56 protein-coding genes (2 of these 56 cut by a window edge) are annotated in these 54,755 nt (G+C 68.5%); 32 read left to right on the top strand and 24 right to left on the bottom strand.

Features of this window, described 5'->3' with window-relative positions:
- From FHY06_RS07725 to FHY06_RS07705, 5 genes are all read left to right on the top strand, one after another.
- Positions 1-1,330: the 3' portion of an acyl-CoA dehydrogenase family protein gene (locus tag FHY06_RS07725; RefSeq protein WP_184604989.1), read on the top strand. It extends 992 nt beyond the left edge of the window; only the last 1,330 of its 2,322 coding nucleotides appear in the window; the start codon falls outside the window, past its left edge; the stop codon is at positions 1,328-1,330.
- A gap of 160 nt (positions 1,331-1,490) precedes the next feature.
- The gene (locus tag FHY06_RS07720; protein ID WP_126182773.1) at positions 1,491-2,477 is read left to right on the top strand and encodes a Bug family tripartite tricarboxylate transporter substrate binding protein; all 987 of its coding nucleotides are present in this window, start codon (positions 1,491-1,493) and stop codon (positions 2,475-2,477) included.
- A 3-nt stretch (positions 2,478-2,480) separates the two neighbouring features.
- Entirely contained in the window at positions 2,481-3,983 is a 1,503-nt protein-coding gene (locus FHY06_RS07715) for a class I adenylate-forming enzyme family protein (protein ID WP_184604313.1), read from the top strand.
- A 151-nt stretch (positions 3,984-4,134) separates the two neighbouring features.
- Positions 4,135-4,314, top strand: a complete 180-nt coding sequence (locus FHY06_RS07710) for a DUF3606 domain-containing protein (protein ID WP_019654233.1) — start codon at positions 4,135-4,137, stop codon at positions 4,312-4,314.
- Positions 4,315-4,492: 178 nt separating this feature from the next.
- Positions 4,493-5,173, top strand: coding sequence for a hypothetical protein (locus FHY06_RS07705; RefSeq protein ID WP_019654232.1), 681 nt, complete (start codon positions 4,493-4,495; stop codon positions 5,171-5,173).
- Here FHY06_RS07705 and FHY06_RS07700 read toward each other — a convergent pair.
- Entirely contained in the window at positions 5,116-6,408 is a 1,293-nt protein-coding gene (locus tag FHY06_RS07700; RefSeq protein WP_184604311.1) for a DNA topoisomerase IB, read from the bottom strand. The two genes, FHY06_RS07705 and FHY06_RS07700, sit on opposite strands and share 58 nt — an antisense overlap.
- A 154-nt stretch (positions 6,409-6,562) precedes the next feature.
- On the opposite strand from FHY06_RS07700, the gene FHY06_RS07695 reads away from it, so the two are divergent.
- Together FHY06_RS07695 and FHY06_RS07690 are read left to right on the top strand one after the other, a co-directional pair.
- Complete coding sequence (locus tag FHY06_RS07695; protein WP_184604309.1) at positions 6,563-7,606, top strand: purine-nucleoside phosphorylase; 1,044 nt, start codon at positions 6,563-6,565, stop codon at positions 7,604-7,606.
- A gap of 2 nt (positions 7,607-7,608) precedes the next feature.
- Positions 7,609-8,154: a hypothetical protein gene (locus FHY06_RS07690; protein WP_184604307.1), complete on the top strand. Its 546-nt coding sequence runs from the start codon at positions 7,609-7,611 to the stop codon at positions 8,152-8,154.
- A 3-nt stretch (positions 8,155-8,157) separates the two neighbouring features.
- Here FHY06_RS07690 and FHY06_RS07685 read toward each other — a convergent pair whose 3' ends face one another.
- The 5 genes from FHY06_RS07685 to FHY06_RS07665 all read right to left on the bottom strand — a co-directional run bounded on the left by FHY06_RS07685 (position 8,158) and on the right by FHY06_RS07665 (position 12,876).
- Positions 8,158-8,853, bottom strand: coding sequence for a TIGR02117 family protein (locus FHY06_RS07685; RefSeq protein ID WP_184604305.1), 696 nt, complete (start codon positions 8,851-8,853; stop codon positions 8,158-8,160).
- Between the two features lie 7 nt (positions 8,854-8,860).
- A complete protein-coding gene (gene dinB, locus FHY06_RS07680) occupies positions 8,861-10,054 on the bottom strand; it encodes a DNA polymerase IV (RefSeq protein WP_221404201.1) in 1,194 nt (397 codons plus the stop codon).
- Positions 10,055-10,169: 115 nt separating this feature from the next.
- Positions 10,170-10,787, bottom strand: a complete 618-nt coding sequence (locus FHY06_RS07675; protein WP_184604303.1) for a YiiX family permuted papain-like enzyme — start codon at positions 10,785-10,787, stop codon at positions 10,170-10,172.
- A gap of 31 nt (positions 10,788-10,818) precedes the next feature.
- On the bottom strand, positions 10,819-12,303 hold the full coding sequence (locus tag FHY06_RS07670; protein ID WP_184604301.1) for a TRAP transporter large permease subunit: 1,485 nt from the start codon (positions 12,301-12,303) through the stop codon (positions 10,819-10,821).
- Positions 12,304-12,876, bottom strand: coding sequence for a C4-dicarboxylate ABC transporter substrate-binding protein (locus tag FHY06_RS07665; protein WP_184604299.1), 573 nt, complete (start codon positions 12,874-12,876; stop codon positions 12,304-12,306).
- A gap of 85 nt (positions 12,877-12,961) precedes the next feature.
- Between FHY06_RS07665 and FHY06_RS07660 the strand changes: the two genes are divergently transcribed.
- Positions 12,962-13,534, top strand: a complete 573-nt coding sequence (locus tag FHY06_RS07660; protein WP_260310159.1) for a putative glycolipid-binding domain-containing protein — start codon at positions 12,962-12,964, stop codon at positions 13,532-13,534.
- A gap of 17 nt (positions 13,535-13,551) precedes the next feature.
- Here the strand turns inward: FHY06_RS07660 and FHY06_RS07655 are convergent, their stop codons facing one another.
- Together FHY06_RS07655 and FHY06_RS07650 are read right to left on the bottom strand one after the other, a co-directional pair.
- A complete protein-coding gene (locus tag FHY06_RS07655) occupies positions 13,552-14,547 on the bottom strand; it encodes a Bug family tripartite tricarboxylate transporter substrate binding protein (RefSeq protein WP_184604297.1) in 996 nt (331 codons plus the stop codon).
- On the bottom strand, positions 14,544-15,464 hold the full coding sequence (locus FHY06_RS07650; protein ID WP_184604296.1) for a LysR family transcriptional regulator: 921 nt from the start codon (positions 15,462-15,464) through the stop codon (positions 14,544-14,546). Before FHY06_RS07650 ends, FHY06_RS07655 begins: the two co-directional genes overlap by 4 nt.
- A 121-nt stretch (positions 15,465-15,585) precedes the next feature.
- Here FHY06_RS07650 and FHY06_RS07645 point away from each other — a divergent pair, with 121 nt between their 5' ends.
- The 3 genes from FHY06_RS07645 to FHY06_RS07635 are packed head-to-tail and all read left to right on the top strand — an operon-like array spanning position 15,586 to position 20,691.
- Complete coding sequence (locus tag FHY06_RS07645) at positions 15,586-18,318, top strand: tannase/feruloyl esterase family alpha/beta hydrolase (protein ID WP_184604295.1); 2,733 nt, start codon at positions 15,586-15,588, stop codon at positions 18,316-18,318.
- On the top strand, positions 18,315-19,682 hold the full coding sequence (locus FHY06_RS07640) for a hypothetical protein (RefSeq protein WP_184604294.1): 1,368 nt from the start codon (positions 18,315-18,317) through the stop codon (positions 19,680-19,682). Before FHY06_RS07645 ends, FHY06_RS07640 begins: the two co-directional genes overlap by 4 nt.
- A 31-nt stretch (positions 19,683-19,713) precedes the next feature.
- Positions 19,714-20,691, top strand: coding sequence for a tripartite tricarboxylate transporter substrate-binding protein (locus FHY06_RS07635; RefSeq protein WP_184604293.1), 978 nt, complete (start codon positions 19,714-19,716; stop codon positions 20,689-20,691).
- 7 nt (positions 20,692-20,698) lie between these two features.
- On the opposite strand, the gene FHY06_RS07630 is transcribed toward FHY06_RS07635, so the two are convergent.
- The 3 genes from FHY06_RS07630 to FHY06_RS07620 are packed head-to-tail and all read right to left on the bottom strand — an operon-like array spanning position 20,699 to position 22,722.
- A complete protein-coding gene (locus FHY06_RS07630) occupies positions 20,699-21,127 on the bottom strand; it encodes a hypothetical protein (RefSeq protein WP_019654219.1) in 429 nt (142 codons plus the stop codon).
- A gap of 57 nt (positions 21,128-21,184) precedes the next feature.
- Positions 21,185-21,721: a GrpB family protein gene (locus tag FHY06_RS07625; RefSeq protein WP_126182785.1), complete on the bottom strand. Its 537-nt coding sequence runs from the start codon at positions 21,719-21,721 to the stop codon at positions 21,185-21,187.
- 47 nt (positions 21,722-21,768) lie between these two features.
- On the bottom strand, positions 21,769-22,722 hold the full coding sequence (locus FHY06_RS07620; RefSeq protein ID WP_126182893.1) for a GlxA family transcriptional regulator: 954 nt from the start codon (positions 22,720-22,722) through the stop codon (positions 21,769-21,771).
- 108 nt (positions 22,723-22,830) lie between these two features.
- Between FHY06_RS07620 and FHY06_RS07615 the strand changes: the two genes are divergently transcribed.
- Positions 22,831-23,844 carry an SLAC1 anion channel family protein gene (locus tag FHY06_RS07615; protein ID WP_184604291.1) on the top strand — a complete coding sequence of 338 codons (1,014 nt, stop codon included), beginning with the start codon at positions 22,831-22,833 and terminating at the stop codon, positions 23,842-23,844.
- A 15-nt stretch (positions 23,845-23,859) separates the two neighbouring features.
- Here FHY06_RS07615 and FHY06_RS07610 read toward each other — a convergent pair whose 3' ends face one another.
- Positions 23,860-24,648: an IclR family transcriptional regulator gene (locus tag FHY06_RS07610; protein ID WP_132797054.1), complete on the bottom strand. Its 789-nt coding sequence runs from the start codon at positions 24,646-24,648 to the stop codon at positions 23,860-23,862.
- A 186-nt stretch (positions 24,649-24,834) separates the two neighbouring features.
- Here FHY06_RS07610 and FHY06_RS07605 point away from each other — a divergent pair, with 186 nt between their 5' ends.
- The 8 genes from FHY06_RS07605 to FHY06_RS07570 all read left to right on the top strand — a co-directional run bounded on the left by FHY06_RS07605 (position 24,835) and on the right by FHY06_RS07570 (position 32,404).
- Positions 24,835-25,710 carry an amidohydrolase family protein gene (locus FHY06_RS07605; protein ID WP_184604289.1) on the top strand — a complete coding sequence of 292 codons (876 nt, stop codon included), beginning with the start codon at positions 24,835-24,837 and terminating at the stop codon, positions 25,708-25,710.
- A 6-nt stretch (positions 25,711-25,716) separates the two neighbouring features.
- Positions 25,717-27,231, top strand: a complete 1,515-nt coding sequence (locus tag FHY06_RS07600; protein ID WP_184604287.1) for a sugar ABC transporter ATP-binding protein — start codon at positions 25,717-25,719, stop codon at positions 27,229-27,231.
- A gap of 19 nt (positions 27,232-27,250) precedes the next feature.
- Positions 27,251-28,291 (top strand): ABC transporter permease, encoded by a 1,041-nt coding sequence (locus FHY06_RS07595; RefSeq protein WP_184604285.1) that lies wholly within the window; start codon positions 27,251-27,253, stop codon positions 28,289-28,291.
- A 64-nt stretch (positions 28,292-28,355) separates the two neighbouring features.
- Positions 28,356-29,312, top strand: a complete 957-nt coding sequence (locus FHY06_RS07590) for an ABC transporter substrate-binding protein (protein ID WP_132797058.1) — start codon at positions 28,356-28,358, stop codon at positions 29,310-29,312.
- A 145-nt stretch (positions 29,313-29,457) separates the two neighbouring features.
- Entirely contained in the window at positions 29,458-30,735 is a 1,278-nt protein-coding gene (locus FHY06_RS07585; protein WP_184604283.1) for an L-fuconate dehydratase, read from the top strand.
- 18 nt (positions 30,736-30,753) lie between these two features.
- The gene (locus FHY06_RS07580; protein ID WP_184604281.1) at positions 30,754-31,530 is read left to right on the top strand and encodes an SDR family oxidoreductase; all 777 of its coding nucleotides are present in this window, start codon (positions 30,754-30,756) and stop codon (positions 31,528-31,530) included.
- Between the two features lie 29 nt (positions 31,531-31,559).
- Entirely contained in the window at positions 31,560-31,889 is a 330-nt protein-coding gene (locus FHY06_RS07575; protein ID WP_184604279.1) for an L-rhamnose mutarotase, read from the top strand.
- 71 nt (positions 31,890-31,960) lie between these two features.
- Entirely contained in the window at positions 31,961-32,404 is a 444-nt protein-coding gene (locus FHY06_RS07570) for a helix-turn-helix domain-containing protein (RefSeq protein ID WP_020723045.1), read from the top strand.
- Positions 32,405-32,424: 20 nt separating this feature from the next.
- On the opposite strand, the gene FHY06_RS07565 is transcribed toward FHY06_RS07570, so the two are convergent.
- The 3 genes from FHY06_RS07565 to FHY06_RS07555 form a co-directional block, all read right to left on the bottom strand.
- Positions 32,425-33,759, bottom strand: a complete 1,335-nt coding sequence (locus FHY06_RS07565) for an MFS family transporter (RefSeq protein ID WP_184604278.1) — start codon at positions 33,757-33,759, stop codon at positions 32,425-32,427.
- A 132-nt stretch (positions 33,760-33,891) separates the two neighbouring features.
- Positions 33,892-35,049, bottom strand: a complete 1,158-nt coding sequence (locus tag FHY06_RS07560) for an alpha-hydroxy acid oxidase (RefSeq protein WP_019654205.1) — start codon at positions 35,047-35,049, stop codon at positions 33,892-33,894.
- Positions 35,050-35,178: 129 nt separating this feature from the next.
- Positions 35,179-36,072, bottom strand: coding sequence for a LysR substrate-binding domain-containing protein (locus FHY06_RS07555; RefSeq protein ID WP_132752455.1), 894 nt, complete (start codon positions 36,070-36,072; stop codon positions 35,179-35,181).
- Between the two features lie 107 nt (positions 36,073-36,179).
- On the opposite strand from FHY06_RS07555, the gene FHY06_RS07550 reads away from it, so the two are divergent.
- On the top strand, positions 36,180-37,841 hold the full coding sequence (locus tag FHY06_RS07550) for an L-lactate permease (protein ID WP_184604276.1): 1,662 nt from the start codon (positions 36,180-36,182) through the stop codon (positions 37,839-37,841).
- Here the strand turns inward: FHY06_RS07550 and FHY06_RS07545 are convergent.
- A complete protein-coding gene (locus tag FHY06_RS07545) occupies positions 37,819-38,454 on the bottom strand; it encodes a TetR/AcrR family transcriptional regulator (protein ID WP_184604274.1) in 636 nt (211 codons plus the stop codon). The genes FHY06_RS07550 and FHY06_RS07545 overlap by 23 nt on opposite strands.
- 86 nt (positions 38,455-38,540) lie before the next feature.
- Between FHY06_RS07545 and FHY06_RS07540 the strand changes: the two genes are divergently transcribed.
- The 7 genes from FHY06_RS07540 (at position 38,541) to cynS (ending at position 44,766) form a co-directional block, all read left to right on the top strand.
- Entirely contained in the window at positions 38,541-38,963 is a 423-nt protein-coding gene (locus FHY06_RS07540; protein ID WP_019654201.1) for a nuclear transport factor 2 family protein, read from the top strand.
- Positions 38,964-39,139: 176 nt separating this feature from the next.
- On the top strand, positions 39,140-40,342 hold the full coding sequence (locus FHY06_RS07535) for a sensor histidine kinase (RefSeq protein ID WP_184604272.1): 1,203 nt from the start codon (positions 39,140-39,142) through the stop codon (positions 40,340-40,342).
- The gene (locus FHY06_RS07530; RefSeq protein WP_184604270.1) at positions 40,339-41,007 is read left to right on the top strand and encodes a response regulator transcription factor; all 669 of its coding nucleotides are present in this window, start codon (positions 40,339-40,341) and stop codon (positions 41,005-41,007) included. The genes FHY06_RS07535 and FHY06_RS07530 overlap by 4 nt, the downstream gene beginning before the upstream one ends.
- 169 nt (positions 41,008-41,176) lie before the next feature.
- On the top strand, positions 41,177-42,529 hold the full coding sequence (locus FHY06_RS07525; RefSeq protein ID WP_126182798.1) for a CmpA/NrtA family ABC transporter substrate-binding protein: 1,353 nt from the start codon (positions 41,177-41,179) through the stop codon (positions 42,527-42,529).
- A 3-nt stretch (positions 42,530-42,532) separates the two neighbouring features.
- Positions 42,533-43,402 (top strand): nitrate ABC transporter permease, encoded by an 870-nt coding sequence (gene ntrB, locus FHY06_RS07520; RefSeq protein WP_019654197.1) that lies wholly within the window; start codon positions 42,533-42,535, stop codon positions 43,400-43,402.
- Between the two features lie 31 nt (positions 43,403-43,433).
- Positions 43,434-44,273, top strand: a complete 840-nt coding sequence (locus FHY06_RS07515) for an ABC transporter ATP-binding protein (RefSeq protein ID WP_184604268.1) — start codon at positions 43,434-43,436, stop codon at positions 44,271-44,273.
- Positions 44,274-44,322: 49 nt separating this feature from the next.
- The gene (gene cynS, locus FHY06_RS07510; protein ID WP_019654195.1) at positions 44,323-44,766 is read left to right on the top strand and encodes a cyanase; all 444 of its coding nucleotides are present in this window, start codon (positions 44,323-44,325) and stop codon (positions 44,764-44,766) included.
- Here cynS and FHY06_RS07505 read toward each other — a convergent pair.
- Entirely contained in the window at positions 44,760-45,533 is a 774-nt protein-coding gene (locus tag FHY06_RS07505) for an SDR family oxidoreductase (protein ID WP_184604266.1), read from the bottom strand. The genes cynS and FHY06_RS07505 overlap by 7 nt on opposite strands.
- A gap of 173 nt (positions 45,534-45,706) precedes the next feature.
- Positions 45,707-46,060: an Atu4866 domain-containing protein gene (locus FHY06_RS07500; protein WP_260310158.1), complete on the bottom strand. Its 354-nt coding sequence runs from the start codon at positions 46,058-46,060 to the stop codon at positions 45,707-45,709.
- Between the two features lie 198 nt (positions 46,061-46,258).
- On the opposite strand from FHY06_RS07500, the gene FHY06_RS07495 reads away from it, so the two are divergent.
- The gene (locus FHY06_RS07495; RefSeq protein ID WP_184604264.1) at positions 46,259-46,807 is read left to right on the top strand and encodes a nucleoside 2-deoxyribosyltransferase; all 549 of its coding nucleotides are present in this window, start codon (positions 46,259-46,261) and stop codon (positions 46,805-46,807) included.
- A 5-nt stretch (positions 46,808-46,812) separates the two neighbouring features.
- Here FHY06_RS07495 and FHY06_RS07490 read toward each other — a convergent pair whose 3' ends face one another.
- Positions 46,813-47,133: a hypothetical protein gene (locus FHY06_RS07490; RefSeq protein WP_126182801.1), complete on the bottom strand. Its 321-nt coding sequence runs from the start codon at positions 47,131-47,133 to the stop codon at positions 46,813-46,815.
- Between the two features lie 408 nt (positions 47,134-47,541).
- On the opposite strand from FHY06_RS07490, the gene FHY06_RS07485 reads away from it, so the two are divergent.
- Positions 47,542-48,420 (top strand): alpha/beta fold hydrolase, encoded by an 879-nt coding sequence (locus tag FHY06_RS07485; protein ID WP_132752463.1) that lies wholly within the window; start codon positions 47,542-47,544, stop codon positions 48,418-48,420.
- A 73-nt stretch (positions 48,421-48,493) separates the two neighbouring features.
- On the opposite strand, the gene FHY06_RS07480 is transcribed toward FHY06_RS07485, so the two are convergent.
- The 3 genes from FHY06_RS07480 to FHY06_RS07470 form a co-directional block, all read right to left on the bottom strand.
- On the bottom strand, positions 48,494-48,871 hold the full coding sequence (locus FHY06_RS07480) for a DUF1161 domain-containing protein (protein ID WP_184604262.1): 378 nt from the start codon (positions 48,869-48,871) through the stop codon (positions 48,494-48,496).
- 32 nt (positions 48,872-48,903) lie between these two features.
- The gene (locus FHY06_RS07475) at positions 48,904-51,135 is read right to left on the bottom strand and encodes an NADP-dependent isocitrate dehydrogenase (protein ID WP_019654188.1); all 2,232 of its coding nucleotides are present in this window, start codon (positions 51,133-51,135) and stop codon (positions 48,904-48,906) included.
- Between the two features lie 148 nt (positions 51,136-51,283).
- Positions 51,284-52,213, bottom strand: coding sequence for a LysR family transcriptional regulator (locus FHY06_RS07470; RefSeq protein ID WP_184604260.1), 930 nt, complete (start codon positions 52,211-52,213; stop codon positions 51,284-51,286).
- Positions 52,214-52,330: 117 nt separating this feature from the next.
- Here FHY06_RS07470 and FHY06_RS07465 point away from each other — a divergent pair, with 117 nt between their 5' ends.
- Positions 52,331-53,203 (top strand): oxidoreductase, encoded by an 873-nt coding sequence (locus FHY06_RS07465; RefSeq protein WP_132752465.1) that lies wholly within the window; start codon positions 52,331-52,333, stop codon positions 53,201-53,203.
- Positions 53,204-53,210: 7 nt separating this feature from the next.
- Here FHY06_RS07465 and FHY06_RS07460 read toward each other — a convergent pair whose 3' ends face one another.
- Positions 53,211-53,855, bottom strand: coding sequence for an ABC transporter ATP-binding protein (locus FHY06_RS07460; RefSeq protein ID WP_184604258.1), 645 nt, complete (start codon positions 53,853-53,855; stop codon positions 53,211-53,213).
- 55 nt (positions 53,856-53,910) lie between these two features.
- Here FHY06_RS07460 and FHY06_RS07455 point away from each other — a divergent pair, with 55 nt between their 5' ends.
- The gene (locus FHY06_RS07455) at positions 53,911-54,702 is read left to right on the top strand and encodes a hypothetical protein (RefSeq protein WP_019654184.1); all 792 of its coding nucleotides are present in this window, start codon (positions 53,911-53,913) and stop codon (positions 54,700-54,702) included.
- 16 nt (positions 54,703-54,718) lie between these two features.
- Here FHY06_RS07455 and FHY06_RS07450 read toward each other — a convergent pair whose 3' ends face one another.
- Positions 54,719-54,755: the 3' portion of a CynX/NimT family MFS transporter gene (locus FHY06_RS07450; protein ID WP_184604256.1), read on the bottom strand. The gene runs 1,283 nt beyond the window's last position; only the last 37 of its 1,320 coding nucleotides appear in the window; the start codon falls outside the window, past its right edge; its stop codon occupies positions 54,719-54,721.

Raw genomic sequence — 54,755 nt, 5'->3', positions numbered from 1 at the left:
CGCCATCGGCTACACGCAGGAGTGCGACCTGAGCCTGTTCTACAAGCGCGTGCTGTGCCTCTCGGCATGGCTGGGCAACGCGAGCGCGCATCAGCGCAGGCATGCCGTGCTGTCGGGCGATGCGGAGGCCGCGCCCGGCGTGGCCGGGTGGAATGGCGAGTTTCCGCGCACCGCCGACTGGTCCGCCATGCCCGAGGCCGACTTCCGCCGCATGGTGCGCGCCTTCCTGCAGCAGCGATATCCGCAGCAGCTGCGCTACCTCTCGCACCGTGCGCGCTGGAGCGAGATGCGCGAGTGGTACCTCACGCTCTCTGTACAGGGCTGGATCGCGCCGGCATGGCCGCAGTCGCACGGCGGCATGGGGCTGCCCGCGGACAAGCTCATCGCATGGATCGAGGAGCTGGAGCAGTACGGCGTGGCGCGCGCGCCCGACCAGGGCATCGTGATGATCGGGCCTCTGCTGATCCAGCACGGCACGCCGCAGCAGCAGCAACGCTTCCTGCCGCGCATCCTCAGCGGCGAGCATGTGTGGTGCCAGGGTTATTCGGAGCCCAATGCCGGCTCCGACCTCGCTGGCCTGCGCACCGAGGCGATGCCGGCGCGCGACGCGCAGGGCGAGCACTTCATCGTCAACGGCCAGAAGATATGGACCACGCTCGCGCAGGACGCCAACCACATCTTCATGCTGGTGCGCACCGACAAGGACGCGCGCAAGCAGGAGGGCATCAGCTTCCTGCTGTGCGACCTGCGCACGCCGGGCATCACCATCCGGCCGATCCACACGCTGGCGGGCGAGCCGGAGTTCTGCGAGGTGTTCTTCGACAACGTGCGCGTGCCGGCCGAGAACCTCGTGGGCAGGCTGCACGGCGGCTGGAGCATCGCGAAGGCGCTGCTGGGCTTCGAGCGCATCTTCCTGGGCAGCCCCAAGCAGTCGCAGTACGCACTGGGCCAGCTCGCGCGGCTGGCGCAGGCGCGGCGTCTCTTCGCCGACCCGGTGTTCGCGCAGCGCTTCGCGGCATTGCGGCTCGACGTGCTCGACCTCTCGGCCGCCTACACCGGCTTCGCGAACATCGTGCGCGCGGGCAAGCCGCTGCCGGCCTCGGTGTCGCTGCTGAAGATCTGGGCGAGCGAGACCTACCACCGCATCGGTGCGCTGCTGGTCGAGGCCGGCGAGGAGCAGGGCGCGGTGGCCGGCGACCAGGTGCTCGACGGCCAGACCTTCAACGTGCTCTCGCCGCTCATCGGCTCCACCGCCGCAATGATCTACGGCGGCACCAACGAGATACAGCGCAACATCCTCGCGCGGCAGGTTCTGGACTTGCCCGCATGAGGCTCGCCCCCGGTCTTCGCGCACTTCGTGTCGCCGCGCCAACCCCCTGCCGGGGGCGACACCTGCGGCCTGGCAAAGCCGGTTCCGCGGTGTTCCACGAAAGAACGGTCCTGCCTGGCTTTCGAGCCTGACTTGTAGATCAAAAAAGGAGACAACGCTCATGACTTCCATCGACCTCTCGCGCCGCCACATCTTGTCGGCGCTGGCGGGCAGCGCGGCGCTGGCCGCACTGCCTTCGCGCGTGTTCGCGCAGCAGCCATTGCCACCGCTCGTCAAGCTCGTGGTCGGCTATTCGGCCGGCGGTCCCGTGGACGGCGCTGCGCGCCTGCTCGCGCCCGCACTGAGCCAGGAGCTGGGCACGCAGGTGATCGTGGACAACCGGCCCGGCGCCAGCGGCTCGCTCGGCGGCGACGCAGTGGCCAAGGCCGCGCCCGACGGTGCCACGCTGTTCTTCGGCGCGAGCCCGACGATCACCATCAACCCCAACGTGCAGCGCCACATGGCCTTCGACCCGATGAAGGACCTCGCGCCCATCGCGCCGCTGGTGGACTACACCAACGTGCTGGTCGTCAACAACGAGGTGCCGGTGCGCAGCGTGGCCGAGCTGCTGGCCTATGCGAAGGCGCGGCCGGGCAAGGTGTTCTACGGATCGGCCGGCGTGGGCGCCTCCAACCACCTGAGCGGCGCGCTGCTGGAGAAGATGGCCGGCGTGCAGCTCACCCACGTACCGTACAAGGGCAGCGCGCCCGCGCTCGCCGACGTGATGGCCGGCAACGTGACCATGATGTTCGACATCATCGCCACCTCCAGGCCCTTCATCCAGACGGGAAAGGTGCGTGCGCTGGCCGTCACCTCGCGCCAGCGCAACCGCATGCTGCCCGATGTGCCCACCATGGTCGAGTCGGGCCTGCCGGGCTACGACGTGGGCGGCTGGTTCGGCCTGTACGGGCCGGCGCGCATCGACCCGGCGCTGGTCGCGCGCATCAACGCCGCCGCGCAGAAGATGCTGGCGCGCGAGGACATCGCCGGCCGGCTGCGCGAGCAGGGCTACGACGTGTGGTCGGGTGCGGCGGAGGTCCTGGCGACCAAGGGCAGGTCCGACCGGCAGCTGTGGGCGACCGCTTCCAAGGGCATCGAGGCGGAATAGGCGATGCGGCGAATCCATCACCTGCTCGAAGAGCGTGCGGCGAGCACGCCCGATGCTGTCTTTCTCTTCGAGCCACACGGCACGACCAGCTACGCGCAGCTCCAGTCCATGGTCGACGTCGCCACGCAAGGCCTCCTGGCCGCTGGCGTGCGGCCGACCGATCGCGTGCTGCTGGTGGCGGAGAACTGCGCCGCGCACATCGCGCTCATCATGGCCTGCAGCCGCGTGGGCGCGTGGTCTTGCGGCGTGAACGCGCGCATGTCGCCGGGCGAGATCGCGGCGATTGCCGAGCGGGCGGATGCGCGGCTGTGCTGCTACACGACGGGGGCTTCCGAAGCTGCCGCGCAGCATGCGGGCAGGGCCGGTGCCAAGCCGGCTTCGCTGGAAGGCGTGATGCGCTCGGGCACTCGTGAAGACGCACGCACCGAGCCCGACGCGGCGCTGGCCGACGCGGCCGCCATCATCTTCACCTCCGGCACCTCGGGTACGCCCAAGGGCGTGATGGTGTCGCATCGCGGCCTGCTGCACTTCGGACGCGTGTCGGCGCGGATCCGCGCGCTGGGCGGGCACGACCGCGTCTATGCCTTCCTGCCGATGACGCACATCTTCGGCATCGGCACCGTGCTGATGGCCGCGCTCACCGGAGGCGCTTCGCTGGTGCTGCGCGGCAGCTTCTCGCCGGCCGACGTGCTGCACGCGCTGGCCAACGAGCAGGTGTCGAACCTGCTTGGTCCGCCGACGATGTACGCGCGCTTGCTGGCCCACATCGAGGCCGAGCATGCGGCGCCGTGCTTTCCGCACCTGCGCTACGTCTACACCGGCTCGGCGCCGCTCGATCCGGCGCTCAAGCAGCGTGTCGAGCGGCTCTTCGGCCAGCCGCTGCACTACGGCTACGGGCTGTCGGAATACGCGGGCTCGGTGTTTCTCACGCGCACCGAGTCGCCGCGCGCCGATACGTCTGCCGGACATGCGGTGGAAGGCGGCGAGGCGCGCATCGTCGACCCCGAAGGCAACGACGTGGCGCAGGGCGACACGGGCGAGATCTGGCTGCGCGGCCCCGGCCTGATGCTGGGCTACTTCCGCGACGCGGCGGCCACCGCGCAGGTGATGCGACCCGGCGGCTGGTACGCCAGCGGCGACCTGGGGCGCTTCGGCGACGACGGCGCGCTGTTCGTGGTCGGGCGGCTGAAGGAAATGATCATCCGCTCGGGCTTCAACGTGTACCCGGCGGAGATCGAGGCGGTCATCGGCCGCTTCGAGGGCGTGCATCTGTGCGCGGTGATCGGTGTGCCCGAGGCCGACGGCAACGAGCAGGTGGTTGCCTTCATCGAGCTGAAGCCGGGTGCGACGCTCGACGAGGCCGGGCTGCGCACGCACCTGGCCGGGAACCTGTCGCCCTACAAGCGCCCCGCGCGCATCGAGCTGATCGATGCGATGCCCACCACGTCCAACGGCAAGCTGCTCAAGCGCGAGCTGAAGGCGCGCTGCGTGCCGGCGGCCGGCTGAACGGGCGCGAGCGCCTTCGCCGAGGCCGCCGCGTGCCTCGGCCCTGACACCCGGCTCGTACGGACTTCTCCTGCAAGCGGGTGCGCCGCCGTCTGCCAGAAGGCTCTCGATGCGGCTCGCAAGGTAAGGCCTTCTGCAAAGGAAAAACACCATGGCCGATGACCTGAACAAGCGCGGGCCGCAGGATGGCGCCCGCATCAACGTGAACGAGGCGCACGAGGTGCGCTACTGGACCCAGACGCTCGGCGTGACTGAGGCGCAGCTGCGCTCGGCCATCGCGGCGGCGGGTGTGCAGGTGAAGGACGTGCGCGCGTACCTCGGCAAGCCCTGAATCCGGTTCCGGAGGCTTTGGAGCTCCGGCAAGGGCCCGGGCGGGGCGGCATCACGGTAGGCACCCTCCTACACCTGTGGGAGGGCCTGATACTTCATACTTGTTACCAGAACGTTTCTGGAGGCAAGCTGCTCTTGACCCTGCCGATGATCAACCCGACGCCCGTGTCCGCCGCCCGATGAAATCCTCGCCGAGTGCGCGCAGCTGGATCGCGGCCGGCGTGCGTCACGAACTCCTCACGCGCGCGCTGCCCGCCCTGCGCCACGACATGGCCGCCCCGGTCTCGGTGATCCGCATGGCGCTGCTCATGCTCAAGCGGCAGATAAGCGCCCCGACCGTCGACACCACGGCCTGCGAAGAGCGGGTGGGGCTGATCGACACCCAGGTTTCCGAACTGGTGGAGGCGATCCGCTCGCTGCGCGACTGGGAGCTCGCGACCGTCGACGACGGCATCACCCGCAGCGCGCTGGTGTCCCAGTGCGTGACCCTGATGCGCGCCGCCTTCGACCTGCACGGCGTGACGCTCGAGAAGGACGAGTCCCTGAACCCGTCCGACGACGAGCAGCGCTGGCCTGCAGCGGCCGCGCTGCGCTACCTATTCCTGGGTGCGATGGGCTACCTGCACGACGGCGCGGAAGAGGCCGGCACCATCCGCATCGAGGCCGACGGCGCGAATGCGCTGCGCCTCGTGGCGCTGCCGCGCGAAGCGGACGCTTCCGAAGCCGTGCTCGACGCACATCGCGCGCCGCGCGCCCTGGCCATCGACGCGGTTGCGCTGCAGAACCTGGCGGAAGACCTGGGCTACGCCGTGGCGCTCGATGCGACCAGCGTGCGCCTGGTGCTCGCCACCCGCAACTGAGGCTTTTGCTTTCCGGCCACGGGCCGCGCGGCGCGACGCTGTTCGCGCCGTGTCCGTCCGTTCTTCTCGCGAGCGGCCTCGCGTGTCTGCCGGGCCTGGTCGCGCCGGTGCGCCTTCAGGAACGACAGCAGCCGGCGTTCCGCCGCATGCAGCCCTCGCGAGGGCCTTGCGGTGCGGCTGCCGCCGATCTTCTCGAACAGCGCGGCGGTGGCCTCGTCGCCGTCCGACAGCGCGCTGCCCAGCGCCAGCACCGCAGGGTGCACGTAGGCCTTCTTGCAGACGGCGGGTGTGTTGCCCAGCTGCTTGGCCACCGCACCGAGGATGTCCTTGGCGCTGTAGCGGCTGCCGTCGGCGGCGGTGCGGCCGGGCTCGCAGGCCAGCCGGGTGAGCTCCAGCGCCTGCACCGTGCCGTGCCAGGTGCGGAAGTCCTTCGCGGTGAAGCGTTCGCCGCCCGCGGCTTCGGCCAGGTAGTCGTTCACGTCGGTCGACGAGACGCCGCGCAACTCGCCGGTCTTGCCGTTGCCTTCCTCATCCTCGTCGACGTACTGGAAGAGCGCCTGCCCCGGCAGCTGCTGGCATTGCCGCACCACCTTGGCGACGCGCGGATCGTCGAGCTGCGCCTCGTGCATCACGCCGCTCTTGCCGCGGAAGCGCAGCTTGAGCGCCTGGCCCTTCACCGTCGCATGCCGGTTGCGCAGCGTGGTGAGGCCGAAGGAGCCGTTGCTGCTCGCGTATTCCTCGTTGCCAACGCGCATCAGCGTGGTGTCGAGCAGCCGCACCAGCGCCGCGAGCACCTGGGCGCGGCCGGGCATCTTGCGGCCCGGGGGCAGCCGCAGGTCGCGCGCCACGCGGGCACGGATGCCCGGCAGCGCGAGCGCGAAGGCTTCGAGCCGTTCGAACTTGGTCTCGTCCTTCATCGAGCGCCAGTCGGCGTGGTAGCGGTACTGCTTGCGGCCGCGCGCGTCGATGCCGGTGGCCTGCAGGTGGCCGTTGGGCAGCGGGCAGATCCACACCTGGGTGTAGGCCGGCGGAATGGCCAGCATGCGGATGCGCGAGAGCTCGTCGGCGTCGCGCACCCACACGCCGCGGGCGTCGCGGTAGCGGAAGCGGTCGCCGTGCTTCAGGCGGCGGATGCCGGGCATGTCGGGGTTCACGTAGACCAGGCCGTTGGCGATCGGCGTCGGCCTGGACGGGGGCCTGGCGGTCGAGGAGGAAGAAGAGGAAGGTGCCGGCATGGGGCTTGCGTGGTGGCGTTACACCTTGCTTTTGCCAGCACCGACAATCCACGGGTGTAGGACGCCGCAGGCGCCGGCGGTGCGCCGGGTGCGCTTGCGGCGCCGGTGCCTCCGATCTTCTCCGCAGTTTTTCTCTCTCTTACCGGGTTCCAGAATGAGTTCGTCTAAGTCTTCCCTTTTCGCCGCCCGCTGGCTGGCCGTGCCGGCAGCGGCGCTGCTGCTCACCGCCTGCGCCTCCACGTCCACGACCACGGCTCCTGCTGCGGCCGCGCCCGTGAAGGTCAAGGTCTTCGTCGCCGCCATGTTCGAGATCGGCAAGAACACCGGCGACCGTGCCGGCGAGTTCCAGCACTGGTACGAGCGCTACTGGAAGGACGCCAAGGCCATCACGGTGCCCGGCGCGCTGCAGCCCGTGTACTGCAACGCCGACGGCGTGTGCGGCTCGGTGCTCGGCATGGGCAAGGTGAATTCGTCGTCGTCGATGCAGGCCATCCTGCTGAACCCGCAGTTCGACTTCTCGCAGAGCTACTACGTCATCTCGGGCGTGGCCGGCACGCCGCCCTCGCGCGGCACCATCGGCGAGGTCAGCTGGGCCACATGGCTGGTCGACTACGACCTGGGCCACCGCTGGGCGCCCGAGGAGAACAAGCCCGGCGAGCCCACCTTCATGCCGCGCAAGGGCTACGAGGAATACCGCCGCTTCAAGCTCAACCCCGATCTCGTGAGCTGGGCCATGAAGCTCTCGGCCGACACGCCCCTGAAGGACTCCGAATCGGCCCGCAAGTACCGCCTGCGCTACCCCGACGCGGCCGCGCGCCGCGCACCCTTCGTCGGCACCGGCACCCACATGACCGGCGACACTTTCTTCCATGGCCCCGGCATGTCGAAGCAGGCGCAGTACATCGCCAAGCTCTACGGCGCCGACGACTACGTCATCACCGAGATGGAGGCCGCCGCCATCACCCTCGTCATCAAGCGCACCCACGGCACCGACCGCGTGATGAGCCTGCGCGGCGCCGTCAACTTCGACCAGGGCAACCCGAAGGAAACCACGCTGCAGCACCTCGACCCCGCACCTGGCGAGACGGCCGGCGGCTTCGCCGAGACGGTGGAGAACATCGAGCTGGTGGGCAGCCGCGTGGTCGATCACATCGTCGCGAACTGGTCGAAGTGGTCGGGCGGGGTGCCGAAGCCCTGAACGTGACGGACGATCCCGCCATGTGGCTGGCCGTGCAGAGCATCCGCTGCCTCTGGACGAAAGCCGGGCGCGATGCGGAGCAAGGCAGGCTGCGCAACCAGGCGCCGATGCGCCTGCCCCTCACCGGGCTCGAGATGCAACTGCTGGAGCCGCCCGTCGTGGGCGGCGTGCTGTGGCAGGAGATCTCGTTGCGTCCCGACGGCGGGGCGTTAGAGAGCCAGTCTGTCGCGCCAGCCGCCTGGAAGTCATGGAACGCGCACCAGCTGCGCGAGCAGGGTTATGAATGGCGCGCGCAGCCGGGCGGCATGGCCATCGGATGGTGGCACGGCGGCGCGGTGCGGCACACCGGTCGGCCGCAACCGCTGGGCGTCCTGCGGCCCGGCCAGTGGCTGCGCGTGGTGACGCACCGGCGTGCCAACGGGTGGGATGGCTGGGCCTGGGAGAGGCGCGCGACCAACCTCATGTGCGTGGATCGCACGCACGCGCTCGACGTCTTCGCGAGCACGCCGCCGGTGCGCGTGTTCAACGAGGAGCCGCACCTCTACTGACTTCTACCGGATCGCGCCGGGCCGCACCGGCTCAAGGTGCCACGTCACCGTGAAGTCGAACGGCGTCCAGCGGCTCGCGGTGACGCCTGCCTGCCGCAGGCCGCGGCCGGTCCAGGTGTTGCAGGTCTCGAAGAGGTTGTAGCCGCCTTCGGCCTCGTAGAAGGCGTCCTGGTTGTCGTAGTGCGCGCCCGCGATGGGTGTGGCGCGGCCCGATGGCAGCGCGGCGCGCACGTAGGCTGCGAGCCGCGCGTACTGCGCCTGCGTGAGCGGCAGCGCGAAGGCGCCTTGCCCCAGCTGGCCGCGCCGCAGGTAGCTCACGTGAAGCAGCGCGCGGTTGCCGCCGGCCAGGGCTGCGAGCGCGCGCGATGCGGTCAGGTCGGCCCAGGTGGGTGTGTTCAGGTAGAACTCGCGATCGCCCCAGCCGATGGCGATGAATTCGGCGTCGGGTGGCGATGCCCTGAAGTCCTTCAGCGGAAAGAGCTGCAGCCAGTCGACGGTGGCCGAGCGGATCGGGAACACGTAGTCGGTGTGCACGCCGTTGCTCAGCACCCAGGCCTGCACCTCGGCGACCGCATTCTTCGGTGCTTCGGCGTTGGCGGGCCAGAGCACCAGTGCGCAGGCCGTGGCCACGTACAGGCCCACGAGTGCGACGAAGCCCAGCAGGGTGAAGACGATGCGCCGCAGCCAGCGTCCGGCCATCGCGCCCTCAGAAGAGCGACGCGGTGGTCGCCACCGGCTCGGCCGCCGCGCGGTGCGTGCCGGTGGCGGCGGGCGCCAGGGCCTCGGGGCTGCCGGCCTTTGCCAGCGTGCCCACGCGCACGCCCAGCAGGCGCAGGGGCCGCTCCAGTGGCACGCGCTTCAGGCACAGGCCGCCGGTCTGGCGGATGGTCTTGGCGTCGTCGGTGAAGCGGTCGATGGTCTGGTCGCGCGTGGCGATCCTGAAATCGTCGTAGCGCAGCTTGATGCCGATGGTCTTGCCCACGTAGCCCTTGCGCTGCAGGTCGGCGGCCAGCTGCTCGCACAGCCTGGTGAAGATCGCGCCCAGTTCGGCGCGGTCGCGCACCGCGTGCAGGTCGCGGTCGAAGGTGGTCTCTCGGCTCATCGACACCGGCTCGCTCTCGGTCACCACGGGGCGGTCGTCGCGACCCCATGACACCTCGTGCATCCACGCGCCGGTGGCCTTGCCGAAGTTGGCGATGAGCCAGTCGCGGTCGCGCGCCGCGAGCTGGCCCACGGTCTCGATGCCGAAGCGCTTGAGCTTCTCGTCGGCCTTGGGGCCGATGCCGTTCACCTTGCGGCAGGGCAGCGGCCAGATCAGCTTTTCCAGGTCGTCCTCGTAGACGATCGAGATGCCGTTGGGCTTGTTGAACTCGCTCGCCATCTTGGCGATGAGCTTGTTGGGCGCCACGCCGATGGAGCACGTGAGCCCGGTGGCGTCGAAGATGGCCTTCTGCAGCAGCCGGGCCAGCGAGCGCCCGCCCTCGCGCTGGCCGCCGGGCACGTCGGTGAAGTCGATGTAGACCTCGTCCACGCCCCGGTCTTCCATGAGCGGCGCGACCTCCAGGATGATCTTCTTGAAGGCGCGCGAGTAGCGGCGGTACTCGTCGAAGTCCACCGGCAGGATGATCGCCTGCGGGCACAGCTTGGCCGCCTTCATGAGCCCCATTGCCGAGCCCACGCCGAACTGCCGCGCGGGGTAGGTGGCGGTGGTGATCACGCCGCGGCCGGTGTAGTCCTTGAGCAGCGGGAAGTCTTCGACCGGAATGTCGGCCAGCGTGCCGCCTTCGGGCAGGTTGCGGATGGCCTCGTCCACGCGCCTGCGCCCGCCGCCGATCACCACCGCCTTGCCCTTGAGCTGCGGGTAGCGCAGCAGCTCGACGGACGCGTAGAAGGCGTCCATGTCGAGGTGCGCGATGCGGCGGATCTTTGGTGCCGATGGGGTCTGGGAGCTCACGGTAACAATTGTCTCGCGGCTGGGCGCTGCTTGCGCGTGCGGGGCGATTCGCCCGGCCCGGTCAGCGCGTCTCCACCGTCACCAGCAGCGGCGAGTCGAACATCGCCACGGGGGACATCACGGGCTCGTCCATCGGCACCCTGTCGCCGTAGCGCTCGCGCATCTTGGCGCGAACGGCCGGGTCCTTCAGGTTGAATTCGCGGATCTTCTGCAGCTCGCCGATGCGCACGCCCAGCGCGCGCTGGTAGAGCTTCCACACGAGTTCGGAGCAATAGATGCGCTGGTCGGACCATTCGAAGGTCAGGTCGTAGGGGCGGCCTTCGAAGTCGGCCGTGCCGGCGCGCAGCCTTGCAACGGCACCCGGCGTGAGCAGCGTGTCGGCATTGCGCAGCCGCTTGACCACGTAGTGCCCGCCGTTCCCGCGCGCCGTCCATTGCGCGAGCGGCGTGTAGCGCACGGTGGAGACCGCCTCGAACACGTAGGGCTTGCCGTCTTTCGTCAGCACGATGCCCATGTGGCTGTAGCGCGAGCCGGTCGCGCGCTGCACCGCGAGGCTCTGGGCCGAGCGCGAGGTGTGGAAGACGATGTCGCCGTCCTTCAGCTGCGTCGACGCGCGGGCGGCGCCGGCCAGGAGCAGAGACAGGGCGAGGGCGATGACTGCTGGGAGCCGGAAGGTCATGGACGCGCATTGTGCGGCACGCCATGCGCGGCTATTTCTCCTCTGGCGGCGGGGCGCTGTCGCCCGTATCGGGCGGCGCCATCTCGCGCATCAGGCGCTCCACCGCCTCGTCGTTCATCGGCCCGGCGGGCATGAGCGCGGTGGGCGAGGCGCGCAGCCAGCGCGTGGTCTGGGGCAGCGCCATCACCAGCGCGGTGACAGTGGCGAGCACCGCGAGATACGGCGCCAGCACCCGCGCGAGGGCGGCCGCCGGCGGCCGCGGCCTCACCTGCCCGCGCGCCAGCACCAGCGCGTAGCCGAAGGGCGGAAGCAGGAAGCCGGCCTGCAGCACCAGCAGCGTGAGCGTGGCGATCCAGGCCGCGTCGTCGAGCTGTGCGAGCACAGGCGGCATGACGATGGGCACGATGAGGAAGATCAGCTCGAAGGCGTCGAGCACGAAGGCAAAGGCGAGCAGCACCGCCAGCACCACCGCGAGCCCGATCATCGGATGCTGCTGCAGCGACAGCATCAGCCGCGCGATCAGTCCGTCGGTGCCGAAGCCGCGCAGCAGCAGCGAGAAGGTGGTGGCGGCCACCAGCAGCGCATAGAGCGCGCCGGTGAGCGCCATCGCGTCGTCGAGCACCTGCCACAGCACCGCACGCGTGAGCTGGCGCGACAGCAGGCCCCACGCCAGCAGCAGCACGCAGGCGGCAGCCGCGCCTTCCACCGCGCGCACCCTGCCGAGCGTGACCAGTACCAGCAGCGCGCCGATCAGCAGCGGCACCAGCAGCAAGGTCCAGCCCTCGCCGCGGCTCAGCGGTTCGCGCGGCACGGCGTCCCTTGGCTTGCCGCGCGCGCCTAGCCATGCCACGGCGAGCCAGCCGACCAGCAGCGCGGCGGCAGGCACCAGCGCGGCCTGCAGGATGTCCTGCGTGTTGACGACGCGGCTGGCCGTGCTCGCCGAAGGCAGCGCCAGTTCGCGTGCCATGTTCATGCCCTCGGTGTGCGCGCGCAGCATTGCGTCGCCGAGCAGCAGAAGCACCAGCGAGGGCGGCACGATCACGCCCAGCGTGCTGGTCACGGCCACGAGTGCAGTTCGCCGCGCCGGGGGCAGTCCCTCGCGCGTCCAGCCCTGGCCGGCGGTGCGGGCGAGCGTCAGCAGGCTGGCGCCCACCGAACCGTTCATCGGCGCGAGCAGCAGCCCCAGCGCCATGCCGGCGAGCTCGGGGGCCGCGCGCGGCGCGACCAGGGCCAGCACCTTGCGCAGGCCGTGGTACAGGTGGCCGGCGAGCGCCAGCCGGTTGAGCAGTGCGCCCACCAGCGCATAGAGCGCGAGCGCCTGCAGCAGGTCGTGCTCCAGCAGCCCGACGATGCGCCATGGCAGGTTCTGCAGCAGCGCGAGGTCGAAGGCACCCAGTGCCAGGCCGGCCAGCGCGCCGATCGTGCATGTGCCCAGCAGCACGGCGTAGGTCGGCCAGCCGGTGGTCATCATCAGCGCCAGGGCCAGCGCGAGCAGGGCGAGTCCGAGCCAGGGCATCTACGGGCCGGGCTGTCCCGGTTGGCCGGTGTCTTCTGGCGGGTTCGCCGGGCGCAGCTCCTGCCAGAGGTCGAGCGCGCTCTGCACCGCCAGCAGCGCGGCGAGCAGCAGCAAGGCCACCTTGATCATGAAATAGCCGGGGTTGAAGGTGTCGGGAAAGAGCTCGAGCGCCTCCACCGAGCGCATCACCGGCGCAGCCGCGGTGAAGACCAGGAACAGCGACCAGGGCAGCACGCACAGCGCCGCGCCGATGCGGCGCAGCCGCACATGGCGCCCGGCGGTGTCGGCCGCCAGGTCGGGCCGGGCCACCAGGTGCGCGCCGCGCCGTCCGGCGTGCCTCAGCGCCACCGCCACATACAGCGCGAACAGCCACTGCGCGAGGTCGTTGGCCTGCGTCGGGCCGTTGCCGGAGCCGGCGAGGTCGCGCAGCGGCCACTGCGCGAAGAGCAGCAGCGCGATGGCGACGGCGAAGGTCATCGCGACGCGGTCGATCCAGTCGAGCCAGCGCGGCGCCGGCGGACCGGAGGGCTGCGCGGAGTCCGCGGGGGGAGGGGGGTCTGCCGGTGGCGTCATGCACGGAAATCGTCTCCCCCGAACCTGACTGGCACCTGCGGGGCGGCGGGTCATTGCTTGCGCCGCGCTGCATGCCGGTGCCATCATGCGCGCCATGCAAACGGTCGCCTCCATCCTCTGGCGCAGGCTCGACGTACCGGGCCACGATGCCTGCCGCCTCGAACGCAATGCCTCGGCCTGGCAACTCGACGGTGCAGCCGTGTTCCGGCTGGAAGACGGCCGCATCGGCCAGCTGCACTACCGCGTGCGCTGCGACCTGCTATGGCACACCCAGTGGGGCACGGTGCGCGGATGGCTCGGCGACTCGGCGGTCGACCTCTCGATCGCCCGCGACGCGCGCGGCCACTGGAAGCTCAACGACGAGCCCGTGTCCGACCTCTCGCACTGCATCGACCTCGACCTGGGCTTCACGCCCGCCACCAACCTGCTGCAGCTGCGCCGCCTGGGCCTCGCGAAGGGCGAGTGCGCCGACGCCCCCGCCGCGTGGCTCGACATCGACGGCGGCGGCGTGCTCAGCGAACTGATGCAGCGCTACGAGCGGCGCAGCGAGACCGAGTACGCCTACGAGGCGAAGCGCTTCGACTACGCGGCCACGCTGAGCGTGACGGCCGACAGCTTCGTCGCCGACTACCCTCGGCTCTGGGTAGCCGAGAAGTAGTCGGCAAGCCACCGCGTTCAGTCGAACTGCGACCGATCCCCCGTCACCAGCTCCCGGTTGCGCCGCCTGTCCAGCGCGATCTCGTGCGCGAAGGCGTCGCTGCCGCCGCCCGCTGGCAGGTTGTAGGCCGCGCGCAACCGGGAGCGCACCGCATCGCTTTCGAGCACGCGGTTGATCTCGGCGTTGAGCATCTGCACTACCGCGCCCGGCGTACGGGCCGGCGCGAAGATGCCGAAGAGCGAATCGCGGTTGGCCTTCTCGAAGCCGAGTTCCGCGAGGGTCGGCACCGTGGGCAGTGCATCGATGCGTGCCGGAGCGCCCACGGCCAGCGCCTGGAAGCGGCCGCCTTCGATGTACTGCAGCTGCTGCGCGGCGACGTTGGTGGAGAGCACCTCGAACTGGCCGCTGAGCGCATCGTTGAGCTGCGGGCCGCCGCCCTGGTAGGGGATGTGCGTGATCTCGGTGCCGCTTTGCACGCGCACCTGCGCGAGCACGAGGTGACCGATGGTGGCGACGCCCGAGGTGGCCCATCGCACCTCGCCGGGCTGCCTGCGCGCCCGCGCGATCAGCTCGCCGAAGCCGCGGCCGGTGAAGGCGGGGGTGCCCGCCACCAGCACCGGCGTGCGCATCACGCTGGCCACGGGCATGAAGGCGCGCATCGGGTCGTAGGGAACGCGCGCGAGCAGCGGGTGCAGCGTGAGAGGGCTGATGGCGGAGAAGGCCAGCGTGCTGCCGTCCGGGGCCGAACGGGCGAGCGCATCCATGCCGAGGCTGCCGCCGGCACCGGGGCGGTTCTCGATGATCACCGGCACGCCGAGCGAACGTGCGAGCGGCTCGGCCAGCACGCGCGCCATGCCGTCGCTCACGCCGCCGGGCGGGTAGACCACGATCAGGCGGACCGGCTTGTTCGGCCACTGCGCGGGTGCCGCCCGCAGCACGCCGGGCAATGCGCAGGCCGCGGCCAGCAGGGTGCCTGCGCGCTGCAGCAGGTGGCGGCGGCCCAGCCGTGTCATGAGCCGGGGTTCTCCTGCGCCAGCCTGCGCAGCAGCGCCGCGAAATTCAGCGCGGGCAGGTTGTCTTCCTCGGCGCGCGAGACCAGCGTGAGCGGCGCGTCGAGCTGCCCGCCGTCGGCCAGCCGCGCGTAGGCGATGGCGTGCGCGTGCACGCCGTGCATCGACGCAGGCACCACCGAGAGGCCGACCCCTGCGGCCACGAGATTGAGGTTGGTCATCATTCGATCGACTTCGGCCACCACACGCGGGCGCAGCCCCTTGGCGTGGCACAGCGCGAGCAGGTCGGCATACAGGCCCGGAGCGCCCGGACGCCGCACGAGGATGATGCCTTCCTCGCAGAGTCTGGCGAGCGGCAGCGCCCGCGAGTCCTTGTCGCGGCCACGGGCAAGGCGGTGGTCGCTCGGCATGGCGACCAGCACCGGCTCGCGCAGCAGCGTCTCGAACAGCAGCCCCTCGGGCCGCGCGACCGGCACGCGCAGCAGGCCGCAGTGCAGGCGGCCGGCCGCCAGCGCCTCGGTGAGCTCGGCAGCGTTGTCCTCGCGCAGTTGCAGCTCGACGTCGGGGTAGGCGCGGCGGAACTCGCGCAGCGCGTCGGGCATGAAGCGGTGCGCCGCCGCCGAGCTGGTGAAGCCCACCGCCAGCCTGCCGGCCTGGCCCTTGGCCACCCGGGTCATGCGCTGCTTCATCGCATCCATGTCCTGCAGCATGCGCAGCGCCTCGGCCTGGAACAGCCGGCCCGCATCGGTGAGCGCCACGCCGCGCGGATGGCGGCGGAACAGCAGCACGCCCAGCTCGCGTTCGAGCGCCTTGATCTGCAGGCTCAAAGGCGGCTGCTGGATGCCCAGCTGCTCGGCCGCGCGCGTCATGTGGCCGGTCTCGGCGACGGCGGCGAAGTAGCGCAGTGCCCGTATGTCCATATGTTTTTGATATGAGAAGTGCCTTGTTATTTTATTTGACCCTAGGTCACACCGAATCTATCTTCCGGCCGCCCATTCAAGAACAAGCGGTCCAACGAGGCCGCATGCCGGAGACAAGTCCATGCGCAAAGAGCGCCCTGCATCGAAGTTCCTCGCCGTCGCCAGTGCGATCGGCATCTCATTGGCCCTGGCCGCTTGCGGCGGCGGAGGCGGGGGAGGAGGAGGCGGCTTCGCCTTCCTGCCCCCGACCAGCACGCCGCCCGCCGGCGTGGGCGACAACCCACCGGCAGGCGACCCGCCCGACAACACGCCGCCTCCGCCCGTGCAGCCGGTCGCATCCTGCGCCGACCTCGCAGGCCGGAGCCTGCCGGCCTCGCTGATCAGCCTGCCCACGCAGGGCGCCACCGTCACCAGTGCCACGCCCGTCGCCGCGAGCGATGCGGGCAACACGCTCGGCGACTACTGCCGCGTGCGCGGCACCATCCAGCCGGTCGACCCGAATTCGCAGTCCATCAACTTCGCGGTCAACCTGCCCGAGAAGTGGAACCAGAAGACCATCCACTTCGGCGGCGGCGGCTTCGACGGCGTGCTGATCGACGGCACCGAGGTCATCCGCTTCGGCCCCGCCGGCAAGCCCGCGCCGCTCGCGCTGGGCTACGCCACCTACGGCGACGACTCGGGCCACCAGTCGGGCAGCATCACCGACGGCAAGTTCGCGGCCAACGACGAGCAGCTCGCCAACTACGGCGGCAACTCGCTCAAGAAGACGCGCGACGTGGCGCAGGCCCTGGTGCTCGCGCGCTACGGGGTGGCGCCGAAGCACGCCTACTTCCTGGGCACCTCTACGGGCGGGCGCGATGCGCTGAGCTACATCCAGCGCTGGCCGCTGGACTACGACGGCGTGATCGCCAACGAGCCCGCGCTCAACTACACCGGCACGCGCCTGTCGAACGTGGCCGTGGGCCGCGCCCTTTACAACAACGGCGCCGCAGGCTGGATGGACCTGAGCGAGACACTGATGGTGCAGAAGGCCGCGATGCAGGCCTGCGACAAGCTCGACGGCGCGGCCGACAACATCGTGAGCAACGTCGAGAGCTGCCGCCAGCTCAATGCACAGCTCCTGGCCTCGCTGCGCTGCCCCGGCGGTACGAAGACGGCCAAGACCTGCCTGTCGGACGCCCAACTCGACACCGTGAAGACCATCGAGTCGCCGCTCGAATTCACGACCTACTCGCTGGCCAACGGCGTGAAGCGCGCGGGCGGCTACAACCTGCTCGAAGGCGCGCTGGTGGCGGGCCCCTTCACCACGCGCGACCTGGGCACGCGCAAGGTGCCGGGCAACCCCGCCACGTCGGCCGACGCCAACATGTACGTCACCGGCGACCAGTGGGTGAAGTTCTTCGTCACGCGCATCGCGAACTTCGACACGCTGGGCTTCGATCCGCTGAACCCGGGCAGCTACGCGGCGCGCGTGACCGAGGTGTCGAACCTCACCGACGCGACCAACCCGAACCTCGCGCCCTTCTTCGGGCGCGGCGGCCGGCTCATCATGCTGCACGGCCTGGCCGACGAAGTGATCAGCCCGAACTCGACCATCGACTACTACAAGCAGCTCGTCGCCACGCTGGGGCAGGCGTCGGTCGACCGGAGCGTGCGCTTCTACACCGTGCCCGGCATGGGCCACGGCACCGGCAGCTTCATTCCCAACTGGGACTCGCTGGCCGCGCTCGAAGGCTGGGTGGAGAACGGCCTCGCGCCTGCCACCGGCGTCGCGGTCGACGCGGTGGCTGGCACCTACGGCCGCACGCGTCCTCTGTGCCTGTTCCCGGCCTGGCCCAAGTACCGCGGCAGCGGCAGCCTGGACGCGGCCGTCAACTACAGCTGCGTGACGGAGGTCGGCGATCCGCTCGCCTGCCCGAACCTGCCTGCGGCCGTCACCACCTACAAGGGCGGCGACAGCTTCGGCGAGGAGCTGCGCGTGCAGATCGACCCGGGCACGATGGCCTACACGGTGACCATCGACGCGAGCCTGCAGCGCACGGCCGGCACGGTGCGCACCGGCACGCTGGTGTCGGAGGGGAACTGCAGCTATGCCAGCGCGGAGAGCGGGGCGGTGTTCAGCTTCGGTGCCGGCGGGGTGCTGTCGGGCGGCGTGAACGCCCCGAGCGGCGGCGGCTTCGCGCCCCTGCTGGCGTTCCAGAACACCTTCCAGAATGCGGCGACGCCGACGGTGTTCAACCCGGTGTCGAACATCTTCAATGCGGTGGGCGTGCAGCAGGGCACCGGCGGCACGACCGCGCAGGCGCTGGCGGTGCGTCTGCGCAATGCCGGCACCTTCCAATACTGCCGCGATGCCGCCAACGGCTTCGTGATCTACGACACGACCTGCGCGCAGACCGAGAAGGGCTACATCACCTACAACGGCACCCGCGACGCCTTCGACCTGTTCACCACATCGCCGACCGGCAGCGCCGTGACCACCGGCGGCACGCTCACCGGCTCGATGGTCATCGGGCTCGTCAACGGCGCGGCGGTGCCGGTGCACCTGGTGCGCGAGTCGGCGGCAAACGCGGGCATGCGCCTCTTCGGCCTGCAGCAGAGCCTGGTCAGCGGCACGGCGGACGGAAGCTATGCGCTGCTCAGCGTCAAGGGCGAGAACCACGATGCCACGGTGGCCGGCAGCGGCTTCAATCTCGCAGGTGCCGCGGCCATGCTGGGCTACGACACACCGGTGCTCGGCGTGGCACAGGCCGATGCCGGCCGGCCGGGCAATTTCATCTTCAACAGCGGCGTCCTCGCATTCGTTTCGACGGACGCGACAAAGGCGGCGCTCGAACTCGGAGTACGTCATTGAAAAACCCCCTGTCCCGCTTCGCGGCATCCACGGCCCTCGCACTGCTGGGTGCGGCATCCGCCATGCATGCACAGGCCGCACCCTCCGGCCCTAAGCCCGCAGCCTGCCCCTCGCCCGTGCCCGAATCGGCCCGCTGCTACACCGGTGAAGACGGCGCCGGTTCCTTCTACTGGATCGCGATTCCCCAGGGCTGGACGAGCAACGCCGGCCATGTGCTCGTGATGCACGCCCACGGCGGCCCCGAGACCGGTCCGCCCAAGCTGGAGCGCAGCGAGGAAGACCTCAAGCGCTGGGCCGTCACCGTGAAGGCCGGCTACGCATGGGCCGCCTCCACCTACCGGCGCGGCGGCTACGGCGTGACCATGGCGGCGGAAGATACCGAGCGCCTGCGCCGGATCTTCGTGCGCCATTTCGGCCAGCCGCACCGCACGCTGCTGCACGGGCAGAGTTATGGCGCGGGCGTGGCGGCGAAAGCGGCGGAGCTCTATGCGCCGGCCGGCGGCGCCAAATCGCCTTACGACGGCCTGCTGCTCACCAGCGGCGTGCTCGGCGGCGGAAACAGCGCCTACGACTTCCGGCTCGACCTGCGCGTGGTCTACCAGTACGTCTGCCGCAACCATCCGCGCCCCGACGAGCCGCAGTACCCGCTGTGGATGGGCCTGCCGCTCGATTCGAAGCTCACGCGCGCCGACCTCGCCGCGCGCGTGAAGGAGTGCACCGGCATCGGCCTGCCCGCCGCGCAGCGCACGCCCGAGCAGGCGGCGCGGCTGAAGACCATTGTTTCGGTCGTGAAGATCCAGGAGCGCTCGCTGCTGGGCCATCTCACCTGGGCGACGTGGCTCTTCCAGGATCTGGTGCAGAAGCGGCTCGAGGGCCGCAATCCCTTCGGCAACATCGGCGTGGTCTACAGCGGCTCGGCCGACGACGCGGCGCTCAATGCCGGCGTGCTGCGCTACGCGGCCGACCCGCAGGCCAAGGGTGCGCTCGCGGCCGACAGCCAGCCCACCGGCCGCACCGCGCTGCCCACGGTGGGCCTGCACGCCATCGACGACCCCACGGCCTTCGTCGAACTCGAGAACTCCTACCGCCGCATCCGCGACGCGGCAGGCACCGGCGACCTGCTGGTTCAGAGCTTCAGCAGCGAGCGCGAGCACAGCTACCTGAGCGATTCGGAATACCCCGCGCTCTTCGCCGCGCTGCTCGACTGGATCGACAAGGGCGAGAAGCCCACGCCCGAAGGCCTTGCGCAACGCTGCAAGGCGCTGATGCCGCGCTACGACACCGACGGCAAGAACGGCTGCCACATCCAGCCCGCGTGGCAGCCGCCCGCGCTCGAAAGCCGCGTGCCTTCGCGCACGCCCTGATTTTTTTTCAATCCAACGTCACGGAGACATCATGAAGAAACTGTTCGCCCTCGCGGCGATCGCCGCTGCCGCCGTCGCTGCCCATGCGCAGGACTTTCCGGGCGGCAAGCCCGTCACCATCGTCGTGCCCTTCGCGGCCGGCGGCCCGACCGACCGCGTCGCGCGCGACCTCGCCGAGGCGCTGCGCAAGCCGCTGGGCGGCAGCACCGTCATCATCGACAACGTGCCCGGCGCGGGCAGCTCCATCGGCGCGACCAAGGTGGCGCGCGCCGCGCCCGACGGCTACACGCTGCTGCTCAACCACATCGCGATGGCGACCGTGCCGAGCCTGGTGCGCAACGTGCCGTTCAAGGTCGAGACTGACTTCGAGTACCTGGGCATCGTCAACGACGTGCCGATGACGCTCATCTCCAAGCCGAGCATCCCGGCCGCCAACTACAAGGAGCTGAGCGGCTGGATCGCGGCCAACAAGGGCAAGATCAACCTCGGCAACGCCGGCGTGGGCTCGGCCTCGCACCTGTGCGGGCTGCTCTTCCAGAGCGCCACCAAGACCGAGATGACGCCCGTGCCGTACAAGGGCACGGCCCCCGCCATCACCGACCTGATCGGCGGCCAGATCGACCTGCTGTGCGACCAGACCACCAACACCACGCCGCAGATCCAGGCTGGCAAGGTGAAGGCCTTCGCGGTCACCACCTCGAAGCGGCTCGCGCTGCCGATGCTGAAGGACCTGCCCACGCTCGACGAGGCCGGCCTGAAGAACTTCCAGGTCACGATCTGGCACGGCCTGTATGCGCCCAAGGGCACGCTCGCGCCGGTGCTGAAGAAGCTCAACGATGCGCTCAAGGTCGCGTTGAAGGACCCCGACTTCATCCACCGCGAAGAGCAGCTCGGCGCCGTGGTGGCGACCGATAGCCGCATCGAGCCGGCAGGCCACAAGAAGTTCGTGATCGACGAGATCGCGAAGTGGACGCCGGTGATCAAGGCGGCCGGCGTCTACGCCGACTGAACGGAAGCTATGCCTGGCGGCTCATGGCGATCAGCGTCCAGACGATCGCCACGAGCTGTGCGATGTTGATCAGGATCGCGACCACGTGGGTTCTGCGGAACCCCGGGATCGCGTCCATGTAGTTCGCCTGGATCTGCGTGCCCAGCGCGTCCATCTTCGGAATGACCTTCCTGCGCAGCACCACGGCGATCGCTGCCAGTGCCGCCGCACCGGCCGCGATGCCCAGCCGGCCCGCCGACGCGAAGCTCACCGCCGTCGCGCTCGCGGTGATGAAGGCGGCGACGTAGTAGAGGTTGAAGAAGCCGCGCACGAAGCGCGCGTCCAGCGGCGTGTCGTGCTTGAGCACCAGCAGCGGGATCGAGCCCATGATGAAGTAGGCCGTCGTGACGAGCAGCGCCACCGTGAAGAACAGGGCGGCAAACATGGCAGCGGGCATCTCGGTTCACCTCCGTGCATCGGGCGGGCAGTGCGGCCCGGTGCGTCGCTGGAACTGTCACTCCCTGGGAATCTGGGCCTCGATTTCCTTGATTACAGCCTCTTTCTCGCGGTTGTATATCTGGGGATTGGCCGGATCGACGGCGTGGGCGCGGTCCTTGGCCTGCTCGTACCTGAGGCGCAGGTCGGGGCGGCGCTCGAGGATGTCGATGAAGGCCAGCGAATCCTTGTGGACCGGGTCGCCGCGGTGGCAGACGTGGATGTTGAGGTTGAAGCGCCGCCCCCCGTGCAGCACCGAACCGCAGACATACGGCTTCTCGTCGCGGTCGACCCAGACCGGGCGGCGGTGAAAGCCGATGCGCTCGAACGCCGCCTGCTCCTCGCGCAGGTTCTCGCGCGCGGTGATGGCGGCCATGTCGATCATGGGCTTGCCGCGCAGTCCGACGACGGCCGTGCTGCCGATGTGCACCAGCTCCACGCCGGGCAGCCTCGACTGCACGTACGCGCGCGCGTCGGCGAAGACTTCGGCGTAGGCCGGGTCGTAGGCGAGGATGTTGCGCTGGTCCAGTCCCTCGTCGAATGGCTCGATCTGCATGCTGCGCTCCGGTTGTCGTGGTGCGGCGGCTCTCGACTCTCTCTCACTCAGCTGGCGAAGCGCCTGCGGTACTCCACCAGGCTCACGCCCAGGCGGCGGCCGAATGCGCGCCTGAAGCCGTCCACGTTCGCATAGCCCACCGCGTCGGCCAGCCGCTTGGCCGGCAGGTCGGATTCCTCGGCCAGCCGGCGGGCGGCGTCGATCCTCGCATTCTCGACAAACTCGGCCGGCGTGGTGCCGGTCTCGCTGCGGAAGATGCGCGCGAAGTTGCGCTCGCTCATGCCGGCGCGCTGGGCGAGGGCGGGCACGGAGAGGTCGTCCTTGAGGTTCGCGAGCACGTGGTCCTGTATCTCGCGCATGGCGGAGCGCTCCGAGGTCTGCGCCGCCAGGTGGGCGCTGAACTGGCTCTGTCCGCCGGGGCGCTTGAGGAACATCACCAGCTGCCGCGCCACGCTCAGCGCGAGGTCGCGGCCGTGGTCTTCCTCCACCATCGCCAACGCGAGGTCCATGCCGGCCGTGACGCCGGCGGAGGTGAAGAGCTGGCCGTCGCGCACGTAGATGGCGTCCGACTCGACGTTGGCGAGCGGGTAGTCCGATGCGAGCTGGCCGGCGAGCTTCCAGTGCGTGGCCACGCGCTTGCCGTCGAGCAGCCCGCTGGCGGCCAGCACGAAGGCGCCGCTGCACACCGAGCCGTAGCGGCGCACCGTGCGCGCCTGGCGCCGCAGCCACTCCTGCAGCTGCGTGTCGGCCGCCATGTCTTCCACGCGCGGGCTGCCCGCGACCAGCAGGGTGTCGATGGCGCCGCGATGCGTGGCGACCGTCGAATCCACGCCCAGCCGCAGCCCGCTGCTGCTCTTGAGCATGCCTTCGCCCGCGCCGATGACCTGCACGTGATAGGCGCGCCGGTCGCCCAGCTGCTGCGACGCCTCCGCGAAGACGTCGGCGGGGCCGGCCACGTCGAGCAGCTGGAAACGGGGGAAGGCGAGGATGGCGACACGCATGGCGGACAAGGCCCGGGGATTGGCGGAAAACGCCGCGAGTTGATGGAAATGGCCTGGTGAGTCTGGCGGAAAATACCAACTAATGCAAATCCAGCCAAGGAGAACAACATGCAGGAACAGGCTCTGGACCCTCTGAATCCCCTCAATCCTTCCTCCCCGGCGGCCGCGCCGCGCGTGCAGGGCTCCGTGCGCAATCTCCCGGTCAACCTCTTCGCTTCCGTGATGGGCCTGTCGGGCCTGGCCCTCGCCTGGCGGCTCGCGCACGACAGCCTGGGCGCGCCGGCCATCGTCGGCGAGGCCATCGGCGCCTTCGCGCTGGTCGTGTTCTTGCTGATCGCGGCGGGTTACCTGACGAAGCTGGCGCGGCATCCGCAAGCGGTGCGCGCGGAGTTCCATCACCCGGTGGCGGGCAACTTCTTCGGCACCATCGCGATCTCCGTCCTGCTGCTGTCTACCATCGTCGCGCCCTACAGCGCGCCTCTCGCGCACTTCGCCTGGACGGTGGGGATGCTCGCGACCTTTGCCTTGAGTTTCATCGGCCTGTCGCGGCTGCTGAAGGGGCAGGTGGACGCTGCGCTCGCCGTGCCGGCGTGGATCATCCCCGGCGTTGCCACGCTGGACATTCCCGTGACGGGTGCGCACATGCCGATGGCGTGGGCTCCTGAAGTCAACCTGGCCGCGAGCGCGATCGGCGTGGTGCTCGCGCTCGTGCTCTTCACGATGATCGTCGGTCGCCTCGTGCACCGCGACCCGCTCGCTCCCGCGATGGAGCCCTCGCTGATGATCCTGGTGGCGCCCTTCGCGGTGGGCTTCCTGGCCTACACCAACATCGTCGGCGAGATCGACCGCTTCGCCTCGCTGCTCTTCTACTTCGGCCTCTTCATGTTCGCGGTGGTCGCGCCGAAGGTGTTCCGCCGCGGTGCCAGCTTCGCGCCGAGCTGGTGGGCGATCGGCTTCCCGATGGCCGCGCTCGCGAATGCCGCGCTGAAGTACGCCGAGTCGCATGCGAGCGCGCCGTTGTGGGTGATCGCCATCCTGCTGCTGGTCGCGCTGAACGTGGCGCTGGCGGTTCTCACGGTGAAGACGGTGCGGATCGCGCTCAACGGAAAGCTGTTCGCCTGAGCGGGGGGCGCGCGCTCAGGCGTTCGCCAGCAGCGAGAGATCGCGCGCGGCCTGCAGCATCAGCTCGCGCGCGCGGTCCAGCGAGGGGATCGCGTGCCGGTCGATGCGGCGGATGTACGGCGTGGTCAACACCGCCAGCGCATGGCCGCGCGGGCCGAGGATGGGGCAGGAGATGTCGATCACGCCGAAGTACTGCATGCTCTCGCGCTGCCGGTAGCCGGTGGCGCGCACCGCCTCCAGCATGTGTTCCAGTTCGTCGGGCGGAATCTGCACCTCGCCGTCGAGCGCGACGTGCTCGGCCAGCATCTGCCGGCGACGCTCCTCGGACTCGCAGGCCAGCAGCACCTGGCCCGAGCCGGTGTCGAGCAGGTTCACGCGCGTGCCCGGCCGCACCGTCATGCTGCTCGCCGCGGGGCTGTTGACCTGCGCCACGATCTGCACGTTGCCCCGGTCGTACACGCCCAGGTGGCAGGACTGCTCGGCTTCCTTCACGTAGCGGTCCATCACCGGCAGCGCCTGGGTCACCAGCCTGTGGTTCGGCGGGTAGCGGTGCGCCAGGTCGAACATCTTCAGGCTCAGGCTGTAGCGGTCGCCGGCGAGCGATCGCAGCACGTATTGCCGCGCCACCAGCCTTTCGAGCATCCGGTAGATCTCGCTCGGGCCGCGATCGAGCGCCTTCACGATCTCGCCGCGCGTCAGGCCCTCGGGCTGGTCGGCGAGCAACTCGAGGATGTCCAGCCCCTTGTCGAGCGCGGGGGCGCGGTAGCGGTCCTGCTGTTCCTGGTCGTCGGAGGGCTTGCTCAAGATGTCGTTTTGAGTTGTTTTGTTCACCAATGAATTTCAACAGCAAGAGACGCTGCTTGCAAGTTTCGTTCTACGGGTAAGCACTCATCGGATGAGGTTGACGCTGAAAGTTCGTATGTAAATACTCTGTTCACGAATGGACTAGAGAAGCAAGGCGAACGGCAGACCTGCCGTGGCGACCCGAAAATGATCCAGCGCATCGACTCGCATCAGCACTTCTGGCGGCCCGCGCGCGGCGACTACACGTGGCTGCGTGCCGACGTGCCTGCGCTGGCGCCGCTGCTGCGCGACTTCATGCCCGCAGACCTGCAGCCGCTGCTGCATTCCCACGGCGTGAGCCGGACGGTGCTGGTGCAGGCGGCCGATTCCCTGGCCGAGACCGACTTCATGCTCGACCTCGCGGGCAGCCGCGACGAGATCGGCGGCGTGGTCGGCTGGGTCGACCTGGGCTGCGCCGACGCCGCCGCTTCACTCGAGCGGATGGCCCGGCACCCCAAGTTCAAGGGCGTGCGGCCGATGCTGCAGGACCTGCCCGAAGACGACTGGATCGCGCGCCGCCCGCACCCCGATGCGGTGGACGCCATGCTGAAGCTCGGCCTGCGCTTCGACGCGCTCGTGAATCCGAGGCACCTTCCGTGGCTCCTGCAGTTCGCGAAGCGGTGGCCGCAGCTGCCGATGGTGATCGACCACGGCGCCAAGCCGCCGGTGGGCGCCCAGGACGGCGAAGACTTCGCCCGCTGGCGCGAAGACATCGCGGCCCTGGCGGCACTGCCCCAGGTCTGCTGCAAGTTCTCGGGGCTGTGGACCGAGGCGCTGTCCTCGATGCAGCGCGATGCGGAAGTGTTCACCCGCGTGCTGCGCTCGGTGTGGGACCACCTGCTGGCGTGCTTCGGCCCCTCGCGCCTCATGTGGGGCAGCGACTGGCCCGTGCTCACGCTGGCCGGCGACTACGCAGGCTGGATCGCGGTGAGCCAGGCCTGCATCGGCAGCCTTTCCGCGTGGGAGCAGGCCGAGGTGTGGCACGGCACCGCGCAACGCTTCTACGGCCTCGCCGCGGACTGAACAGCCATGCAACCCATCGTCACCATCCGCGACCTGAGCAAGTCCTTCGCCGGCGTGCGCGCGCTCGACAGGGCGCAATTCGAGCTGCTGCCCGGCGAAGTGCATGCGCTCATGGGCGAGAACGGCGCGGGCAAGTCCACGCTGATGAAGGTGCTGGCGGGCGTGTACCGCAAGGATTCGGGCGAGGTGCTGCTCGAAGGCCGGCCGGTCGACATCGAAAGCCCACGCGCCGCGCAGGCGCTGGGCATCGGGATCATCCATCAGGAGCTCAACCTGATGAACCACCTGAGCGCCGCGCAGAACATCTTCATCGGCCGCGAGCCGCGCGGGCGCTTCGGCGTCTTCATCGACGAGGAAGCCATGTGCTGCGAGGCGCAGCGCATCTTCGAGCGCATGAAACTGAAGCTCGACCCGCGCACGCCGGTGGGCGAGCTCACGGTGGCCCGGCAGCAGATGGTGGAGATCGCCAAGGCGCTGTCGTTCGATTCGCGCGTGCTCATCATGGACGAGCCCACCGCCGCGCTGAACAACGAGGAGGTGGCCGACCTGTTCCGCATCATCGCGCGCCTGAAGTCGCGCGGCGTGGCCGTCGTCTATATCTCGCACAAGATGGATGAGCTGAAGCGCATCGCCGACCGGGTGACCGTGATGCGCGACGGCCAGTACATCGCCACCGTGCCGATGGCGAGCACGCCGATGGACACGCTCATCGCGATGATGGTCGGGCGCCAGCTCGCCGAGGCCGAGCACGGGATGCCCGACACCTCCGCCAACGAAGTGGTGCTGGAGGCCAGGGGCATCCGCAGGGGCGGCATGGTGCGCGACGCGAGCTTCGTGCTGCGGCGCGGCGAGATCCTGGGCTTTGCCGGTCTCATGGGCGCGGGCCGGACCGAACTGGCCCGCGCCGTGTTCGGCGCCGACCGCATCGACGCTGGCGAAGTCTTCGTGAAGGGCCGGAAGGCGGCCATCGCCTCGCCGCAGGACGCGGTGGCCCACGGCATCGGATATCTCTCGGAAGACCGCAAGCACTTCGGCCTCGCCACCGGCATGGACGTCGAGACGAACATCGCGCTCGCGAGCATGAAGCGCTTCCTGTCGGCAGGCTTCTTCGTCGACCAGGCTGCGCTTGCCTCGGCCGGCGAGCGCTACGTGCGGCAGCTCGGCATCAAGACGCCCTCGGTGCGCCAGCAGGTGCGGCTGCTGTCGGGCGGCAACCAGCAGAAGATCGTCATCGCCAAGTGGCTGCTGCGCGACTGCGACGTGCTCTTCTTCGACGAGCCCACGCGCGGCATCGACGTGGGCGCCAAGGCCGAGATCTACCGCCTGCTCAATGAACTGGCCGCGCAGGGCAAGGCCATCGTCATCATCTCCTCGGAGCTGCCCGAGATCCTGCGCATGAGCCACCGCGTGCTCGTGATGTGCGAGGGCCGCATCACCGGCGAACTCTCGGCGCGCGAGGCCTCGCAGGAAAAGATCATGCAGCTCGCCACCCGGCGCGAGACCGCACAAGCCGCCCCCTGAACACGACCGGAGACTGCCCTTGACGACCCCCACCGTGACCACCACCGCCGCTGCGGCGGGCTTCTCGCCGAAGACGCTGAAGGACCGGCTCCTGCGTCCCGCCACGCGGCAGAAGCTCCTGGCCTTCGCCAGCCTCGTCGTGCTGATGGTGTTCTTCAGCTTCGCCTCGCCGCAGTTCCTGCAGGCCGACAACCTCGTGGGCATCCTGCAGTCGACCGCGGTGAACGGCGTGCTCGCGATCGCCTGCACCTTCGTCATCATCACCTCGGGCATCGATCTCTCGGTGGGCACGCTGATGACCTTCTGCGCCGTCATGACCGGCGTGGTGCTCACCTACATGGGCATGCCGCTGTGGCTGGGCATCTGCGCGGCCATCTTCTTCGGGGCGCTCAGCGGCTTCGTCTCGGGCCTGCTGATCGCCAAGCTGAAGATCCCGCCGTTCATCGCGACGCTGGGCATGATGATGCTGCTCAAGGGCCTGTCTCTGGTGATCTCGGGCACCAAGCCGATCTACTTCAACGACACGCCGGGCTTCACCGCCATCTCGCAGGACTCGCTGATCGGCGACATCGTTCCGGCGCTGCCCATTCCCAACGCGGTGCTGATCCTCTTCCTGGTGGCGGTGGCCGCGAGCATCGTGCTCAACAGGACCCTGCTCGGGCGCTACACCTTCGCGCTCGGCAGCAACGAGGAGGCGGTGCGCCTGTCGGGCGTGAACACCGACTTCTGGAAGATCGTGGTCTACACGGTCAGCGGCGGCATCTGCGGCATCGCGGGGCTGCTGATCGCCTCGCGGCTGAACTCGGCGCAGCCCGCGCTGGGGCAGGGCTACGAACTCGACGCCATCGCGGCGGTGGTCATCGGCGGCACCTCGCTCAGCGGCGGCACCGGCACCATCGTGGGCACCATCATCGGCGCCTTCATCATGAGCGTGCTCACCAATGGCCTGCGCATTCTGTCGGTCGCGCAGGAATGGCAGACGGTGGTCACGGGCGTGATCATCATCCTGGCCGTGTACGCCGACATCCTGCGCCGCCGCAGCGGCAGCAAGGTGCATTGAACTTCCTGCCTTCCTTCCTGCCTCCCCGATCCGTTCGTTCCCCCACAACCACAGGAGACATCGCATGATCCAGAGAAGAACAGTCGTCGCTTGCGCGCTGGGCGCGGCCCTTGCCAGCGTGTCGGCGTTCGCGCAGGCACAGCAGTCGCAGGAGATCTACATCCCGCTCGTGTCCAAGGGCTTCCAGCACCAGTTCTGGCAGGCGGTGAAGCAGGGCGCCGAGCAGGCCGCCAAGGACCTGAAGGTGAAGGTGAGCTTCGAGGGCCCCGAGACCGAGGCCATGGTCGACAAGCAGATCGACATGCTCTCGGCCGCGCTCGCCAAGAAGCCGCAGGCCATCGGCTTCGCCGCGCTCGACAGCCAGGCCGCGATTCCGCTGCTGAAGAAGGCGCAGGCCGCGAAGATCCCGGTGGTGGCCTTCGACTCGGGCGTGGACAGCGACATTCCCGTCACCACGACCACCACCGACAACAAGGCCGCCGCGGCGCTGGCCGCCGACAAGATGGCCGAGCTCATCGGCAAGAGCGGCGAGGTGGCGCTGGTGGTGCACGACCAGACCAGCCGCACCGGCGTCGACCGGCGCGACGGCTTCGTCAACCGCATCAAGTCGACCTACCCCAACATCAAGATCGTGAGCGTGCAGTACGGCGGCGGCGACCAGCTGAAGTCCACCGAGATCACCAAGTCGATCCTGCAGGCGTCGCCCAACATCAAGGGCATCTTCGGCGCCAACGAGGGCTCGGCCATCGGCGTGGTCAACGGCGTGAAGGAGATGAAGCGCACCGGCAAGGTCGTGGTCATCGGCTACGACTCGGGCAAGCAGCAGAAGAACGCGATCATGGACGGCAGCATGGCCGGCGCCATCACGCAGAACCCGGTGGGCATGGGTTACAAGACCGTCGAGATGGCGGTGAAGGCCATCAAGGGCGAGAAGCTGCCGAAGATCGTCGACACCGGCTTCTTCTGGTACGACAAGACCAACATCGCCGACCCCAAGATTGCGGCAGTGCTGTACGACTAGGCGGAGCAAGCACAGCCGAACGCAGAACAAAGTCGAGGTGCGCAAAGGCCGCAAAAAGACTGCAGATCATTTCTCGATTTCGTCTTTCGCGCCCCCCTTGCGCTCGGCTGCCCGGTCCCCCTTCGATCTTTCCAGACAGATTCAAATGACCATCGTCCGCTCCATGCGCGTGCTCGACGTGCGCTTTCCCACCTCGCAGCATCTGGACGGTTCGGATGCGATGAACCCCGACCCCGACTACTCGGCGGCCTACGTCGTGCTCGAGACCGACCAGCCCGGGCTGGAGGGCCACGGCCTCACGTTCACCATCGGTCGCGGCAACGAGATCTGCTGCGCGGCCATCGAGGCCATGCGGCACCTCGTGGTGGGGCTCGACCTCGCATGGGTGGCCGAGGACATGGGCCGCTTCTGGCGGCACGTGACCTCCGACAGCCAGCTGCGCTGGATCGGCCCCGACAAGGGCGCGATCCATCTCGCGACCGGCGCGATCGTCAATGCGATGTGGGACCTGTGGGCCAAGTCCGAAGGCAGGCCCGTGTGGCAGCTGGTGGCCGACATGTCGCCCGAGGAACTGGTGCGCTGCATCGACTTCCGCTACATCACCGACTGCATCGCGCCCGACGAGGCGCTCGCGCTGCTGCGCGAGGCGTCGAAGGGCAAGCAGGAACGCATCGCCACGTTGAAGGCCGAGGGCTACCCCTGCTACACCACCTCCGCCGGCTGGCTGGGCTATCCCGACGAGAAGCTGCGGCGACTCGCGCAGGAGGCGATCGACGCGGGCTTCAGCCACATCAAGCTCAAGGTGGGGCGCGACCTGCAGGACGACATTCGCCGCCTGAAGGTGGCGCGCGAGGTGCTCGGGCCGGACCGGCACCTGATGATCGACGCCAACCAGGTCTGGGAGGTGAGCCAGGCCATCGACTGGGTGCGTCAGCTCGCCTTCGCCAGGCCGTGGTTCATCGAGGAGCCCACCAGCCCCGACGACGTGGAGGGCCACCGCCGGATCCGCGAGGGCATCGCCCCCGTGAAGGTGGCCACGGGCGAGATGTGCCAGAACCGCATCATGTTCAAGCAGTTCATCATGCGCGGCGGCATCGACGTGGTGCAGATCGACGCCTGCCGCCTCGGCGGCGTGAACGAGATCCTCGCGGTGATGCTGATGGCCGCGAAGTACAAGCTGCCCGTATGCCCCCATGCGGGCGGCGTGGGGCTGTGCGAGTACGTGCAGCACCTCTCGATGATCGACTACCTCTGCATCTCCGGCACCCGCGAGGGCCGCGTGGCCGAGTACGTCGATCACCTGCACGAGCATTTCGTGGAGCCCTGCGAAGTCCGCAATGCGGCCTACATGCCGCCGAAGCGACCGGGCTTCTCCATCGAGATGAAGGCGCAATCGCTGGAGCAGTACCGCTTTCGCGGATAAGGAAAGGCATCGCACGACATGGATCTGCATCTGAAGGACAAGGTGGTGATCGTCACCGGCGGCGGCAGCGGTATCGGCGCGGCCATCTCGACGACGCTGGCGCAGGAAGGCGCGGTGCCGGTGATCCTCGGCAAGAACCCGCTCGATGCGTCCTTCGAGGAAGGGCTTCGCGGGCTGCAGCCGCGCACGCGCTTCTTCCAGCTGGAGCTGATGGAAGAGGCTGCCTGCGCCAAGGCCGTTGCCGACACGGCTGCCGAGTTCGGCCGCATCGACGGGCTGGTCAACAACGCGGGCGTGAACGACAGCGTGGGGCTGGAGGCGGGCCGCGATGCATTCGTCTCCTCGCTGGAGCGCAACCTCATCCACTGCTACGTGATGGCGCACCACTGCCTGCCGCACCTGAAGGCGAGCAGGGGCGCCATCGTCAACATCTCGTCGAAGACGGCGGTCACGGGGCAGGGCAACACCAGCGGCTATACGGCGGCCAAGGGCGCGCAGCTGTCGCTCACGCGCGAATGGGCCGCCTCGTTGCTGGAGGACGGCGTGCGCGTGAACGCGGTGATCCCGGCCGAGGTGATGACGCCGCTCTACCAGCGTTGGATATCCGCCTTCGACGAGCCCGACCGCAAGCTCGCCGACATCACCGACAAGATCCCGCTGGGCCGCCGCATGACCACGCCCGAGGAGATCGCGAACAACGTCGTGTTCCTGCTGTCGGAGCGGGCCTCGCACACGACCGGTCAATGGGTGTTCGTGGATGGCGGCTACACGCACCTGGACCGTGCGCTGACCTGATCGCTTCGCAGTCCCGACTGGAGTTGTGCATGCGCCATTTCCTTGCTCTCGATTTGAAAGACGACCCGGCACTGATCGCCGAATACGAGGCTTATCACCGCAATATCTGGCCCGAGGTGCGCGCGCATCTGGATTCGCATGGCGTGACGGCCATGGAAATCCATCGGATCGGCACGCGGATGGTGATGCTGATGGAAACCGACGACGCCCGCTACGACGCCCAGGCAATGGCGCTCGCCACGCGCACCGATCCGAAGATCAGGCAGTGGGAAGAGCTGATGTGGAAGTTCCAGGCACCCACGCCATGGACGCCGGAGGGCGAGAAATGGACCGCGATGCAGCAAATCTTCTGCTTGTAATCAAAAGATTCAAGTTTGATCGAGCTTCGGTTTTTTGCCCGGGTTTACATTTACTGGGCACAATGCCGGCCATGCCAAACATTGCATCCATTCTTAAATCCGAGATCTCGCGCGTCGCCCGCAAGGAAGTTCGCGCGGAAATGGAAACCCTCAAGAAGGCATCGGTTCACCATCGTGCGGCCATTGCGGCATTGCGCCGCCAGATCAGTTCGCTGGAAAAGGAACTGCGCAACGTCGCCAAGGGCACCTCCCGCGGCGTACGGGCGAGCGCACCGGACGATTCCGGCGATGAAGGTCCCAAGCGCAGGTTCAGCGCCGGCCGCCTGGCTGCGCATCGCGCGAAGCTGGGCATCTCCGCCGCCGCCTACGGAAAGCTGGTCGGCGTTTCCGGCCAGACGATCTATCACTGGGAACAGGGCAAGGCCAGGCCCAGGGCCGCGCAGCTGCTGAGCCTCGCGGCCGTGCGAGGGCTAGGCAAGCAGCAGGTGGCACAGCGGCTGGAAGGGGCGGAATAGCCCCTTTTTTATTGCCCGCCTCAGTGATCGTGGTGCAGGTAGCTCGCCTGCCTCGGCAGCCTCAGGCTCACGAGGAAGGCGATGACCATCATCGCGCTCACGTACCAGAAGAAGGCCGATTCGTGCCCCATTGACTTGAGGCCCAGCGCCACGTATTCGGCCGAGCCGCCGAAGATCGCGTTCGCCACCGCGTAGGCCAGCCCCACGTCCAGGGCGCGCACTTCGGGCGGGAACATCTCGGCCTTCACGATGCCGCTGATCGAGGTGTAGAAGCTCACGATGGCCAGCGCCACGATGATGAGCACGAATGCCAGCACCGGGCTCGTGGTGTGCTGCAGCGCGGTGAGGATGGGCACCGTCGTCAGCGCGCCGAGTCCGCCGAACAGCAGCATGTTGTTGCGCCTCCCGATGCGGTCCGACAGCGCGCCGAACACCGGCTGCATGCACATGTAGACGAAGAGCGCGCAGGTCATCACGTAGCTCGCCGTCTTGATCGGCAGGTGCACCGTGTTCACCAGGTACTTCTGCATGTAGGTGGTGAAGGTGTAGAAGATCAGCGAGCCGCCGGCCGTGTAGCCCAGCACCGTGAGGAACGCCGGCGTGTGGTGCCTGAAGAGTCCTCCGATGCTGCCGGCCTCCTTGTTCTTCCTGGCCTCGTCGGTCTGCGTCTCGTGCAGCGTGCGGCGCAGCAGCAGCGCCACCACCGCGGCGATGGCGCCGATCACGAAGGGAATGCGCCAGCCCCACGCCTTGAGCTCGGCCTCGGTCAGCAACTGCTCGAGCACCACGATGACGAGCACCGCGAGCAGCTGTCCGCCGATCAGCGTGACGTACTGGAACGACGAGAAGAAGCCGCGCTGCCCGCGCAGCGCCACCTCGCTCATGTAGGTGGCGGTGGTGCCGTATTCGCCGCCCACCGAGAGGCCCTGGAACAGCCGGCAGACCAGCAGCAGGAAGGGCGCCCACGCGCCGATCTGCGCATAGGTGGGCAGGAAGGCGATGACCAGCGAGCCGCCGCACATCATCGTCACCGAGATCAGCATCGAAGTCTTGCGCCCCAGCCGGTCGGCCAGCCGCCCGAAGAGCCATCCGCCGATGGGCCGCATGAGGAAGCCCGCGGCGAACACGCCCGCGGTGTTCAGCAGTTGCGCTGTGGGGTCGGACTTGGGAAAGAAGGCCGGCGCGAAGTACAGCGCCGAGAAGGCGTACACGTAGAAGTCGAACCATTCGACCAGGTTGCCGGAGGAGGCCGCCATGATCGCGAAGACGCGGTGGCGTTTTTCTTCGGCCGTGTAGTGCGGGGGAGATGAAGCAGAGGCCGCTGGGCCTCCCGAGGTAGGCGTGACTGCGCTCATGGTGCCTTCTTGTGCCGTGCAGGCAATGTGTTGTTTCCAAAACATTCTGCGCCGGCATGTGACGCGCGCGTGTCGGCCGATGCCGCATCGGCCTCCCCCCGGCATGGCTTTCCGGGGGGCTCGGGTGCTATCTCAGAAGGTACCCGGCAGCAGGATGCTCGAGTCGACCTCGTCGATGTTCGTGCGGCCGCAGAAGGCCATCGTGATGTCGAGCTCCTTCTGGATGATCTGCAGCGCGCGCGTCACGCCTTCCTGCCCGAAGGCGCCCAGGCCGTAGAGGAAGCTGCGGCCGATGAGCGTGCCGCGGGCGCCCAGCGCGCGGGCCTTGAGCACGTCCTGCCCGCTGCGGATGCCGCCGTCCATCCACACCTCGATCTCGCTGCCCACCGCATCGACGATGGCCGGCAGCGCCGCGATGGAGGAGGGCGCGCCATCGAGCTGGCGGCCGCCGTGGTTCGACACGATGAGCGCGTCGGCGCCGCTGGAGGCCGCGAGGCGCGCGTCCTCCACGTCCATGATGCCCTTGAGGATGAGCTTGCCGCCCCAGAGCTTCTTGATCCACTCGACGTCGGCCCAGCTCAGCGCGGGGTCGAACTGCTCGGCGGTCCACGACGACAGCGACGACAGGTCCTTCACGCCCTTGGCATGGCCCGCGATGTTGCCGAAGGTGCGGCGCTTCGTGCCCAGCATGCCCATGCACCAGCGCGGCTTGGTGGCGAGGTTGATGAGGTTCTTGAGGGTGGGCTTGGGCGGTGCGGTGAGGCCGTTCTTGATGTCCTTGTGGCGCTGGCCGAGGATCTGCAGGTCGAGCGTGAGTTGCAGGGCGGTCACGTTGGCGGCCTTGGCGCGCTCGATCAGGCGCTCGATGAAGTCGCGGTCCCTCATCACGTAGAGCTGGAACCAGAAGGGATGGCGGCCGGTGTTCTCGGCGATGTCTTCCAGCGAGCAGATGCTCATGGTGGACAGCGTGAAGGGAATGCCGAAGGCCTTGGCGGCGCGCGCGCCGAGGATCTCGCCGTCGGCGTGCTGCATGCCGGTGAGGCCGGTGGGGGCGATGGCCACGGGCATCGCGGTTTCCTGGCCGACCATGGTGGTGCGCAGCGAGCGGCCCTCCATGTTCACCGCCACGCGCTGGCGCAGCTTGATCTTCTGGAAGTCGCTCTCGTTGGCGCGGTAGGTGCCCTCGGTCCACGCGCCGGAGTCGGCGTAGTCGTAGAACATCTTCGGCACGCGCCGCTTGGCGATCACCCGCAGGTCTTCGATGTTGGTGATCTTGGAAAGGTCGGGCACGGGCGGTCTCCTGGCGGGTTCTCTTGGTGGATCGGCGGAAGCTAACCGGCCATTATCTGCAGGCAGGGCGGGGCGCCACCTGAAAAAAGCCGGCCCTGCTGCTGAAAAAAATTCAGCCCGACAGCCTGATCAGGCCGCGCGCTCGCGCAAGGCCTCGCGCAGCCATTCGACGAAGGTGGCGCACTCCCACCGCTCCATGGCGCCGGGCTTCCAGCACAGGAAGTAGGCGTTGGGCGAGGGCACGCTGCGTCGCGACAGCCGCACCAGCCGGCCGTTGTCGAGCCAGGCGCTGCCCAGGCGCAGGTGCATCAGCACCACGCCGAAGTCTTCCGCCGCGGCATCCAGCGCCAGCCCGAGGTCGTTGAACTGGTGGCCCGTGGCGGGCTCGGGCAGGCCGATGCCGCAGGCCTTGAACCAGGTGCGCCACGACTCCAGCGGCGTGCGCAGCAGCTGCGCACGCGACACTTCGGCGTCGGTCTCGAAGCCGTCGAAGGGTCCGTGGCGTTCGAGGTAGGCGGGGCTGCACACCGGCGAGACGTCGTCGGCCAGCAGCTGGGCGAACTCGCGGTCATGGAAGGGACCGGTGCCGAAGCGCAGCTCGATGTCGGCCTCTTCCGCCGTGGTGTTGCGCACCGGCATGGTCACCTGCAGCATCAGCTCGATGTTCGGGTACGCGTCGCGAAAGCGCGCCAGCCGGGGCAGCAGCATCTGGCGCGAGAAGGTCGGCGTGACCGCCACGCGCAGCCGCCGCACCTGCGACTCGGGCTCGCGCCCCGGCACCTGCCGCAGCGCAGCGATGGCCTCGCGCACGCGCGCCAGGTAGGCCATGCCGTCGGCGCTGAGGCTGAAGTCGCTGCCGGTGAAGAACTTGAGTCCGAGCAGCAGCTCGAGCTGGCGGATGCGGTGGCTCACGGCGCTGGGCGTCACGGCGAGCTCCTCGGCCGCGAGGTTCACGCTGCGCAGCCGTGCGACGGCCTCGAAGGCCTGCAGGCCCTGTGTCGAGGGGAGACGCGGAGAAACCATCTTTTGTCGGAATGGGTAGCGGGGTAGGATGGTATCGAACGCTTCCGGCCCTGCCCCGGCCGAAGCACCGGCTCAGAAGAATTCCCAAAACAACAGGAGACGAGCGCATGGTCTGGCAACAGGTTTACAACCCCTTCGGCAACATGATCGTATCGACGGCGCTGGCCGCGATACCGGTGGTGGTGATGCTGGTGTGCCTCGGGTTGCTTCACGTCAAGGCGCACTATGCGGCGGGGCTGGGCCTGCTGAGCGCTGTGCTCATCGCGGTGTTCGCCTTCGGCATGCCGGCCGACATGGCGGGCAAGGCCGCCTTCCTCGGCGGCATCACCGGCCTGCTGCCCATCGGCTGGATCGTGCTGAACATCATCTTCCTGCAGCAGCTCACTCAGCAGAACGGCAGCTTCCAGATACTGCAGGACTCCATCGCCGGCATCACGGAAGACAGGCGCCTGCAGCTGCTGCTCATCGCATTCGCCTTTGGCGCCTTCTTCGAGGGCGCGGCGGGCTTCGGCACGCCGGTGGCGGTCACCGCGGCCATCCTTATCGGGCTCGGGTTCTCGCCGCTGGCGGCATCGGGGCTCTCGCTCATCGCGAACACCGCGCCGGTGGCCTTCGGCGCACTGGGCACGCCGGTCATCACGCTGGCCAAGGTGCATGGCTACGACCTGATGGCGGTCACCGCGATGATCGGGCGGCAGCTGCCGTTTTTCTCGCTGCTGGTGCCCTTCTGGCTCATCTGGGCCTTCGCGGGGCGCAAGGGAATGATGGAGGTGTGGCCTGCCATCCTGGTGACGGGCGTGTCCTTCGCGATTCCGCAGTTCCTGGTGTCGAACTACATCGGGCCGGAGCTGGTGGACATCATCGCGGCCATCGTCTCGATGGTGTGCCTGGTCGCGTTCCTGCGCGTGTGGAAGCCGAAGAAGGTCTGGACCTCGGTGTCGCTCAAGGGGCATGAGGCCGATGGCGGCGAGGCCTCCGCGGCCGTCGCGCCGACGAAGCATTCCAGCGCCGCCGTGATCCGCGCCTGGACGCCATGGCTCATCCTCACCGTGTTCGTGTTCATCTGGGGCCTGCCCTCGGTGAAGACCTGGCTCAACGGCATCTTCGCGCCGAGCTTCCCGATCGACGGGCTGCACAACATGATCGAGAAGGTGGCGCCGGTGGTGCCCAAGCCGACGAAGGAGGGCGCCGTCTACCAGCTGCTGCTGCTCTCGGCCACGGGCACCGGCATCCTGGTGTCGGCGCTCGTGGGCGGGCTGGTGATGAAGTACAACCCGATCCAGCTCGTGGCCGCCTACGGCCGCACGCTGTGGCTGGTGAAGTTCTCGCTGCTCACCATCGTGCTGATGCTCGCGCTGGGCACGCTCACGCGCTACTCGGGGCTGGACACCACGCTCGGCCTGGCCTTCGCCAACACCGGCGTGCTGTATCCCTTCTTCGGCACGCTGATGGGCTGGCTGGGCGTGGCGCTCACCGGCTCCGACACCGCATCGAACGTGCTCTTCGGCGGCATGCAGAAGGTGGCGGCCGACCAGCTCGGCCTGAGCCCGAACCTGATGGGCGCGGCCAACAGCTCGGGCGGCGTGATGGGCAAGATGATCGATGCGCAGTCGATCGTGGTGGCTTCCACCGCCACGCGCTGGTTCAACCACGAAGGCGAGATCCTGCGCTACGTGTTCTTCCACTCCATCGCGCTGGCCTGCCTCGTGGGCTTATACGTGACGCTGCAGGCCTACGTGTGGCCGTTCACGCTGATGGTCGTGAAGTGACGGCTGCCGAGGCGGGCAGCGTCGCCGCCAGCGCCTGAAGCAGCCGGCGCAGGTCGTCGACCGCTTCGCGCGCGAGCGCGGCGCCGCCCATCTGCGCCTTGACGATGGCGCCGTCGACGCCCAGCGCGGCGGCCTGCGCAACGGCCATGCGGGGCGGGCTTTCCAGCGATTCGGGCAGCAGCCCGGCGATCACCTCGACCATCTCGCGCTTGTGCTCGCGCGAGATGTCGCTCGCGCCGCTCACGCTGCCGCCCACCTCGACCACCGAGTTGATGAAGGCGCAGCCGCGGAAGGCCGGGTCGGCGAACCATTCGGCCATGGCGTCGGCCAGCACCTCCAGCGCCTGGCCGCCGCCGATGCGCTGCTGCGCGCCGAGCCGGCCGAGCGCATCGACGAACCATGCCATCCACAGGCCGTGGCGGTGATCGAGGAAGGCCCGCACCAGGTCGTCCTTCGAGGGATAGTGCCGGTAGAAGGTGACCTTGGTGACGCCAGATGCGGCGATGACGCGGTCGATGCCCGTGGCGCGGATGCCGTCGGCGTAGAAGAGGTCGTGCGCGGTGCGAAGGATGCGCTCGCGCGCCGGTAGTTCGGAGATGGAGGAGATGTCCATGGCGCGATTGTAGGCATGTAGACAGGTCTGTCTACATGTGGCACATTCCGGCGCATTCCCCTTCAACCTCGATCGAAAGAACCGCCATGGAATCACGCCCGCCGCTGCCGCCCTTCACCCTCGAATCCGCCACGCAGAAGGTGCAGGCCGCCGAAGATGCCTGGAACTCGCGCGACCCCGTTCGCGTGAGCCTGGCCTACACGCCCGACACCGAATGGCGCAACCGCGCCGAGTTCGTCAACGGCCGCGAGCAGGTGGTGGAGTTCCTTTCGCGCAAGTGGGCGCGCGAGCTCGACTACCGCCTGAAGAAGCAGCTCTGGGCCTTCATGGACAACCGTATCGCGGTGCGCTTCGAGTACGAGTGGCACGACGACGCGGGCCAGTGGTATCGCAGCCACGGCAACGAGAACTGGGAGTTCGCGGAGAACGGCCTGATGCAGAGGCGCTTCGCGAGCATCAACGACCAGCCCATCAAGGAATCGGACCGCAAGTTCCACTGGGCGCGCTGAGCCGCGCTGAACTGCGTTGTTCCCGCGTTGCCCTCCCCTCGGGGAGAGGGCTAGGGTGAGGGCCGCGGCCGCAACGCCCCCGCGCTGCATTGACCGCAGACGCACCCTCACCCCAACCCTCTCCCCGAGGGGAGAGGGAGAAGATCCCGGGCACGGCTGTTGCTTGCTTTTGGTGCATGGAGACGCCCCTACTGAACCCCGCCGCCAGCCACCCGCTGTGGCAGCACCAGCTCGGCCTGCTGCTGGAATCGACGGGCGAGGGCATCTTCGGCATCGACCTCGACGGCCACTGCATGTTCATCAACCGGGCTGGCGCGCAGATGCTCGGCCATGAGGTGGGCGACGTGCTCGGCTCCAACATGCACGAGCTCACGCACCACTCGCATCCCGACGGCTCGCACTACGCCGATACCGACTGCCCCATCTTCAACGCCTTCCGGCGCGGCCTGCCCTGCCGCATCGACACCGAGGTGTTCTGGCGGCGCGACGGCAGCGCCTTCGCGGTCGAGTATTCGAGCCACCCGATCATGGACGGCACGCAGGTGCGCGGCGCCGTCATCACCTTCGTCGACATCACCGAACGCCGGCGCCAGGCGGAGGCGCTTCAGCAGGCCAAGGACGAACTCGGCCTGCGCGTGCAGGAGCGCACCCGCGAGCTCAGCGACGCGCTGGCGCAGCTGCGCGAGCTCTCCGCATGGCTCGACAAGGTGCGAGAGGAGGAGCGCACCCGCATCGCACGAGAGGTGCACGACGAACTCGGCAGCCTGCTGGTGGCGCTGAAGATGGACGTCAACTGGATCGGCAAGCGCCTGGGCGAACAGCAGGAGCGCACGCCCGACGCGGCGCAGGCCATGCGCGAGCAGATGCGCTGCAAATGCGCGAACATGAGCCAGCTCATCGAGCGCGCGGTCGACAACGTGGGGCGCATCATCACCGACCTGCGCCCCAGCATCCTCGACCACCAGGGCCTGTGGGCCGCGCTCGAATGGCAGGCGCACGAGTTCGTGCAGGCGGCCGAGCTGGAACTGGACTGGCGCTTCGACGTGCCGCCCGGCGTGGAGCTGCCCGAGCCCGCGGCCATCGCGGTGTTCCGCATCTTCCAGGAGATGCTGAGCAACGTCGGGCGCCATGCCAGGGCGAGCAGCCTCGGCATCCGCATCGGCGTCGAGCAGGCGCGGCTGAGCATCAGCGTGCGAGACGACGGCGTCGGCGCGCCGGCGCAGGCCTTCGAGGCCGCCACCTCCTACGGCGTGCTCGGCATGCGCGAGCGAGCGCGCCACTTCGGCGGGCGCATCGACATCGAGAGCCGCGTGGGCGAGGGCAGCACCTTTCGCCTTCAACTGCCGCTGCACGTGGATGCGCACGGAGGCGCGCAATGAGCGACATCCGCGTGCTCATCGGCGACGACCACCGCATCGTGCGCGAAGGCCTGAAGCAGATGCTGGGCGACCTCTCCAACGGACTGCCCGCGATGGTCGTGCGCGCCGAGGCGCAGACCGGCCCCGAGGTGCTGGAAGCCGTGCAGGCGCTCGGCGGGCCCGAGGGCCTCGACGTGGTGCTGCTCGACATTGCCCTGCCCGGCCGCGACGGGCTCGACGTGCTGCAGGCCCTGCGCAAGCAATGGCCATCGCTTCCGGTGCTGATGCTGAGCACCTATCCGGAGAAGCAATACGCGGTGCGCTGCATCAAGCTGGGCGCATCGGGCTATCTCAACAAGAGCGCCGACGCCGACGACATGGTCGGTGCGGTGCGCAAGGTGGCGGGCGGCGGCCTCTACGTGTCCGCGGCCACGGCCGAGGCCTTGGCCACGGCCGTGGGGCGAGGCGCCGGGCAGGGCGCTGAGGTGCTCTCGCACCGCGAGCACCAGGTGTACCGGCTGCTCAGCGCGGGGCACAGCGTGAGCGAAATCGGTGCGCAGCTGGGCCTGGCGCCCAATACCGTGAGCACATATCGCGCACGCATCCTCGAGAAGACCGGCACCAAGAACGACGTGGAGCTGGCCCTGTACGCCGAACGCCACGGCAAGCAGGGCTCTTCCGGCTGAAAAGAGCCCGAACGCGCCGCCGGCGTGCACCGGCTTGTAGTGCCAGCCCTACAAGGCCTCGACATCGGCGGCACGATCTGATGCCGCGAGCTCCGCAACGGCCTGCGCAGGGACTTTCCGGCCCGGCGCTTGCAACGGCGGCTGCATCTTTCCAACGAGGTGCACCACCATGTCCGACCCGCACGAACCGACCGCCTGCGATCCCTACGATGCCGACCGGCCGCTGAACATGCGCTGCGCCTGCGGGCGCGTGCATGGCGCGGAGCGCGCAGGCGTGCTGCCGCAGGACAAGCTGGAAGCCAGCCTCATGAAGGCGCTGTTCCCCGTCGACAGCGTGCGGCGCGGCTTCCTGCGCGCCGTGGGCGCGGGCACCGCGCGCGCGGCCATCGCCTCGGTGTTTCCGCTGGGCGCGCTGCAGGCCATGGCGCAGGAGAAGGCGCCGCTGGAGAAGACGAAGCTCAAGATCGGCTTCATTCCCATCACCTGCGCCACGCCGCTCATCATGGCGCACCCGCTGGGCTTCTATCAGAAGCAGGGCCTCGACGTGGAGGTGGTGAAGACGGCGGGCTGGGCGCTCATCCGCGACAAGATGCTCAACAAGGAGTACGACGCCACGCACTTCCTGTCGCCGATGCCGCTGGCCATCTCGATGGGCGCGGGCTCCAACGCGGTGCCCATGAACGTCGCGACCATCCAGAACACCAACGGCCAGGCCATCACGCTGGCCAACAAGCACAAGGACAAGCGCGACCCCAAGACCTGGAAGGGCCTGAAGTTCGCCGTGCCCTTCGAGTACAGCATGCACAACTTCCTGCTGCGCTACTACGTGGCGGAAGCGGGCCTGAACCCCGACACCGACATCCAGATCCGCGTGGTGCCGCCGCCCGAGATGGTGGCCAACCTGCGCGCCGGCAACATCGACGGCTACCTCGGCCCCGATCCGTTCAACCAGCGCGCGGTGTTCGAGGAGATCGGCTTCATCCACCTGCTGACCAAGGACCTGTGGAACGGCCACCCGTGCTGCGCCTTCGGTACGTCGAGCGAGTTCATCGAGAAGAACCCGAACACCTTCGCCGCCCTGGTGCGCTCGGTGCTCACCGCGTCGGCCATGGCGCGCGATCCGAAGAACCGCGAACTCATCGCCAAGGTGATCGCACCCGCGCAATACCTGAACCAGCCCGAGACCGTGCTCACGCAGGTGCTCACCGGCAAGTTCGCCGACGGCCTGGGCAACATCCGCACCGTGCCGGACCGCGCCGACTTCGACCCGATCCCCTGGCAGTCGATGGCCGTGTGGATGCTCACGCAGATGAAGCGCTGGGGCTACGTGAAGGGCGACATCGACTACAGGCGGATCGCCGAGAAGGTCTTCCTGCTCACCGACGCGAAGAAGCGCATGAAGGACCTGGGCCAGCCGGTGCCCGACGGGGCGTACCCGAAGTTCACCATCATGGGCAAGGTGTTCGACCCCGCGAAGCCCGACGACTACCTCAAGAGCTTCGCCATCGCGAAGATGGCCTGAGCCATGCGGAAGAAGGCTCTTTCGTTCAAGGCGGCGCTGGTGTCGCTGCTGATGTTCCTGCTGCTGGTGGGCGTGTGGCAGGTCGCCACCGCACCGGCCGGCGGCACCTCCGCCGCGGCAGGCATGACAGCCGAGCAGATCGAATACCAGAAGATGCTCGGCAAGGACCCGACGCAGGGCCAGGTGAAGAGCTCGGGCTTTCCCACGCCCGCCGAGATGGCCGCCACCGCGTGGAAGCACCTGTCGAATCCGTTCTACGACAACGGCCCCAACGACAAGGGCATCGCCATCCAGCTGGCCTGGTCGCTGGCGCGCGTGGGCCTGGGCTTCGCGCTGGCGTGCATGGTGGCGGTGCCGCTGGGCTTCGTCATCGGCATGTCGCCGCTGCTGCACAAGGCCTTCGACCCCTTCATCCAGGTGCTCAAGCCGATCTCGCCGCTGGCGTGGATGCCGCTGGCGCTCTACACCATCAAGGACTCGTCGGTCAGCGGCATCTTCGTGATCTTCATCTGCTCGGTCTGGCCGATGCTGCTGAACACCGCCTTCGGCGTGGCCTCGGTCAAGCGCGAATGGCTCAACGTAGCCAGCACGCTCGAGGTGAAGCCGCTGCGCCGCGCGTTCCGCGTCATCCTGCCGGCGGCGGCGCCCACCATCCTCACGGGCATGCGCATCAGCATGAGCATCGCGTGGCTGGTCATCGTGGCGGCCGAGATGCTGGTGGGCGGCACCGGCATCGGCTACTTCGTGTGGAACGAGTGGAACAACCTGTCGCTCACCAACGTGATCTTCGCGATCCTTTTGATCGGCGTGGTGGGCATGCTGCTCGACCAGGCCTTCGCGGCGCTGCAGCGGAAGGTGACCTATGTGGAGTGAACGCGCCGTTCCTGCCGCCCGAGGTGAAGCCATGACCCAGCCTGTCGTTTCCGCCGCCGTGGAGGCGCCGGGCGCCCGCGGCTTCCTGCGCGTGGAGGGCCTTGCCAAGGCCTTCATGCCCGCGCGGCCCGTGTTCGCCGACGTGTCGTTCACGCTCGACCGCGGCGAGTTCGTCTGCATCATCGGCCACTCGGGCTGCGGCAAGACCACCATCCTCAACGTGCTGGCGGGCCTCGACCAGGCGAGCGCTGGCCATGTCTTCATGGATGGCCGAGAGGTGGCCGGCCCCAGCCTGGAGCGCGGCGTGGTGTTCCAGAGCCATGCGCTCATGCCGTGGCTCACGGTGCGCAGGAACATCGCCTTCGCGGTGGTCTCGCGCTGGCCCGACTGGTCGGCCGCGCAGGTCGATGCGCAGGTGGAGCGCTTCGTCGCCATGGTCGGACTGCAGGCGGCCATCGACAAGAAGCCCTCGCAGCTCTCGGGCGGCATGAAGCAGCGCGTGGGCATCGCCCGCGCCTTCGCCATCAGCCCCAAGATGCTGCTGCTCGACGAGCCCTTCGGCGCCCTCGACGCGCTCACGCGCGGCACCATCCAGGACGAGCTGATGGCCATCGTGCGGCAGACGCAGCAGACCGTCTTCATGATCACGCACGACGTGGACGAGGCCATCCTGCTGGCCGACCGCATCCTGCTCATGAGCAACGGCACCGACCTGCCGCAGGGCGGGTACCGCGCGGGGAACATCGTCGAGACGGTGGTCAACCCGCTGCCGCGCGAGCGCACGCGCGCCTCGCTGCACCACCTCGACGGCTACTACGCGCTGCGCAACCACATCGTCGATTTCCTCGTCACGCGCGCGAAGGCGGCGTGACCTCGCCTTCACCCCTTCATCACGTTCATATCGATCAGGAGCAAACCCCATGAACCGCAACGACGTCACCGAGAAGATCATCGCCACCAAGGTCAGCAAGGGCATCCAGTGGGCCGACGTGGCCACGAAGGTCGGCCTCTCGAAGGAGTGGACCACCGCCGCCTGCCTCGGCCAGATGACCCTCGACGACAAGCAGGCGAAGATCATCGGCAAGATCTTCGGCCTCACCGCCGAGGAGCAGAAGTGGCTGAAGGTCGTGCCCTACAAGGGCTCGCTGCCCACGCCGGTGCCCACCGATCCGCTCATCTACCGCTGGTACGAGGTGGTGAGCGTGTACGGCACCACCATCAAGGAACTGATCCATGAGGAATTCGGCGACGGCATCATGAGCGCCATCGACTTCAGCATGGACATCCAGCGCGAGGCCGACCCGAAGGGCGACCGCGTCAACGTGGTGCTGTCGGGCAAGTTCCTGCCCTACAAGACCTACTGAGCGTATTCGGCCGGGCGCGGCCTTTGCTGCTGCTGATGTTGCCTGGCAGGCGGGCGCATCGCCCCGGCCGTGATGCCGTAGCCTTCGATGGCGCCCGCGATCGAGCGTGCCACCGCATCCACGGGCACCGCGATGCGCCGGTTGGTGCGCATGCGTTCGCGTGCGTAGCTGGCCGCGATGCGCTCGGCCAGCGGATCGATGGGGCCGTGCACGTCGGGGCTCACCACCGTCACGTGCAGCCGGCCGGCATGCTCCTGCCGCAGGCCCTCGGAGACCGCGTTCACCGCGTACTGCGTGCCGTGGTACACCGCCGAGCCCGGCGACAGCCCATGCATCGCCACCGGCGCCACGTTCACGATGTGGCCCCAGCCCTGCTCCTGCATCGTCGGCAGCACCGCCGCGATGCCCAGCAGCACGCCGCGCAGGTTCACGTCGATCATGAGTTCCCACTCCTCGATCTTGCGATTCCACAGCGGTGACATCGGCATTACGCCCGCGGCGTTGACGAGCACGTCGATCTGCTCGTGCGTCTCGAGCGCGAATTCGGCGAATGCTTCCATGTCGGGCCGGTGCGTCACGTCGAGGCGCTGGTAGCTCGCCGTTCCGCCCGTGGCCGTGATCTCCGCCGCCAGCGCGGCGAGCCTGTCGGTGCGGCGCGCACCGAGCACCACCTTGGCGCCGCGCCGCGCAAGCAGCCTGGCGGTCGCTTCGCCGATGCCGCTGCTCGCGCCGGTGATGAGTACGACTTTTTCCTGGATCGTGGTCATGGTGAACTCCTCGTGCTGATCTGTCTGCCGTGGGGCACACACTGGAATGAGCGTGAGCCGGGCATGCAGAGAAGTGTGCGTTTTCGCGGGCCCGAAGCGGTAGACGAATCGAACGCGGTTTTTGCCTGATCCTGCAAAACGCGATGCCGACTGCGTCCGCCGCTTCGCCCGGCTCAGCGCCGCGTAGTGCTTTCGCGGTAGAGCACCATGCCCGCGTGGTACAGCACGCCGTCGCGGAACTCGCCGTCGGCCGTGAAGCCGGTGTCGTCGACGTAGTCGATGTGGTTGCCCGTCAGTCTGTAGCTGCCCCGGTAGGCGCTCGGGCGCGTTCCGCGCGCCTCGTCGTAGCGGCCGTTGGGCAGCAGTTCGTGGCGGATGTGGCCGTCTTGTGTCACCCACATGCCCACGAAGCGGTTCGGGTCTTCGAGCAGCCTGGGGCGTTGGGGTTGTGCCTGCGAAGGGCCCGAGCCCATGGCAAGCGATAGCGAGAGCGCGGTGAGTGCGCCTGTGCGACGTGCGGTGTTCATGGTGCGCCTTGGTTCGTGGATGGAGCGTCCATTCTTGGAAAAGGCGCGGGCGGGGCGTTAGTCGCTTCGTGCGAGTTTCTTGCCTGATTCCCCGAAGCCGCATCGGCCGGTGCTGCCGGCCGATGCATCCATCGGTAATTCGCTTTGCACCATGTCGCAAGGATTGAGCAAGAGCCGGAAATCGCGGATGCTGCGCCGATGGACAACAAGCCTCCCCCGAACACGGCCCGCCCGCGCATCTACCTCGCGGGGCCCGACGTCTTTCGCCCCGACGCCAGGGCGCATTTCGTCAGGTTGTCGGCCGCCTGCGACGCAGCCGGCCTCGCGGCCCTGCTGCCGGCGGACGGCAACGAAGAGCAGACCTCCGACGCGCCCGAGAAGCAGATCTACGAAGCCAACATGCAGCGCCTTCGCGGCGCCGACGGCGTGGTCGCCAATCTTGCGAGCTTCAGGGGCATGGAGCCAGATTCCGGCACCGTGTTCGAGGTCGGCGCGGCGATCGCGCTGGGCATCCCGGTCGTTGCCTACGGCGTGCCCGAAGGCAGCTACGCAGACCGCGTGCGCGCCGCGCTGCCATGCGAGGTCGACGCGAACGGCGTGCTGCGCGAAGCCGGCACCGGCATCGCGGTCGAGGACTTCGGGCAGCAGTTGAACCTGATGCTGGCGTGTTCGATCCACATCGAGGCGACGCCGGAGGCGGCGCTGCGGAAGATGGCGCAGGTGCTGGCCGATGCCGTCCGGCTATAGCCGCGCTACGCGGGCGTCCTACTTTCGCTGGCGATCAGCGCGTGGCGTAGTTGCGAGGTAGTACTGTCTACCGCACTGATGCAACGTTGAAGCTCCGCATTGGCGAGGCGCAGCAGGGCGCCCAATTCGCTACGGGTGGTCACGAGTCCTTCGAGATCGCTTGTATGTTCTGGAGCTATGAGCTTTTCGATGCAGGCATGAGCGTGCAGGACTTCCTGCAATTGCGCCGCATCGTCGCAGGCTTGCCGAGCAAGTGCATCGATTGCGGATTCGACAGGCGCGGAAGGAGGTTGCGACTGCGCGCGAACGCGAGCGTGTTGAGCCATGAATGGCCTCCAAGAGGTGTGATTTCAAAAACCACCGCACTCGCTTCCAAACGGGGGCGGCAGCTCGAACGGGTTGGAAGACCGGACACCTCTTGCGAGAACCGGCAGGGCTCGCGCCCTCCCGCCCGAGCCGCCATAAAAGTGGCACGAGCGAAAAAGCCGCAGACCATGTGCGGTGGCTGCGGCTCTCGTCGCAGAGGTGAAGCGGGCTTCCAAACCCGATCGCGCCAAGTCGGCGCGACGGGGCAGTATATCCACGCGATAGGAGCCCAGAACTATCTGTGCAAGCGATAACGATAAACACAATGCGGTGCTGTCCACCGCGCGACAAAAGCAGGAAACCCCTGATCGAATCGCCGCGCACCAGCCCCTAGGATCGGCTCCATCAATCACTGAATGGAGCACTGCATGCCGACCACCGAGACCCACTTCGAGCTCACCGCCAACGACGGCGTCACGGTGGAGGTTCATCGGTGGCTTGGCACGGTGACGAAGCCGCGCGCCATCGTCCAGCTCGCGCACGGCATGGGCGAGCATTCGCTGCGCTACCGTCATCTGGCCGAATCGCTGGTGCAGGCGGGCTACGTGGTCTATGCGAACGAGCATCGCGGCCATGGCAAGGGCGCGCAGGCGCGCGGCGAGCTGGGCGAGTTCGGTCCGCGCGCGTTCGCCGGGCTGGTGGACGACATGGCGCTGCTGAGCCGCCATGTGCGTGGCGTGCATCCGGGCCTGCCGCTGATCCTGCTGGGCCACAGCATGGGTTCGTTCGCGCTGCAGTACTACCTGGTCGAGCATGGTTCGCTGCTCGCGGGTGCTGCGCTGTCCGGCACTTCGGCGCTCGACCTGCTGGGAACCGCGCTGCAGTCGGGCTTCAAGCTGGAAGACATGAACGCCGCGCTGCCCGACGTACGCACGCCCTTCGACTGGCTCAGCCGCGATCCGGCACAGGTCGATGCGTACATCGCCGATCCGCTGTGCGGCTTCACGGTCTCGCCGGAGGGGCTGGGCTCGATGTTCGCGAAGCTGGGCGACCTCACGCCGGAGGCGATGCGCAAGACCATCAGCCCCGAGCTGCCCCTGTACCTGTTCATTGGCGGCGAAGATCCGGTGAGCAACAAGGCCGAGTGGTTCTACCCGCTGGTGGAGCGCTATCGCCAGGCGGGGCTGCGCGACGTGTCGTGCCACGTCTTCGGCGGCGCGCGGCACGAGGCGCTGAACGAGACCAACCGCGACGAGGTCGAGGCGGTGCTGCTCGCGTGGATCGCGCGGGTGGTGGCGAAGGGCTGAAGAGCCGGAGCGATCCGGCCACAGGAATGAATGGGGCAGACAAGGCCGGGCGGCAGGCGCCGCCGGGTTGCCGTTACTGCCGTCTGCAGTCGCCCATGGTCACGGTGCCGTCCTTGCACTCGGTGATCATGGGTTCGTCCGCGCCCTGGGCCGGAGCCGGCTTCGGGGCAGAAGATGCAGGGATAGATGCGGGAGCAGGAGCCGGTGCACCCCCCGCGTCCTTCAGATAGACGACTTTCTTCGTGCCGAGCTCGCAGCTGCCCACCACCTGTCCGTCGGCCGATGCGTTGGCATCGACGACGGTGACGGTGAAGCGCGCCACGCCGCTCGCGGCGATCTTCTGTTCGATGCGGGTGCGCAGGGCTTCGCAGTCCTCGGCCGCGTGTGCGCCGACCGCCGCGCCGGCCAGGGCCAGCACGGCGGGAAGCATCGCGAGCCTGAAGGGCTTCATGGCTGCCGCCCGCACGAGGTCGATCGACCTTCTTACGCCGAGGCCAGCGCCGCGTTCAGCGTGGCGCTCGGGCGCATGATGGCCGAGAACTTGACCGGGTCGGCCAGGTAGTAGCCGCCGATGTCCACCGGCTTGCCCTGCACGGCCGCGAGCTCGTCGACGATCTTCTGCTCGTTGGCTGCGAGCGTCTCGGCCAGCTTGGCGAAGGCGGCCTGGAGCTCCAGGTCTTCGGTCTGCGCGGCCAGTTCCTGCGCCCAGTACATCGCCAGGTAGAACTGGCTGCCGCGGTTGTCGAGCTGGCCGGTCTTGGGCGAGGGGTTCTTGTTGTTGTCGAGCAGCTTGCCGGTGGCCGTGTCCAGCGTCTTCGCCAGGATGGCCGCCTTCTTGTTGTTCGTCTTCAGGCCCAGGTCCTCCAGGCTCACGGCGAGCGCGAGGAATTCGCCCAGCGAGTCCCAGCGCAGGTGGTTCTCTTCCACCAGCTGCTGCACGTGCTTGGGAGCGGAGCCGCCCGCGCCGGTCTCGTACATGCCGCCGCCGGCCATCAGCGGAACGATCGACAGCATCTTGGCGGAGGTGCCCAGTTCCATGATGGGGAACAGGTCGGTCAGGTAGTCGCGCAGGATGTTGCCGGTGGCGCTGATGGTGTCCAGGCCGCGGACCACGCGCTCCAGCGTGTAGCGCATGGCGCGCACCTGGCTCATGATCTGGATGTCCAGGCCCGCGGTGTTGTGCTCGTGCAGGTACATCTTGACCTTGGTGATCAGCTGCGCCTCGTGCGGACGGTAGGCGTCGAGCCAGAACACCACCGGCATGCCGGAGTTGCGCGCGCGGTTGACGGCCAGCTTGACCCAGTCGCGGATCGCGGCGTCCTTGACCTGGCACATGCGCCAGATGTCGCCCTGTTCCACTTCTTGGCTCATCAGCACTTCGCCGGTGTCCAGGTCGGTGATGTTGGCGACGCCGTCCTCGGCGATCTCGAAGGTCTTGTCGTGCGAGCCGTATTCCTCGGCCTTCTGGGCCATCAGGCCCACGTTGGGCACGGTGCCCATGGTCCTGGGGTCGAAGGCGCCGTGCCACTTGCAGAAGTTGATGATCTCCTGGTAGATGCGGGCGAAGGTCGATTCGGGCATCACGGCCTTCACGTCCTTCAGGCGGCCGTCGGCGCCCCACATCTTGCCGCCGTTGCGGATCATCGCGGGCATGGATGCGTCCACGATGATGTCGTTGGGCGAGTGGAAGTTGGTGATGCCCTTGGCCGAATCGACCATCGCCAGCTCGGGGCGGTGCTCGTGGCAGGCGTGCAGGTCGCGCTTGATCTCGTCCTGCGTGCTCTGCGGCAGCGTGGCGATCTTGTTGTAGAGGTCGACCATGCCGTTGTTGACGTTGATGCCCAGCTCGTCGAACAGCTTGCCGTGCTTCTCGAAGGCTTCCTTGTAGAAGATCTTCACGCAGTGGCCGAACACGATGGGGTGCGAGACCTTCATCATGGTCGCCTTCACGTGCAGCGAGAACATCACGCCGGTCTTGTGCGCGTCCTCGATCTCCTTTTCATAGAAGGCCAGCAGCGCCTTCTTGCTCATGAACATGGAGTCGATGATCTCGCGGTCGAGCAGGGCGACCTTGGGCTTGAGCACGATGGTCTTGCCGCTCTTGGTGATCAGCTCCATCTTGACGTTGCGCGCGCGGTCGAGCGTCATGGACTTCTCGCCGTGGTAGAAGTCGCCGCCGTGCATGTGCGAGACGTGCGAGCGCGAGGCCTGGCTCCAGTCGGCCATGCTGTGCGGGTTCTTGCGCGCGTATTCCTTCACGGCCTTGGGTGCGCGGCGGTCGGAGTTGCCTTCGCGCAGCACGGGGTTCACGGCGCTGCCGGTGCACTTGTTGTAGCGCGCGCGGATGTCCTTGTCCTCGTCCGTGGTCGGGTTCTCGGGGTAGTCGGGGATCTTGTAGCCCTTGCCCTGCAGTTCCTTGATGGCGGCCTTCAGCTGCGCGACCGAGGCGCTGATGTTGGGCAGCTTGATGATGTTGGCTTCGGGCTTGAGCGTGAGCTTGCCCAGCTCGGCGAGGTTGTCGGGCACCTTCTGCTCGTCGCTCAGGTAGTCGGGGAATTCGCCCAGGATGCGGGCCGCCACGGAGATGTCGCTGGTCTCGACGTTGATCCCGGCCGGATTCGTGAAGGCGCGAATGATGGGCAGAAACGCGTAGGTCGCCAGCAGGGGCGCCTCGTCGGTGAGGGTGTAGACGATGGTGGGTTGCTTCGAGCTCATGCGCTTGCTTCCGTAGATCCTGGTTGTCGGGTTGGCTGGAACTTCCGGCTGTCCGGGGGGTGGCCCGTTTTTGCCGGAGCCCCCGATTGTCGCCCGCCGGGACCGTGTTTCGCCATGCGGGTTACCAAGCCCCGGCCGGAAGCGAGTCTTAAAGGGCCTCCGGCTGGCCGGAAACGGACTTTTCGAGCATTTCCCGGGCCAGGTCGACGAAGGCGCGCAGCTTGGGCGCCTGGGCCGCCCGGCGCGGAAAGTACAAGAAGAGCCCTGGCTCCCCGAAGGCCGAGCGCGGCAGCAGCTGGCGCAGCCGGCCTTCGCGCAGCTCGGCGCGCACCAGCGGCTCGAAGATGTAGGCGATGCCCACGTCGGCCAGCGCCAGGTCGCGGGCGTAGAGCGCGTCGGTGACCCGCACGGTGCCCGGCACCTCGACCGAGACATGGGCGCCGCCCTCGTCGCGCAGGTCCCAGGCGTAGACGCCGCCCGAAGTCACGAAGCGGAAGCCGATGCAGTTGTGCTGCTGCAGCGCCTCGATGCTGCGCGGCTCGCCGGCCGTGGCCAGGTAGCGCGGCGTGGCTACCAGGATGGCCTCGAAGGGCGGGGTGAGGCGCACCGCCACCATGTCCTGCGCGACGGTGTGGCCCAGCCGCACGCCGGCGTCGTGGCCGCTCGCCACGATGTCGGCCAGCCCGTCGTCGCAGGTGATCTCGATCACCAGCCCCGGGTGGCGGCGCGCCATTTCGGCCACCAGCGGGGTCATGGCCAGCGGCAGCGCCACGTGGGGCGCGTTGACGCGCAGCACGCCGCTCACCCGCCCGAGCGACTCGCCGAAGCGGTCCACCGCGTCGGCGATCTCGCCCATGGCCGGGGCCAGCATGCCGATGAAGCCCGCGCCGGCCTCGGTCAGCCGTACGCTGCGGGTGGTGCGGGCGAAGATCGGCTGGCCCAGGTGGTCCTCGACGGCGCGCACCGCGTGGCTCACGGCCGAGGCGCTCATGCCCAGTTCGGCCGCCGCCGCGGCGAATCCGCCGCGCCGGTGCACCGCCAGCACGATTGCGAGATGCGGGAGCAGGTTGCGGTCCATTCATGCACTGTATCGCACAGTGCTTTCGATTTGAACTGGCTAGTCGTTGAGTGGGTTTGCTGGAACAGTCACGCCATGCCTTCACGGCAACCCTCAACCCCTCAAGGAGCCAGCCTCATGTCCAACGCCTCCAACATCGCCAGCACCTCCTCGCAAGCCCGCCAGACCTGGTTCATCACCGGTGCAGCCTCCGGTTTCGGCCACGCCTTCGCCGAGCACGCCCTGGCCCTGGGCCACAACGTGGTCGCCACCGCCCGCGACGCAAGCCGCCTGGTTGACCTCGTGGCGCTGGCGCCCGACCGCGTGCTGGCCACCCCGCTCGACGTGGACGCGGCCGGTGCCGCCGAGGCCGCCGTGCAGGCCGCGGTCGCGCGCTTCGGCCGCATCGACGTGCTCGTCAACAACGCGGGCTACGGCGTGGTCGGCGCCCTCGAGGAAACGTCCGACGCAGAGCTGCGCGCGCTGATGAACACCAACTTCTTCGGCGCGATGGCCGTTACCCGTGCTGCGCTTCCGGTGCTGCGCGCGCAGAGGTCGGGCGCCATCGTCAACATCTCCAGCCTGGGCGGGCAGCTGTCGTTCGCGGGCTTCAGCGCCTATTCGGCCTCCAAGTTCGCGCTGGAGGGCGCCTCGGAAGCGCTGGCGCAGGAGGTGGCGCCCTTCGGCATCAAGGTGCTGATCGTGGAGCCGGGCCAGTTCCGCACGCAGCTCGCGGGCAGCGGCATGCGCCACATGCCGGTGATCGAGGCCTACCAGCCGGTGGTGGGCGCCACCCGCGAGTTCGCGCACAGCATGCACAACACGCAGGCCGGCGATCCGCGCAAGGCGGCCGTGGCCATCGCGAAGGCGCTGCAAGCGGAGAACACGCCGCTGCGCCTGCCGCTGGGCGGCGACTCGGTCGACGCGGTGCGCGCCCATGCGCAGGCGATGCTCAAGGACATGGAGGCCTGGGAAGCCCTGAGCCGCAGCACCGACTTCGACCCGGCCTGAAGACGGGTCAGTCTTCGCGCAGCGGCAGTTCGATGGTGGCCGCGAGCGGCACGGTGTCGATGCGCGCCGCGCTCGCCACGATCACCGCCTGCTTCGACTGCGCCGCCAATTCCGAGAGCGTGGCCCACAGGCAGCGCGTGGAGGGCATGTCGAGCCCGGCGGTCGGTTCGTCGAGCAGGACGAGCGGTCGGCCCGAGGCAAGCCCGGCGGCCATCCACACCTTGCGCTTCGAACCGGTCGAGAGCATGAACATCTTCTTGTCGAGGTGCGGCGCCAGCGAGAAGCCGTCGGCGATGGCCTGCCACTTCGCGTGGTCGAAGCCGGCGTCGCCCTCGGCGAGGGAGGCCGTGCATTCGCGGGCCGTGAGCTGGTCGAAGCGGTCGGTCGTCGGGTCGACGAAGAACACCTGGCGGCGATAGGCCTCGGGCGCGGTGTCGAGGCTCGCGCCCGCCACCGTCAGCCGGCCCGAGGAGGCGGCCAGCGTGCCGGCGATCACCTGCAGCAGCGCCGACTTGCCCGTGCCGGTGTCGCCGTACAGCAGCGTGACGCCCGGGCCGACGGACGCGTTCCAGCCGGACACCAGCGCGGGTTGGTCGGGGTAGGCGAAACGCAGGGCGTCGATCCGGAGGAGGGCGGGAGAAGAAGGATTCATGGTCGCGTGCGACTTTATCAACCAGAAGCGCCGTCGCTGGCTACCATCCGGCTCCATGAGAAAGCTGCCGCTCCTGCTCGCCCTGCTGCCGTTCGCCGCTGCGGTGTCTGCCGCTCCCGATCTTTCCGCGCCGTCGGCGCAGGTGTTCGATGCGGTGAAGAAGCCCGATTCGATCGATGCGCAGTGGCGCACGCGGCTGTGCGCACTGCTGCCGCAGCCCTGCAACGCGCAGCAGCTGGGCCTCTACCGCCCGCGCGGCGCCGCGGCCGGCGACTACGTGGTGCTGTCCGCCGAGCCGCTCGCCATGGCGCGCATCAGGCGGGATGCAGGCGACGCGAAGGGCTGGCAGCTCGCTCGTCTCCATGATTTCTCCGACTACGCGCAGGCCCTGAAGAAAGACAGCGACGCCAGCCGTTCCGAGGCGCGCCTCTCGCTCGCGCCGGCGCTCTACCCGGTGGCCGAGGGCCGATGGGCCGTGGCCGTGCTGCAGACGGTGTCGGAAGGCTACTCGGGCGGCGGTGCGTCGTTCGACACCGCCGATTTCGTGCCGCTCGAAGGCGGCAAGGCGGTGCAGGAGGGCATTCCCTTCTCGTGCTCCAAGATGATCCGCGCCTGCTTCAGCGAGAAGGAATACAAGACCTCGAAGCACTGCCACGACGAGAGTTTCGGCAGCCTGCGCATCGCCTATGGCGAGACATTCAAGCCCGGCGCGCCCTACGACTGGCAATACACCTGGGTGCAGACCGAGTGGCCGCAGAACGAGCCGCGCAGCGCGGCGACCACCACGCGCGTGCTGTTCACCGCGAAGACCACCGAGCGCGCCGGCTTCTGCGGCGGGCCGCAGTAGGCAGCGGGCCCGCGCCTCAGTGGCGCGGCACGGTCGTCGTGCCCACGTGCATC

The sequence above is a fragment of the Variovorax atrisoli genome (assembly GCF_014195185.1).
In the GTDB taxonomy this organism is placed as follows: domain Bacteria; phylum Pseudomonadota; class Gammaproteobacteria; order Burkholderiales; family Burkholderiaceae_C; genus Variovorax; species Variovorax atrisoli.
Note: the sequence above shows the minus strand (reverse complement) of the source record. Positions and strands in the feature narration are given on the sequence as shown.

Bases quoted from the DNA above. Each gene is read 5' to 3' on its own strand.
- FHY06_RS07720 (WP_126182773.1), top strand. From the start codon at position 1,491: ATGACTTCCATCGACCTCTCGCGCCGCCACATCTTGTCGGCGCTGGCG.
- FHY06_RS07715 (WP_184604313.1), top strand. From the start codon at position 2,481: ATGCGGCGAATCCATCACCTGCTCGAAGAGCGTGCGGCGAGCACGCCC.
- FHY06_RS07710 (WP_019654233.1), top strand. From the start codon at position 4,135: ATGGCCGATGACCTGAACAAGCGCGGGCCGCAGGATGGCGCCCGCATC.
- FHY06_RS07705 (WP_019654232.1), top strand. From the start codon at position 4,493: ATGAAATCCTCGCCGAGTGCGCGCAGCTGGATCGCGGCCGGCGTGCGT.
- FHY06_RS07700 (WP_184604311.1), bottom strand. From the start codon at position 6,408: ATGCCGGCACCTTCCTCTTCTTCCTCCTCGACCGCCAGGCCCCCGTCC.
- FHY06_RS07695 (WP_184604309.1), top strand. From the start codon at position 6,563: ATGAGTTCGTCTAAGTCTTCCCTTTTCGCCGCCCGCTGGCTGGCCGTG.
- FHY06_RS07685 (WP_184604305.1), bottom strand. From the start codon at position 8,853: ATGGCCGGACGCTGGCTGCGGCGCATCGTCTTCACCCTGCTGGGCTTC.
- dinB (WP_221404201.1), bottom strand. From the start codon at position 10,054: ATGGACGCCTTCTACGCGTCCGTCGAGCTGCTGCGCTACCCGCAGCTC.
- FHY06_RS07675 (WP_184604303.1), bottom strand. From the start codon at position 10,787: ATGACCTTCCGGCTCCCAGCAGTCATCGCCCTCGCCCTGTCTCTGCTC.
- FHY06_RS07670 (WP_184604301.1), bottom strand. From the start codon at position 12,303: ATGCCCTGGCTCGGACTCGCCCTGCTCGCGCTGGCCCTGGCGCTGATG.
- FHY06_RS07665 (WP_184604299.1), bottom strand. From the start codon at position 12,876: ATGACGCCACCGGCAGACCCCCCTCCCCCCGCGGACTCCGCGCAGCCC.
- FHY06_RS07660 (WP_260310159.1), top strand. From the start codon at position 12,962: ATGCGCGCCATGCAAACGGTCGCCTCCATCCTCTGGCGCAGGCTCGAC.
- FHY06_RS07655 (WP_184604297.1), bottom strand. From the start codon at position 14,547: ATGACACGGCTGGGCCGCCGCCACCTGCTGCAGCGCGCAGGCACCCTG.
- FHY06_RS07650 (WP_184604296.1), bottom strand. From the start codon at position 15,464: ATGGACATACGGGCACTGCGCTACTTCGCCGCCGTCGCCGAGACCGGC.
- FHY06_RS07645 (WP_184604295.1), top strand. From the start codon at position 15,586: ATGCGCAAAGAGCGCCCTGCATCGAAGTTCCTCGCCGTCGCCAGTGCG.
- FHY06_RS07635 (WP_184604293.1), top strand. From the start codon at position 19,714: ATGAAGAAACTGTTCGCCCTCGCGGCGATCGCCGCTGCCGCCGTCGCT.
- FHY06_RS07630 (WP_019654219.1), bottom strand. From the start codon at position 21,127: ATGCCCGCTGCCATGTTTGCCGCCCTGTTCTTCACGGTGGCGCTGCTC.
- FHY06_RS07625 (WP_126182785.1), bottom strand. From the start codon at position 21,721: ATGCAGATCGAGCCATTCGACGAGGGACTGGACCAGCGCAACATCCTC.
- FHY06_RS07620 (WP_126182893.1), bottom strand. From the start codon at position 22,722: ATGCGTGTCGCCATCCTCGCCTTCCCCCGTTTCCAGCTGCTCGACGTG.
- FHY06_RS07615 (WP_184604291.1), top strand. From the start codon at position 22,831: ATGCAGGAACAGGCTCTGGACCCTCTGAATCCCCTCAATCCTTCCTCC.
- FHY06_RS07605 (WP_184604289.1), top strand. From the start codon at position 24,835: ATGATCCAGCGCATCGACTCGCATCAGCACTTCTGGCGGCCCGCGCGC.
- FHY06_RS07600 (WP_184604287.1), top strand. From the start codon at position 25,717: ATGCAACCCATCGTCACCATCCGCGACCTGAGCAAGTCCTTCGCCGGC.
- FHY06_RS07590 (WP_132797058.1), top strand. From the start codon at position 28,356: ATGATCCAGAGAAGAACAGTCGTCGCTTGCGCGCTGGGCGCGGCCCTT.
- FHY06_RS07585 (WP_184604283.1), top strand. From the start codon at position 29,458: ATGACCATCGTCCGCTCCATGCGCGTGCTCGACGTGCGCTTTCCCACC.
- FHY06_RS07580 (WP_184604281.1), top strand. From the start codon at position 30,754: ATGGATCTGCATCTGAAGGACAAGGTGGTGATCGTCACCGGCGGCGGC.
- FHY06_RS07575 (WP_184604279.1), top strand. From the start codon at position 31,560: ATGCGCCATTTCCTTGCTCTCGATTTGAAAGACGACCCGGCACTGATC.
- FHY06_RS07570 (WP_020723045.1), top strand. From the start codon at position 31,961: ATGCCAAACATTGCATCCATTCTTAAATCCGAGATCTCGCGCGTCGCC.
- FHY06_RS07565 (WP_184604278.1), bottom strand. From the start codon at position 33,759: ATGAGCGCAGTCACGCCTACCTCGGGAGGCCCAGCGGCCTCTGCTTCA.
- FHY06_RS07555 (WP_132752455.1), bottom strand. From the start codon at position 36,072: ATGGTTTCTCCGCGTCTCCCCTCGACACAGGGCCTGCAGGCCTTCGAG.
- FHY06_RS07550 (WP_184604276.1), top strand. From the start codon at position 36,180: ATGGTCTGGCAACAGGTTTACAACCCCTTCGGCAACATGATCGTATCG.
- FHY06_RS07545 (WP_184604274.1), bottom strand. From the start codon at position 38,454: ATGGACATCTCCTCCATCTCCGAACTACCGGCGCGCGAGCGCATCCTT.
- FHY06_RS07540 (WP_019654201.1), top strand. From the start codon at position 38,541: ATGGAATCACGCCCGCCGCTGCCGCCCTTCACCCTCGAATCCGCCACG.
- FHY06_RS07535 (WP_184604272.1), top strand. From the start codon at position 39,140: ATGGAGACGCCCCTACTGAACCCCGCCGCCAGCCACCCGCTGTGGCAG.
- FHY06_RS07530 (WP_184604270.1), top strand. From the start codon at position 40,339: ATGAGCGACATCCGCGTGCTCATCGGCGACGACCACCGCATCGTGCGC.
- FHY06_RS07525 (WP_126182798.1), top strand. From the start codon at position 41,177: ATGTCCGACCCGCACGAACCGACCGCCTGCGATCCCTACGATGCCGAC.
- ntrB (WP_019654197.1), top strand. From the start codon at position 42,533: ATGCGGAAGAAGGCTCTTTCGTTCAAGGCGGCGCTGGTGTCGCTGCTG.
- FHY06_RS07515 (WP_184604268.1), top strand. From the start codon at position 43,434: ATGACCCAGCCTGTCGTTTCCGCCGCCGTGGAGGCGCCGGGCGCCCGC.
- cynS (WP_019654195.1), top strand. From the start codon at position 44,323: ATGAACCGCAACGACGTCACCGAGAAGATCATCGCCACCAAGGTCAGC.
- FHY06_RS07505 (WP_184604266.1), bottom strand. From the start codon at position 45,533: ATGACCACGATCCAGGAAAAAGTCGTACTCATCACCGGCGCGAGCAGC.
- FHY06_RS07500 (WP_260310158.1), bottom strand. From the start codon at position 46,060: ATGAACACCGCACGTCGCACAGGCGCACTCACCGCGCTCTCGCTATCG.
- FHY06_RS07495 (WP_184604264.1), top strand. From the start codon at position 46,259: ATGGACAACAAGCCTCCCCCGAACACGGCCCGCCCGCGCATCTACCTC.
- FHY06_RS07490 (WP_126182801.1), bottom strand. From the start codon at position 47,133: ATGGCTCAACACGCTCGCGTTCGCGCGCAGTCGCAACCTCCTTCCGCG.
- FHY06_RS07485 (WP_132752463.1), top strand. From the start codon at position 47,542: ATGCCGACCACCGAGACCCACTTCGAGCTCACCGCCAACGACGGCGTC.
- FHY06_RS07480 (WP_184604262.1), bottom strand. From the start codon at position 48,871: ATGAAGCCCTTCAGGCTCGCGATGCTTCCCGCCGTGCTGGCCCTGGCC.
- FHY06_RS07475 (WP_019654188.1), bottom strand. From the start codon at position 51,135: ATGAGCTCGAAGCAACCCACCATCGTCTACACCCTCACCGACGAGGCG.
- FHY06_RS07470 (WP_184604260.1), bottom strand. From the start codon at position 52,213: ATGGACCGCAACCTGCTCCCGCATCTCGCAATCGTGCTGGCGGTGCAC.
- FHY06_RS07465 (WP_132752465.1), top strand. From the start codon at position 52,331: ATGTCCAACGCCTCCAACATCGCCAGCACCTCCTCGCAAGCCCGCCAG.
- FHY06_RS07460 (WP_184604258.1), bottom strand. From the start codon at position 53,855: ATGAATCCTTCTTCTCCCGCCCTCCTCCGGATCGACGCCCTGCGTTTC.
- FHY06_RS07455 (WP_019654184.1), top strand. From the start codon at position 53,911: ATGAGAAAGCTGCCGCTCCTGCTCGCCCTGCTGCCGTTCGCCGCTGCG.